At 39.3% G+C, this 57,671-nt stretch carries 42 protein-coding genes (1 of these 42 running past the window's edge); 10 read left to right on the plus strand and 32 right to left on the minus strand.

Going from position 1 to position 57,671, the window contains the following annotated elements:
* The 6 genes from PI95_RS02970 to PI95_RS02995 form a co-directional block, all read right to left on the minus strand.
* Positions 1 to 2,257, minus strand: a 2,257-nt coding sequence (locus PI95_RS02970) for an NACHT domain-containing protein (protein ID WP_163518558.1), incomplete at its 3' end; no start/stop codon positions are given.
* Between the two features lie 680 nt (positions 2,258 to 2,937).
* Positions 2,938 to 4,971: an NAD-dependent DNA ligase LigA gene (ligA, locus tag PI95_RS02975; protein WP_039753918.1), complete on the minus strand. Its 2,034-nt coding sequence runs from the start codon at positions 4,969 to 4,971 to the stop codon at positions 2,938 to 2,940.
* Between the two features lie 180 nt (positions 4,972 to 5,151).
* Complete coding sequence (locus tag PI95_RS02980) at positions 5,152 to 6,519, minus strand: hybrid sensor histidine kinase/response regulator (protein ID WP_052325737.1); 1,368 nt, start codon at positions 6,517 to 6,519, stop codon at positions 5,152 to 5,154.
* A 32-nt stretch (positions 6,520 to 6,551) separates the two neighbouring features.
* Entirely contained in the window at positions 6,552 to 9,041 is a 2,490-nt protein-coding gene (locus PI95_RS02985; RefSeq protein ID WP_052325738.1) for an ATP-binding protein, read from the minus strand.
* Between the two features lie 207 nt (positions 9,042 to 9,248).
* Positions 9,249 to 10,577, minus strand: coding sequence for a hybrid sensor histidine kinase/response regulator (locus tag PI95_RS02990; RefSeq protein WP_039752595.1), 1,329 nt, complete (start codon positions 10,575 to 10,577; stop codon positions 9,249 to 9,251).
* A 26-nt stretch (positions 10,578 to 10,603) separates the two neighbouring features.
* Positions 10,604 to 13,381, minus strand: coding sequence for an ATP-binding protein (locus tag PI95_RS02995; protein WP_039752596.1), 2,778 nt, complete (start codon positions 13,379 to 13,381; stop codon positions 10,604 to 10,606).
* 174 nt (positions 13,382 to 13,555) lie between these two features.
* On the opposite strand from PI95_RS02995, the gene PI95_RS03000 reads away from it, so the two are divergent.
* From PI95_RS03000 to PI95_RS03015, 4 genes are all read left to right on the plus strand, one after another.
* Positions 13,556 to 13,786, plus strand: a complete 231-nt coding sequence (locus PI95_RS03000; RefSeq protein ID WP_039752597.1) for a hypothetical protein — start codon at positions 13,556 to 13,558, stop codon at positions 13,784 to 13,786.
* A 146-nt stretch (positions 13,787 to 13,932) separates the two neighbouring features.
* Positions 13,933 to 15,141: a chromate efflux transporter gene (chrA, locus tag PI95_RS03005; protein ID WP_039753923.1), complete on the plus strand. Its 1,209-nt coding sequence runs from the start codon at positions 13,933 to 13,935 to the stop codon at positions 15,139 to 15,141.
* Positions 15,142 to 15,174: 33 nt separating this feature from the next.
* Positions 15,175 to 15,348, plus strand: a complete 174-nt coding sequence (locus PI95_RS03010; RefSeq protein ID WP_163518560.1) for a hypothetical protein — start codon at positions 15,175 to 15,177, stop codon at positions 15,346 to 15,348.
* Between the two features lie 158 nt (positions 15,349 to 15,506).
* Complete coding sequence (locus tag PI95_RS03015) at positions 15,507 to 16,196, plus strand: class I SAM-dependent methyltransferase (RefSeq protein ID WP_039752598.1); 690 nt, start codon at positions 15,507 to 15,509, stop codon at positions 16,194 to 16,196.
* 8 nt (positions 16,197 to 16,204) lie between these two features.
* Here the strand turns inward: PI95_RS03015 and PI95_RS03020 are convergent, their stop codons facing one another.
* Positions 16,205 to 16,714 carry a sterol desaturase family protein gene (locus PI95_RS03020; protein ID WP_039752599.1) on the minus strand — a complete coding sequence of 170 codons (510 nt, stop codon included), beginning with the start codon at positions 16,712 to 16,714 and terminating at the stop codon, positions 16,205 to 16,207.
* A gap of 491 nt (positions 16,715 to 17,205) precedes the next feature.
* On the opposite strand from PI95_RS03020, the gene PI95_RS03025 reads away from it, so the two are divergent.
* The 6 genes from PI95_RS03025 (at position 17,206) to PI95_RS03050 (ending at position 29,553) form a co-directional block, all read left to right on the plus strand.
* Positions 17,206 to 17,640 carry an RrF2 family transcriptional regulator gene (locus PI95_RS03025; protein WP_039752600.1) on the plus strand — a complete coding sequence of 145 codons (435 nt, stop codon included), beginning with the start codon at positions 17,206 to 17,208 and terminating at the stop codon, positions 17,638 to 17,640.
* A gap of 425 nt (positions 17,641 to 18,065) precedes the next feature.
* Positions 18,066 to 19,358 carry an ABC transporter substrate-binding protein gene (locus PI95_RS03030; RefSeq protein WP_039752602.1) on the plus strand — a complete coding sequence of 431 codons (1,293 nt, stop codon included), beginning with the start codon at positions 18,066 to 18,068 and terminating at the stop codon, positions 19,356 to 19,358.
* A gap of 174 nt (positions 19,359 to 19,532) precedes the next feature.
* The gene (locus tag PI95_RS03035; protein ID WP_039753924.1) at positions 19,533 to 20,417 is read left to right on the plus strand and encodes a carbohydrate ABC transporter permease; all 885 of its coding nucleotides are present in this window, start codon (positions 19,533 to 19,535) and stop codon (positions 20,415 to 20,417) included.
* Positions 20,418 to 20,516: 99 nt separating this feature from the next.
* On the plus strand, positions 20,517 to 21,401 hold the full coding sequence (locus PI95_RS03040; protein WP_039752603.1) for a carbohydrate ABC transporter permease: 885 nt from the start codon (positions 20,517 to 20,519) through the stop codon (positions 21,399 to 21,401).
* 115 nt (positions 21,402 to 21,516) lie between these two features.
* On the plus strand, positions 21,517 to 22,593 hold the full coding sequence (locus PI95_RS03045; protein ID WP_039752604.1) for an ABC transporter ATP-binding protein: 1,077 nt from the start codon (positions 21,517 to 21,519) through the stop codon (positions 22,591 to 22,593).
* Between the two features lie 522 nt (positions 22,594 to 23,115).
* Positions 23,116 to 29,553, plus strand: a complete 6,438-nt coding sequence (locus tag PI95_RS03050; protein ID WP_039752606.1) for an EAL domain-containing protein — start codon at positions 23,116 to 23,118, stop codon at positions 29,551 to 29,553.
* Positions 29,554 to 30,188: 635 nt separating this feature from the next.
* Here PI95_RS03050 and PI95_RS03055 read toward each other — a convergent pair.
* The 25 genes from PI95_RS03055 to PI95_RS03175 all read right to left on the minus strand — a co-directional run.
* Positions 30,189 to 30,761: a hypothetical protein gene (locus tag PI95_RS03055; protein WP_039752607.1), complete on the minus strand. Its 573-nt coding sequence runs from the start codon at positions 30,759 to 30,761 to the stop codon at positions 30,189 to 30,191.
* Between the two features lie 210 nt (positions 30,762 to 30,971).
* Positions 30,972 to 32,684 carry a TrbI/VirB10 family protein gene (locus PI95_RS03060; RefSeq protein ID WP_039752608.1) on the minus strand — a complete coding sequence of 571 codons (1,713 nt, stop codon included), beginning with the start codon at positions 32,682 to 32,684 and terminating at the stop codon, positions 30,972 to 30,974.
* Positions 32,685 to 32,792: 108 nt separating this feature from the next.
* Complete coding sequence (locus PI95_RS03065; RefSeq protein WP_039752609.1) at positions 32,793 to 33,455, minus strand: hypothetical protein; 663 nt, start codon at positions 33,453 to 33,455, stop codon at positions 32,793 to 32,795.
* 120 nt (positions 33,456 to 33,575) lie between these two features.
* Complete coding sequence (locus PI95_RS03070; RefSeq protein ID WP_039752610.1) at positions 33,576 to 34,394, minus strand: hypothetical protein; 819 nt, start codon at positions 34,392 to 34,394, stop codon at positions 33,576 to 33,578.
* Between the two features lie 24 nt (positions 34,395 to 34,418).
* Positions 34,419 to 35,468 (minus strand): hypothetical protein, encoded by a 1,050-nt coding sequence (locus PI95_RS03075; protein WP_039752611.1) that lies wholly within the window; start codon positions 35,466 to 35,468, stop codon positions 34,419 to 34,421.
* 153 nt (positions 35,469 to 35,621) lie between these two features.
* Positions 35,622 to 36,419 (minus strand): hypothetical protein, encoded by a 798-nt coding sequence (locus PI95_RS03080; protein WP_039752612.1) that lies wholly within the window; start codon positions 36,417 to 36,419, stop codon positions 35,622 to 35,624.
* Between the two features lie 256 nt (positions 36,420 to 36,675).
* Positions 36,676 to 39,420: a putative type IV secretion/conjugal transfer ATPase gene (locus PI95_RS03085; RefSeq protein ID WP_039752613.1), complete on the minus strand. Its 2,745-nt coding sequence runs from the start codon at positions 39,418 to 39,420 to the stop codon at positions 36,676 to 36,678.
* On the minus strand, positions 39,377 to 39,745 hold the full coding sequence (locus PI95_RS03090) for a hypothetical protein (protein WP_039752614.1): 369 nt from the start codon (positions 39,743 to 39,745) through the stop codon (positions 39,377 to 39,379). The genes PI95_RS03085 and PI95_RS03090 overlap by 44 nt, the downstream gene beginning before the upstream one ends.
* Before the next feature lie 36 nt (positions 39,746 to 39,781).
* Entirely contained in the window at positions 39,782 to 40,405 is a 624-nt protein-coding gene (locus tag PI95_RS03095; RefSeq protein WP_039752615.1) for a hypothetical protein, read from the minus strand.
* Between the two features lie 364 nt (positions 40,406 to 40,769).
* A complete protein-coding gene (locus PI95_RS03100; protein ID WP_039752616.1) occupies positions 40,770 to 42,512 on the minus strand; it encodes a carbamoyltransferase family protein in 1,743 nt (580 codons plus the stop codon).
* Positions 42,513 to 42,548: 36 nt separating this feature from the next.
* On the minus strand, positions 42,549 to 43,316 hold the full coding sequence (locus tag PI95_RS03105; RefSeq protein ID WP_039752617.1) for a glycosyltransferase family 2 protein: 768 nt from the start codon (positions 43,314 to 43,316) through the stop codon (positions 42,549 to 42,551).
* Positions 43,317 to 43,591: 275 nt separating this feature from the next.
* Positions 43,592 to 44,275: a class I SAM-dependent methyltransferase gene (locus PI95_RS03110; RefSeq protein WP_039752618.1), complete on the minus strand. Its 684-nt coding sequence runs from the start codon at positions 44,273 to 44,275 to the stop codon at positions 43,592 to 43,594.
* A gap of 8 nt (positions 44,276 to 44,283) precedes the next feature.
* Positions 44,284 to 45,414: a glycosyltransferase gene (locus PI95_RS03115; RefSeq protein WP_039752620.1), complete on the minus strand. Its 1,131-nt coding sequence runs from the start codon at positions 45,412 to 45,414 to the stop codon at positions 44,284 to 44,286.
* A 46-nt stretch (positions 45,415 to 45,460) separates the two neighbouring features.
* Complete coding sequence (locus PI95_RS03120; RefSeq protein ID WP_063842445.1) at positions 45,461 to 46,792, minus strand: glycosyltransferase; 1,332 nt, start codon at positions 46,790 to 46,792, stop codon at positions 45,461 to 45,463.
* Positions 46,793 to 46,795: 3 nt separating this feature from the next.
* On the minus strand, positions 46,796 to 48,004 hold the full coding sequence (locus PI95_RS03125; protein WP_039752621.1) for a glycosyltransferase: 1,209 nt from the start codon (positions 48,002 to 48,004) through the stop codon (positions 46,796 to 46,798).
* A 30-nt stretch (positions 48,005 to 48,034) separates the two neighbouring features.
* Positions 48,035 to 49,171: a glycosyltransferase family 4 protein gene (locus PI95_RS03130; RefSeq protein WP_039752622.1), complete on the minus strand. Its 1,137-nt coding sequence runs from the start codon at positions 49,169 to 49,171 to the stop codon at positions 48,035 to 48,037.
* Positions 49,171 to 50,154 (minus strand): phytanoyl-CoA dioxygenase family protein, encoded by a 984-nt coding sequence (locus tag PI95_RS03135; protein ID WP_039752623.1) that lies wholly within the window; start codon positions 50,152 to 50,154, stop codon positions 49,171 to 49,173. The genes PI95_RS03130 and PI95_RS03135 overlap by 1 nt, the downstream gene beginning before the upstream one ends.
* A gap of 122 nt (positions 50,155 to 50,276) precedes the next feature.
* Complete coding sequence (locus PI95_RS03140; RefSeq protein WP_039752624.1) at positions 50,277 to 51,626, minus strand: DUF8712 domain-containing protein; 1,350 nt, start codon at positions 51,624 to 51,626, stop codon at positions 50,277 to 50,279.
* A gap of 64 nt (positions 51,627 to 51,690) precedes the next feature.
* Positions 51,691 to 52,611: a glycosyltransferase family 2 protein gene (locus PI95_RS03145; protein ID WP_039752625.1), complete on the minus strand. Its 921-nt coding sequence runs from the start codon at positions 52,609 to 52,611 to the stop codon at positions 51,691 to 51,693.
* 21 nt (positions 52,612 to 52,632) lie between these two features.
* Positions 52,633 to 53,481: a class I SAM-dependent methyltransferase gene (locus PI95_RS03150; protein WP_236116907.1), complete on the minus strand. Its 849-nt coding sequence runs from the start codon at positions 53,479 to 53,481 to the stop codon at positions 52,633 to 52,635.
* Positions 53,482 to 53,572: 91 nt separating this feature from the next.
* A complete protein-coding gene (locus PI95_RS03155) occupies positions 53,573 to 54,514 on the minus strand; it encodes an alpha-1,2-fucosyltransferase (RefSeq protein WP_039752626.1) in 942 nt (313 codons plus the stop codon).
* Between the two features lie 36 nt (positions 54,515 to 54,550).
* Positions 54,551 to 55,153: an rRNA adenine N-6-methyltransferase family protein gene (locus tag PI95_RS03160; protein WP_039752627.1), complete on the minus strand. Its 603-nt coding sequence runs from the start codon at positions 55,151 to 55,153 to the stop codon at positions 54,551 to 54,553.
* A 23-nt stretch (positions 55,154 to 55,176) separates the two neighbouring features.
* A complete protein-coding gene (locus PI95_RS03165) occupies positions 55,177 to 56,349 on the minus strand; it encodes a glycosyltransferase family 4 protein (RefSeq protein ID WP_039752628.1) in 1,173 nt (390 codons plus the stop codon).
* Between the two features lie 40 nt (positions 56,350 to 56,389).
* Positions 56,390 to 57,442, minus strand: coding sequence for a CgeB family protein (locus PI95_RS03170; protein WP_039752629.1), 1,053 nt, complete (start codon positions 57,440 to 57,442; stop codon positions 56,390 to 56,392).
* On the minus strand, positions 57,439 to 57,671 hold the final stretch of the coding sequence (locus PI95_RS03175) for a glycosyltransferase family 4 protein (RefSeq protein ID WP_039752631.1). The gene runs 952 nt beyond the window's last position; the window shows 233 of its 1,185 coding nt (coding positions 953-1,185); the start codon falls outside the window, past its right edge — the gene reads right to left on this strand; the stop codon is at positions 57,439 to 57,441. The genes PI95_RS03170 and PI95_RS03175 overlap by 4 nt, the downstream gene beginning before the upstream one ends.

Raw genomic sequence — 57,671 nt, forward strand, 5'->3', positions numbered from 1 at the left:
ACAAAAATGGACAGCCTTGTTTACTAGATCCTCGATCCCCCACGACATTTTCGGATGAAGGCTGTCCATTTTTGTCCAGGTTCAGCCCAAGGGCGATAGAGATGGCTTTGGCGATGGCTTCGACAATGGCGATGCCGTTGGCGTTAGCGTTAGCGTTGGCGATGGCGATGGCGATGGGGTAGGCGTAGTCGTTGGCGATGGGGTAGGCGTAGGCGTTGGCGTTGGCGTTGGCGTAGGCGTGGGTGCCGCTGCCGCCCTCGGCGCTGTTGTAGGCGTAAGCGAGGAGGATGGGTTCGGTGTAGAAGTAGCGGTAGGACATTAAGTGGTTGTGGTCGTAGGCGTGGGCGTTGGCGTAGGCGTGGGCAATGGCTAATGCACGTTTACCGTAAGGTTTTGTATCACCCATAGAACCCGTAGTTTCTTTGTCTGCCCAACGTAATAACTCTTGTAATTTATCAGTATTAATACAAGAACGCGCCCCTTTTTCCATAAAAAGTAGTAATTGGTCAGCTCCATCACGCATTAATCCTGCAACTAAAAGAAAAACTTCTAGCCAGCGTGTTTCGGTAATATGGGTACATAAATCACGTAAAATTTTGTCGTCACCTGCTTCTTTAATCTTTCTTGCCGTAAAATACTCGTGGTAGGTTAAATGTGAGAATGAATAAATATCGTGCGCGCGTTCGACAAGCAAACCATGTTGCGCTTCGATTGATTGCAATATTTTCTTCGTTTCGATGTCGTCTTTAATATTTAGTGATTCATAGTATTTTATTATGTATTTATCAACATCTTCTGGCTTGAAGAAGTATTTACCATCCTCGAATTTTGGGTAAGCAATTTGAATCAATAAATCTTTTCTTTGTTTTCGCGAGAGGTTTTTGTATGGTAGCTGGTCACGCTCAACACCACGAGTAGTATCCCATTTATCAAGCAGTATGTCCAAACCTTCTTCGTACAAGTCGGCGCGATTTTGTGGGAATATACCTTTTTGTTCAAATACCAAGCATAATAATGTTAATAATAGTGGATTAGTCGCAATTTCTTTAATAGGTTTATTTATTTCCAATTGTGAAATAAATCCTTGTGCTTTGCTGGCATCATTTTTAGCAGTAAACCATTTATTGGCGAAGGTTTCAATTTGTTCGTCATTAAAATCAGCGATTTCGACATCAGTAAAATTTTCAAAAATATACTCGCGTGCTGCAATTCGACAAGTAATAACAAATTTATTTTTATAATATTGACGTGTAAAACTTTCAAGAACCTCTGAGACTTGTTTATCTGGGTCTTGTACTTCATCTAACCCATCAAACAGTATAAGTAGTTTCCCTTCTTTAAGTAGTTGTTCGATTACTTGCGAGTCTATAAATTGAGGAATAAGTTGTTGAGTCAAATACTTAAATAAATCAGCTGAATTGTTATTTTTTGTAAAACTTTTGAGTGTTACAAACAACGGGACGCGGTTTTTCTCAAAATTGCCATTAATACATTGTAGTGCTATATGTTTGAGAAACGTCGTCTTACCAGCACCAGGTTTACCCAAAACCATCAATTTGGGGTGTTCTTCTACTGCTTTCAATCCTGGTACTCTTGGTTCGCTTACCTTCCTCAAGTTAGGTCTGTCAAAATTCTCATAACCAGCATTTTGAAGAAGTTCTTCCCTTGATAACCATTTCGACTTGGTACTTTTCTCCAAAATATTGACGCTGGTATAAATATCATCTACCTCAATTGGCTTATTCATGCCTAGTACACGCATCTTACCGCAAAGTTCTTCAATATAAGGGCGAATTTCATCGCGTGCGTTTTGTACTAAATCATCGATTTTTTTTGACTTTGGAGTATTTACTTTTCGTCCCTCTGTGCGCTGTACCCCTGGTTTTTGTGCGCGTTTATGTTCCCAATCTTCATTAAAGGTCTGTAAATTGTTTTCTTTTTCATCTATAGGATGCCACAACGTTAGTCTAAAATCATAATTTTCTGAGCCTTGTTTCTGGGCACGTAAATCTTCGAGAATTTCTGAAAACTTTTCAAGTAGTTTTAACGCTTGCCTGACTTGTTTGATTTCTAAACTCGATAACTCAGCCAATGTCCGTGACTGCGTTTTAATAATCACCTGGTTCGGCAGCTGCTTCCAACATTTAATCTGATAGCGATCAGAATTCTCTACTTCGTGATTAACATAAGCCAACAGCGCTTCTAAAAGCTGCCTTACTCTTGCTTTTACATCATCACCGTAACTAAGGCGCGGCATAAACTTAGCTAAAAAAGTTGTAATAAAGTTTGGGGTATCCCCTATTTAGTCTACCTACCCCGAACTCTAAATTCCAGATATTCCTCAATTTTGACGCATAAGAGCGGCTTTTGCTTCCGTGTACTACCCCTAATTTACCGTTGCCTCAACAGTTGAGGATTAACGAATGGATAGGAAGAAATTGGTTGCGATTATTTTATTTCTCATTCCCTTGCTTGCTGATTTGATGTACCCAGGTCTGGGTATTTTGATTGAGGTGTTACTCCTTTTGTGGGAACTGTCAAAGGAATAGCAGCTAGAAGGGAAGTAATAAGACAGAATTAATTACACAAAATTAGACCTGAAACCTTTATTCAGCCGAAGACGCATGTGTAAATATTTCTGTCCGGGTAGTTATGTGGGTTCGTCCGCTTATACGAACCCATATAAATTTTTCCAGAATTTCATTTCTCAATATATGCGTACTGCTATATATTTATCTCTATCGAAGCGTCAAAATTACAGGTGCCTCCCTTCATCGACACGCAAAACACACTTTTCAATACGCACCAATATATGAGTACTTCCGATACTATTTGCATTCGTACAATATTGATAATTGCTAAGATAGTTACTAATGAATGTATACATGTTTACTTCGTATGTTAGATGACGCCAGCCGGGTTTCTTAGTCAGATTCATTACTCCCCCACCATCTCCAACAATTGCGCTTCACTTAACTGTGTAATTCCCAAACTTTGCGCTTTTTCCAACTTAGAACCCGCATCTTCCCCCACAACTAAATAATCTGTTTTCTTACTCACAGATTCCGTAACTTTACCACCATTTTTCTGAATCAAAGCTTTCGCTTCATCGCGTTTCAAAGTTGGTAAAGTACCCGTGATTACAAAAGTTTTCCCGGCAAACTTTTGATTTTTCTCTTTAATCTCAGTTACTTCCCCAACAAATTGTAACCCCGCAGCTTGCAACCGTTCAATTAAAGTTTGATTTGCAGCAATGTGGAACCACTGATAAACAGATTGAGCAATTTCTGCACCAATACCGTAAACAGTTTCAATATCTGCTTGGTCAGAGTTAGCTAACTTTTCCACGGTGGGAAATTTCTCAGTTAATAATTGGGCATTGACGCTGCCAACGTGACGAATGCCTAAACCGTATAATACCCGCGACCAAGGTTGATTTTTACTAGATGCGATCGCACTCACCAATTTTTCTGCTGACTTTTTCCCCATCCGCTCTAATGCACAAAACTTATCTTCTGTCAAGTTATACAAATCAGCAACCGAATGCACCACATTTTTATCAACGAGTTGATGCACCAGTTTTTCCCCCATGCCGCGAATATCCAGCGCATCGCGACTTACCCAATGTTCTATCGCACCTTTGAGGATAGCTGCACAAGAAGCATTTACACAACGAGTTACCGCTTCACCTGTTTCTCGCACTACCGGTTGATTGCATACTGGACAATGGGTAGGCATAACAAACGGTTTAGTGTCGTCGGGACGAAGTTCTTTGAGTACCCTCAACACTTCTGGGATAATTTCTCCAGCTTTGCGGACAATGACAGTATCGCCGATGCGGATGTCTAATTGGGCAATGCGATCGCTATTATGTAAAGTAGCGCGTGATACAGTCGTCCCCGCAAGTTGCACCGGGCGCATTTCTGCTAAAGGCGTTAACGCGCCGGTTCTGCCAACATTCACCGCAATATTTTCCACGCGGGTGGGTGCTTCTTCGGCTGCGTATTTGAGTGCCACAGCCCAGCGGGGAAACTTTTGCGTAAATCCCAGCTGTTCTTGCAACTTAAAAGAATTCAGCTTTACCACCACCCCATCAGTCATGTAAGCTAAATTCAGCCTTTCTGTATCCCAATGTTGATAATATTCAGCAACTTCGGCAGAAGTTGCACACAGACGCTTGTTTGGGTTGACGCGAAAACCCATTTTTTGCAATAATTCCAAAGCTTCCCATTGAGTATTAGCAATACTTGCGTCATCCAACCCTGGAATGTGCAGCGTGTAAGCAAAAAAATCTAACTGCCGTTGCGCGACAATGCGAGAATCTAATTGCCGCAGTGTACCAGCGGTAGCGTTGCGAGGATTGGCAAATAACTGTTCACCCGCTGCAAGCCTTTGTGAGTTAATTTGCTTAAACACCTCCAAAGGTAAAAACGTCTCACCGCGAACTTCCACCCTTTCAACGTTTTCTAACCCGGACATATTCAAGCGTAAGGGAATTGAGCGAATTGTTCGCACATTTTGGGTAATATCTTCACCAGTTACACCATCACCTCTAGTCGCTCCTCTGACTAAAACGCCATTTTCGTAAGTCAGAGCTAAAGCATTACCATCAATTTTCAGTTCGCAGACATATTCTACCGCATCTATGTTCGGTGCTTGGCGTCGCCAACGCCGATCCCAATTTTGCAACTCATCAACATTAAAGGCATTCTCCAAACTGTAGAGGGGAATGTTGTGCCGCACCGAGGTAAACTGTGTAGCTGGCTTTTCACCCACGCGCTGAGTGGGACTATCTGGGGTGACAACTTCTGGGTGTTCAGTTTCCAGTTGTTGCAATTCTCGATATAGGCGATCGTAAACTGCATCCTCCATTATGGGAGAATCGAGGACGTAATAGGCATAGCTAGCTTGTTGTAGTAATTGCCGCAGTTCCTGAACTCGCTGTTTAACCTTCAACGTCAATGATTCCACGGAGTCGCTCTCCACTTAAAAAATCCAAATTTTCAGGCTTTGTTTTACTTTTAGCATTTTGCACAGCCTCTGACATCACCATTTAGGATAGCCTCGTAAGTTCGTAGTGAGCGGTTTACCGCTCATAGCTTCGATTTTAAGGGATACCGCTTACTACATTAATCCGCATTTACTTAACTTCTAACTCTTTAACGGAATTTGAATCACAAATTCTGTACCATTTCCTAAAGATGAAATACATTGTAACGTTCCGCCGTGCTTTTCGGTGATAATTTGGTTGCTAATAGAAAGTCCTAATCCACTACCTTTACCTTCTGGTTTAGTTGTGAAGAAAGGTTGAAATATCTGGCTTTGCACTGACTCTGATATCCCCATTCCGTTGTCGTAAATTTGAATTGTTACTTGCTCTTTGTCTATGGTGGTGCGAATGCGAATTAGTCCGAATCTGCGAGAAGCCGTAGAAAACGTTTCTATGTCTTTTATTGGTTCCTCAATTGCATCAATCGCATTTGAGATTAAATTCATAAACACTTGATTGAGTTGTACGGGGTAGCATTTAATTTTGGGCAAATTGCCATATTCTTTAATTACATTAATAGTGGGACGTTTGGGTAAAGCTTTAAAACGGTGCTGCAAAATCATTAAACTAGTTTCTAGCCCTTCATGAATATCAACAGCCTTTTTCTGTTCTCCATCCACCCGTGAAAAATTTCGTAGCGATTGCATGATTCCTTGAATGCGTTCAGTACCAAGTTTCATTGAAGAAATCACTTTAGGCAAATCTTGCAGTACATGCTCTAAATCCATCGTCTTAATGTTATCTTCAATTTCGTACCCAGGTGTGGGAAACTTTTTTTGGTAGAGCTTCACTAAGTTAATTAAATCTTGGATGTAGTGGTCAGCGTGATATAAGTTAGTAGAAATAAAGCCGACGGGATTGTTAACTTCATGAGCAACGCCGGTAACTAGCTGCCCTAAAAAGGAGATTTTTTCAGTTTGAACTAACTGTAATTGAGTTTTTTTGAGTTCTTCTAAAGCTTGAGAAAGTTCAGCAGTGCGTTCTTTAACTCTTTGCTCTAATTGCTGTTTTTGTTCGTCTAACTCTAATTTGAGTTGTCGCAATTTTAAGTGTAATTTAATTCTGGCTAAGACTTCTTTTTGATTAAATGGCTTCGTAATGTAATCTACGGCTCCTAAACTTAGCCCTTTAACTTTTTCTACGGAATCAGAAAGAGCAGTTATAAAAATAATCGGAATTTCTTGAGTAGATGGATTTGCTTGCAATCTCCGACAAGTTTCAAAACCATCTATTCCAGGCATCATTACATCTAACAATATCAAATCAGGTGGATTATTTTTTACTTGCTCAATTCCACTATTTCCGTCCATTTCAACTATAACTTCATAGCCAGCATTCTCTAAAGTAGTGTGAAGAACTTGTAGATTGGTTGGGCTATCATCAATAACTAATATTGTCTCAATATTATTGAAAATGTTGCTTGTGCTTTCAGTTAATAAGTCGTTTGTTTGGTTATGGAAATTAATCATTGTAGTTTTTAATTTAATTGTTGATTTTGATATTAATTTATATGGTTTTGTAGAAATTGGCGTATTTTTTTTATGTTAAAACTTTTGACAAGTTGATTTAAGTGGTTAACAAAAGGTTTATAGTTTTCATCCATTTTGTAAATTTTTTCCAATTCTTTTTGAATTCCTTTGATTTGTCCTTTTTTTGCATATTCTATGAGCATTGCCAAATCGTCAACTGGTGGGATAATGATTTCACCTGTTGTTTCTGGTTTAGGTGATCGCACTTTTTCTTTTTGTGCTTCTGCATAAATCCAATTCAGTTTTAAGTGCTTTGACAAAAGGCGATAAATTTCCGCTGCTTGCACCGGTTTTGCCAAAAAATCATCACCTACTGCTACTTTACTTTTTTGTCGGTTTATATCAAAAATACTTGCCGAATAAACAATAAATATTGTCTCTTGAAACTTTTGGTTTGTTCGCAGTTCTTTAAGCATTTTCCACCCATCGATTCTAGGCATTTCTAAGTCAGAGATAATCAAATCTGGATAATAAAGACTTGCTTTTTCTAACCCTTCTTCACCGTTAGCAGCTTCAATTATAGTAAAACCCAAGGGTTCTAAAAGATTGACAATTACTGAGCGATTTTCCCAACTGTCATCGACAATCATAATTTTTTTTCTGGAACCAGAATAACCAGTGATTCTCCCGCCACTTGTGATAGTATTACTCTCTGTCCAATTATCAGGTATTAAAAATTCTATTTCAAATTCAAACACACTACCTACACCAAACTTACTTTTAACTTTAATGGAACTACCCATAAGTTCGACAATTTTCTGGCTAATAGCTAGCCCTAATCCTGTACCTTCTGTTTGATGTGTGCTATCTCCTACCTGCTCAAAGGGTAAGAATATCTTCTCTATTTGTATAGGACTCATGCCAACCCCTGTATCTTGAATTTTAAATCTAATTTTGGTAATTGGGAATTGGGAGTGGGGAGTGGGGAGTGGGTAATGGGTAATGGGTAATGGTGAATTGGGAGTTGGGAATTCTTCTTTTTTATTACCTATTACCGATTCCCTATTACCCATTACCAATTCCCTATTACCTATTACCCATTCCCCATTTTCTATTACCTCTACTTTAAAAGTTACTCCTCCTTTGTCGGTAAATTTAATCGCATTACCAAGCAAATTAATCAGGACTTGTCGCAGTCGCTTGTCGTCAGCAGTGACACCTGTTGGTAAATTTGCAGCAGGTTGGTAAATAAAATCGATGTTTTTTTCTTGAGCTTTGAAACGACAAATTTCTACAACTCCTTGTAGCAAAGAGGGTAGATAGAAATCTGTTGGTCGCAGTTCCATTTGGTGAGCTTCTATTTTGGAGATGTCTAAAATATCATTTATTAATGTTAATAAATTTAAACCACATGAGCGAATAATGCCGATGCCATGTTTTTCTTCTTCTGTTAGGGTTTTGGAGTTTTCTAGGATTTGAGCGTAGCCTAAAATGCCGTTGAGTGGGGTTCTCAATTCGTGGCTCATGTTTGCGATAAATTCGCTCTTGGCATTATTGGCAATATCAACTGCTATTTTGGCTTCTTTTTGCTCTGATAAAAGGGTTGTTACTTGGTGAATCAGTTGATTTAAATAAGCTGTTAATAATCCTACTTCGTCAGTTTTAGTAATAGGTGTTTCCACATTTAATTCTGGGGTTGCTTTTTGAGCAACATCAGTTAATGCTTTTAGAGGATAAGCGATCACCTTACTTATATACATAATAAAATAAGTAGCGATCGCTATCGATATTATCAGAGTTACAAAAATAATTACTTTGAAGATAATTTCTCCGTGATAATTAGCAACTTCGGACAATTCTTCTTGTTTTTCAGCAGTTTCTATCACAAGTGCTAGTTCATAAAACAATTGATTTTTTTTGACATTTGTATCGCTCTCTGCTAAATTTTTTAGCAATTTATTTGCTTTTAAAACATTTTCATACTCTATATTTGCCGGATCAATTTTATTCAACGTAGCTTGTAAATCTTGGGCAAATTGTTCAAATATGCCGTTATACTTTACAAGTAGCGGTTTGAGGGATGTTATCGAAGAAGTTGACACCGAGGAATTGAGAGAGGACAGCAATATCTTAACTTTAGCAATACGCTGAATCGCCGTTGTTTTTGCTTTCTGAAACTCTTTCGGTTTTTGCAGATAAGGAGCAAACTCTTTAACTGGTTCAAATTCTAAACAAGTCAAGCGCAAGTTATACAAAAGCTTACGCTCTTTGCGAATACTCATTCTCTGCTTGTTAGCTGCCTGCTGGTAATAATTACCGATAGTTAATGCGCTAAGAGTGGGAGCAACGACGATGGTGAGAGCGATCGCATACCCAATGCTAATCTTATTGCTGATACTGAGTCTGCTAATTACCTGACGCATCGCAGGCAAAAAGTTAAATAAAGCTACTTGCTTTCTTTGATCGGAATCGATAATCTGACGATCTAATTGAGTTGAGTCATTGATTTTGGGAGGTTGCATGTATGTATATAATCAACAGCGGATGCATTATGAGTGCATTTTTTGAGGATGTTAACTATATAGTTCCCAAATGCAAGTTAAGAATTCACATATTTGTAATGTTTTCCTGGTTGTAGTGAGCGGTTTACCGCTCGTCGCTCTTGGATTTTAACGGCTAAAGCCGTTACTACGTTAAGGAACGTTTATTTATGCACATCTACTTACAAATTATGTTATGGGAATAGCGATCGCTAACTCTGTCCCTTCTCCCAAGACTGACTCACAACTCAAAAAGCCTCCATGTTTTTCTACCACTATCTGACGACTGATAGATAAACCTAAACCTGTACCTTTGCCAACTGATTTAGTAGTAAATAAATAATCAAAAATTTGTGATTTAACTTCTGATGATATACCTTTGCCATTATCTTTAATCTTGATTATGACACTTTGATTATCTAGAGATTCTGTTTTGATATTAATAATATTAGGTACTCGTTCTATATCAGCAAAACTGCGTCCTTGACTAGATTCATCTAATGTGTCTATTGCGTTTGCTAGAATATTCATAAATACTTGATTTAGTTGCCCCAAATAACATTTAACTAAAGGGAAGTTTCCATATTGTTTAATTATTTTAATTGCTGGACGAGTCTCATTTGCTTTCAAGCGATGTTGCAAAATCATCAAAGTGCTATCGATGCCTTCGTGAATATCAGCTAACACCTTAGAAGTAGTATCGGCACGGGAAAAAGTTCGTAAAGAATTGCTAATATCACGTATACGTTTCGCTCCTAATTTAGCTGAATCAATTATTTTTGGTATGTCTTCAGTCAAAAACTCTAAATCTATTTTTCCTGCATGAGTTTCAATTTCTGGATGTTCGCAGTATTGCTGGCATAATTGCAAGTGTTCCAGCAAATCGTGAAAGTATTCTTCAATGTGGTCAACATTACCTGAAATACAACTGAGTGGGTTATTAATTTCGTGAGCAATACCAGCCACCAACTGACCGAGAGCAGACATTTTTTCACTTTGTACTAATTGAATTTGAGCTTGTTTTAGGTCGTTTAAAGATTCAGAAAGTTCAGCCGTTCGCTGTGTTACTCGTTGCTCTAACTCTTCTGTGAATTGCTTAAGTTGAATATTTTGTTCTTCCAGCTTCTTGGTTAAATTTCGCATTTTTAAATGCAGGCAAACACGAGCGATAACTTCTTCTTGCTGAAACGGTTTCGTGATATAATCTACTGCTCCTAAATTAAAACCTTTGACTTTATCTGCCGTATCATGTAACGCAGTCATAAAAATCACAGGAATGTCATGAGTTAGCGGATTCTCCTTGAGTTTCTCACAAGTGACAAAACCATCAATTCCTGACATCTGAATATCCAACAAAATCAGGTCTGGTGGATCATATGTACTTTGCTTGAGAGCATTTTCACCGCTCGTTGCTACAGCAATTTCCAAGCCTGCATCAATCAAAGCTTCCGATATTACTGCTAAGTTAGTGGGGTTATCGTCCACAATTAAAATAATGTTATTTTCTAAGTCATGCATAATCAGGAAATATTTATTAACTAAATTTAGTGATTCGTCAAATATTGTTGAAGAAAAGTTTGAATTTTTTCTATTTGAAAGTTCTTGGCTAATTGAATAATTTCTTGAGCAAATAAAGTAAACTTTTCATCTGATTGGGCAAGCCGATCAACCTGGTCTTGTATAGCTTTAACGCGACCTTTCAAAGCTAAATCGTACAGTCGAGATAAATCTTCGGCGGGCGGTGGTACTATTGTAGTAGACGCAAGGGAAATACTTTCATCCGGCTCGTTATCGGCTTGGTTGTTTCCTTCATAAAGCCATTCTAATTTCAAATGTACTCGTAATATTTCCAGCAGAGTTTCTACCTGCACGGGTTTAGGTAGAAACTCATTTGCCCCAGCATCTAAACTTTTATGTTGGTCAGTTTCAAACACGCTAGCAGAAGAAGCAATTATTACGACTTCTTTTAAGTGAGGTGATCGCCGCAAGTGTTGTATCATTTGAAAACCATCCATCACAGGCATAATTAAATCACTAATAATTAAGTCTGGTTTAAATTCAACGGCTTTATCTAAACCCTCTTGACCATTTTTGGCTTCAATAATGTTAAAACCAATTGGTTCTAGCAAATTGACAATAACTGAGCGATTTTCCCATTTATCATCTACTACTAAAATGTTTCTTTGTTGACCAGAGAAACCAATGATAATTCCATGAGAAAATGTTTTAGCTGTTTCTGCCCAATTGGGAGCTGTTAATAACTCGACATCAAATGAAAAAATACTGCCTTCACCAAGCTGACTTTTCACAGAGATGCTACTGTTCATCAGAGAGATAATTTTTTGCGTAATTGCTAATCCTAAACCGGTTCCTTCAGACTTGCGAGATTCTGAACCAACTTGCTCAAACGGCAAAAATATTTTCTCTAATTGCTCATCACTCATCCCCACACCAGTATCTTCAATTTGAAAGCGAATTTTGGTAATTGGGAATTGGGAATTACCAATTACTTCTACTTTAAAAGTTACTCCTCCTTGGTCTGTAAATTTGATAGCGTTACCAAGTAGGTTAATTAACACTTGCCGCAAACGTTTTTCGTCAGCATGAATACCTTGAGGAATTTCCGATTCTACTTGGTAAGTAAAAGCAATATTTTTTTGTTCGGCACGGATGCGGCAAATTTCGGCGACACCTTGCAAAAAAGCAGGAAAATGAAAATCTGTGGGGTAGAGTTCCATTTTCTGTGCTTCAATTTTTGAGAGGTCTAGAATATCGTTAATTAAAGTTAATAAATGAGAACCGCACTGATGAATGATGCTGATACCGTTGCGTTCTTTTTCTGTGAGGGTTAGCGATCGCTGAATAATTTGGGCATAGCCTAAAATACCATTAAGCGGTGTTCTCAGTTCGTGGCTCATATTTGCCAAAAACTCGCTTTTAGCATGATTTGCCGTATCAGCGCTGATTTTGGCTTCTTTCAGTTCTGCTGTACGTTCTTCAACGCGAACTTCTAATTCTTGATTGTTTTTTTCTAAAGTAGTGAAAGATTCGCGCAACTGCTGTGCCATGCGGTTAAACGATTGACCAAGAACTCCTAATTCATTGACTGCTGACTCCTGTACTTTTTGGTTCAACTCACCGGATGCGATCGCTTCCGAGGCTTTACTTAGCCGTAAAATTGGTTGGGTAATCCAGCGCGATGTATATACGCCCAGCAAACTTGCTAACACCAACGCCCCCAAACATAGTAAAATTGTCGTGCGGGTGTTGGCGTTAATTTGCCCCATAAAGTCAGATTCGGGAACGGCAATAACTACCAGCCAATCTAACCCCCACTCATCCTGCCAAGGTGTTACCTGAATAAACTGCCGCTGACCATTAACTAAAAAGTCAAGCTGCTGGCTATTCTTGATTTTGCTCAAGTCGCCGAAATGCTGTGTTAAGTATTTCGCGCTTGCTTGAACTAAGGCATCACTACTATCTATTGCTTTCAGCCGTTGCGGTTTCTTATCTACCATTGTGAAAGGCTTCTCTTTGGTGGAAGTGGCAACTATTAAGCCATTGCGCTCTAAAATAAAAGTCTTGCCGTTGGGACTAACTTTTAACTGTTGCAAGAAATCACCAATTTGAGACAGACGCTGGTCAATGCCAATCACCCCTATCAAGTTTTTGTTTTTATCATAAACAGGACGGTTGGCAGAAACTGCTAGGGGAAAGGGCTGTATTTCCCATTGATAAATCTGGCTCCATATCGGTTTACCAGTCTTGACTGTCTCTGCATACCAAGCTTCATTTTGAAATTTGTAGTCGGGAAAAGTATCAAGCAGCTTGAGACGATTCCCCTGGTTATCTGTTTGGTAGTTGTAGGTATCATTGTTGCCGTATCGCTTTCGGGAAAGATCGTTAACAATGATGAGACCATTGTTCATGTAATATCCAGAGCCAGAAAATTCACCTAATTTAGAGCCAAAGCTAATATAACCAACGTCATACAACTGCATTTGCTTCCAGAAGTAATGCCCAATACCTTCTAAATCTTGCGGATCTAGCAAACCCAAATCAATCGCATCTCCATTAACTTGAGCCAAATGCCGAGCCGTTTCCAGATAACTGTCAAGGTGTTGGTCGATACGCGAAGTGACTTCACCCCGCAGTCGCGAAGCAAGTTCGTTAACTGCTCTCTGCCCATTACGTAACGATAGATACCCGGTCAATCCCACGACAGCAAAGATTTGCAGCACAAAAGGAACGACAAGAATAAGACGTAGTGAGATTTTTGGGAATTTGTTGATACCGGAATTTGTCGGGAGTTTAAGTAGCATTACTACCTGGGAAGCAGTTGGAAAGTTAGCTAATTACATAGTTCCCAGATTTGAGTTGATGATTTGCATTCACTTAACTAATTGTCGTAAAGACGTTCTGCTGGAACGTCTCTACAATATGATCCAATGCATCTATCCTATAAGTAGAATTATTTGAAGGCTTCTGATAAAAACATGAGAGTTTGGCTTGCCTGCTTTTTCGTGCTGTTTGCCCTAGCAAAATTGTTTGACTGGGTGCAAGAACTTTCTCTACCGCTACCAATTTATATTTTGGGTGGGGCTTTTTTAGCTGTTGCTTCTAACTACGATAAGATTGTCGGCTCTAACTTCAGCGATGCTATTAGTGAAGCGCAACTTGAACAACCACAGTTAAATGCATCTTCTATCGAAAAAGTCAATACATAGTTATGAAAATATAAAGAATTAATGTAGTAAGCACTTCAGTGCTTAAAATCCTTGCTATGAGCGGTAAACCGCTCACCCTCCGGGTTCGCCAGTCGCTCATGGGGGAGACCCCCAAGACCGCGCTGGCTCACTACGAATTAGAGGTCATGAATTCAACACTCGGTCGTTTGAGCGAAGTTGCCACACTGTTTTTCAAGTTGGGTATCATCGGTTTCGGGGGTCCGGTTGCTCATATCGCTATGATTGAAGATGAAGTAGTCAAGCGGCGTCAGTGGATGACACGAGAGCATTTTCTTGACTTACTTGGAGCAACTAATTTGATTCCGGGTCCAAATTCTACAGAAATGGCGATTCATGTAGGATATGTCTACGCGGGATGGCTGGGGCTGATTGTTGCGGGTGTTTGCTTTATTTTACCTGCGGTGTTAATTACAGGTGTATTTGCCTGGATTTATGTTAACTATGGCAATTTGCCCCAAGTCGCTCCTTTACTATATGGAATTAAGCCTGCTGTTTTAGCAGTGATTTTGGATGCGCTTTGGCGTTTAGGAAAAAAAGCCGTAAAAAGTCGTCAAATGTCGGCGATCGCCTTGGGTGTAGTTGTCTTATTATTGCTGCTGAAACTCAATGAAGTGATTGCCCTCTTAATTGGCGGTATTTTAGGTATGATTTGGTTGCGTAGTGGCGATCGCAATAATACCCCACCAAACACAGCAAACTTTCTCATCGCTAATTTAACTACAGGTGCGGCTTTTAAAACAACAGCAGTGAGTGCCGCAACTACTGCACATACAGTAACAAATGTCTCTTTGTGGAAATTGGGTTTATTTTTCCTGAAAGTCGGTAGTGTGTTGTTTGGTGGTGGTTTTGTATTGGTAGCGTTTTTGGAAGGTGGATTAGTTCAGGAATACGGCTGGTTAACGCAACAACAGTTACTCGATGCGATCGCGATCGGTCAATTTACCCCAGGACCGGTTCTTTCTACCGCTACCTTTATCGGTTACATCATTGCAGGTGTTCAAGGTGCAATTGTGGCAACGGTGGGAATTTTCTTACCGTCGTTTTTCTTCACGGCTATTCTTAATCCGCTGGTTCCTCGGTTACGCGCTTCCAAATGGACAAGTGCATTTCTTGATGCGGTGAATGTCAGTGCTGTAGCGTTGATGTTTGTTGTTACTTTAGAATTAGCAGCAACGACTTTAATACCAAAAGCTGCGTATGTGGACTTTTTAGCTGTGGCGATCGCTATTATCTCAGCCGTTTTGCTGATTCGCTTCCGCATCAATGCTGCATGGTTAGTTTTCGGTGGTGCTTTCATCGGCTGGGTAGCTTCGTTTTTAGGTTACACTCGATGATCGCTGTATAAAGGTAATCTACAGGTAAATTGTATGACGATTGAAACAGCCACCAAATATTACATAGCCAATAAACCAGTACGCCATAAAGTATTAGGAGAAATGTTTATTGTCGATTTGTACCCGTCTAGAGTTGGCAGCGTGCGGGTAAAACTTCCCAACGGTGTAGAGATGGATTGCCAGCTAGAGTTTTTAGACCCCATGTAATGAGGGAGAGGGGGGGGACAAGGGAGAGGGGGGGGACAAGGGAGAGGGGGGGGACAAGGGAGAGTTCTTGAGAAAGTTTGAGGCTTTTGTTTTAAATTTTAAGCATTGCAAATTGTAAGCGCAACAGCTTAACCAGGGTAAACGAAAAATCAAGGGCGATGACAGATAATATTATTCAACAACAAATCGCGTATTATCGTGCCAGAGCAAACGAATATGATGAGTGGTTTTATCGGCTTGGTCGCTACGATCGCGGCGAAGAATTCAACCAGCGCTGGAGACGCGAGGTTGCTGTTGTCAAAGCCGCATTATATCAACTTAAAGCCGCAGATAACATCTTAGAATTAGCTTGTGGAACAGGTATCTGGACGCAAGAACTTGTAAAGATTGGCAAGAAAATTACTGCGATAGATGCTTGCGAGGAAGTAATTGAAATTAATCGCAAAAAGTTACTTTCACCAAACGTGAAATATCACCAACTTGATTTATTCAAATGGAAACCGGATATTGAATATGATTTGGTATTTTTTGCTTTTTGGCTTTCTCATGTACCACCAGCATTACTTGATTTGTTTTTGAGGAAAGTTTATAATTCTGTTCGCGTTGGCGGACAATTTTTTTTGGTAGACTCACGCTTTGAGCCTACATCCACAGCCAAGAATCATATTTTTGAATCTGACAAAAACATTTATCAAACCCGGAAGTTAAATAATGGTGAAGAATTTCAGATAGTCAAGATTTTTTATCAGCCTGATGAACTTTATAACAAGTTGCTAAAAGTTGGATTTCAGGCTGATATCAAGGTAACGAACAATTATTTTATTTATGCATTAGGGACAAAAATTTAGTATTTTCGTTACTGTATCAGGGTAAGTGAGGAACGCAGATTTAGTCTGAGGAGACGTAGCGATCGCATCCAAATTTTTGCCGGTTGCTCAAAGAATGTAAAAATATCACCGTAACCGACGTTAGTTTTTTGATGATGCAGCCAATGTCTCTCAGGTGTAGTGATATATAAAACCTGACACAGCAAATTCAAAAACTTAGGAGTTTCCCAACCCAAGACACTTATGTGTCTCCACCATACATGAAACTGACCAAAAAGCAACCCACAAATAACGCCAACGGGAGAGAAAGTCCACAGAAATACTGCTAACAGTAAATATGGTAAAGCACCTAAAATACCATCTAAAAGAACCTGGAAATTGAAAGTTAAAATTGCATAGTGGCGAAAGTTTTTCTTCCAAGAGTGATGCGTTTGCAAGTGAAGCCTACCAAAAACATGCTCTGGTATATGGTATAAGAAGGTAGAAAAAAAATCGCCAAAAAATAATAGTAGCCAAGCAACAGCGATCGCCTCAAGCATTTGTACTCCTAAGATTCTGTATCGTTATTCTTTCCTTAAATAAAAAGATGCTTAGTTTAGCAATTTTCCTTCTTCTTTGAGTCTGGCTTTGGTACAAAGAACGTTGATTATTGCATACATCTAAAAAACGACAGGATTTAGGTAGTTTATCTAAAATGACAAGAACAAAGTAAGTCAATAACAGTAAAGGTTTAGTTAAAAATTGTCAAAATTTCGGTTAATTTACCGGAATGCACCCTTACAGAATGTCGGGTAGAAATGAAAACACCTGCTTTCTCGGAATTAATCACTTTGATTTATCAAATTAACAAAAAAATATATTTGCTTTTATCAAAAAGAATTTATAAAGTTAAATCAACCTGCATGTACTAATAAACTGTCAGGATTGATGTGATAAATTTAAAGTTGGCATTGTAGCACAAATAGTGCCAACTACAAGTTTAATCTCTCTCATTTTCATCCTGATGGTGTGAATTTAAAGCATTACACCTATGGAATTATCAAGCAAATCTGAATACGCACTTCTAGCTTTGTTAGAGTTGGCAAATTGTTACCCCCGTAACGAATCTCTGCAAATTCAACAAATAGCTTTGCTACAAAATATACCCAATCGTTATTTAGAACAACTGCTAGCCACATTGAGACGTGGAGGTTTAATTAAAAGCATACGCGGATCGAAGGGCGGTTATATCTTGGCACGAGACCCCCAACAGATTACGCTTTTAGATGTATTAAACTGCATTGAAGGCGTAGAAACTATTTTGACTGATGATACAACATCCAAAACAACAGAAAGTAAAATAATTCAAGATGTCTGGTACGAAGCGCGTCAAGCTGCTAACTCAGTTTGGCAAAAGTATACACTCCAAGACCTTTGCGAACTGCGAGATAGTCGGCGACAGATACAATTTATGTATTATATATAGTTGAGAGCGATCGCATCTGTCTTGTCTAAATGTATTTTTTGTCAATATGCGGTTGAAGTGCAAAATTAATCATTCTCGATTGTCAAATCAGGCTTTTAGATGTTTAATGGAAAAATAAAGTGAAAAATATCTAGTTTTATACTGAACTATAGCTTTAGTAAATCGTTATTGGAGATGTTTATTGCTCAGTTCATTACGATTATCTGCCTCTACATCAGGTGTGTAGAGGCTATATTTTTTGTTTGTTAAGAAAGGTATCAATTTTTCTCAAAATTATTCATGATAAAAATTAATAGTTTGTTACAAAGGATTTACTATATTTATCCGTCAGGTATGATATACAAAGATATATTTGAAAAAGAAAGTTTAAAATAATTTTTTCCAATAAAATTATTGATTTGCATTATTTAAGCAACATTTTGCAAATGACAATACATAAATGTCAGCACAAAATAGTACAAAAGCTAAAATCGCCAATTGGGATATTTTTTGCTGTATTGTTGGGCATCATTTTATCGATTCAGCAAGTTTTATCGCAGCAGGCAGTAGTTTTGAATTTGTTGATGACGGCACCCGATGCCCAACCTTGGAAAACGGGTATAGTTAAAGACTTTGAAGCGAAAAATCCGGGAATTCGGATTAACGTGATCGAAGGACCTAATGCCACAAATTTGCTTGAAGACCTTTATACTTCGGCTTTTATTTTAGGTGATTCTCCTTATGACATAGTGAATATGGATGTCATTTGGACACCGAAATTTGCAGCGGGTGGATGGTTGCGAGATTTAAGCGATCGCATCACCCCAGAAGAGTTAGCCGCATTTTCGCCCAAAGATGTAGAAGCAGGAATTATCGAGGGCAAGTTATATAGAATTCCCATGCGAAGCGATGTTGGGGTACTTTACTATCGGGAAGACTTACTTAAGCAACAAGGATTTCAACCGCCAGAAACCATTGCAGATTTGCTGAAAATTTCTCAAGCGTTGAAAAAACAGGGCAAAACTAATTGGGGTTATCTTTGGCAAGGTCGCCAATATGAAGGTGCTGCGGCGATGTTTGTTGAAGTTTTAGAAGGCTTTGGGGGATTTTGGGTAAATCCGAAAACGTTAGAAGTTGGACTGGATCGACCAGAAACATTAAAAGCGATCGCCTTTCTCAAACAAACAACTCAATCAGGCATTTCTCCACCTGGAGTCACAACATACATCGAAGAAGATACAAGGCGAATTTTCCAAAGCGGTCAAGCAGCATTTTTACGTAGCTGGCCCTATGTTTGGCCCCTTGCAAATGCCAAAGATTCGCCTATCAAAGGCAAAATCGGTATTAAATCAATGGTTGGTATTGACCCGAAAAGTGGCGCAGCTTGTTTAGGCGGTTGGGGTTTGGGAATTGCCAAATCATCGAAACATCCCGAAGAAGCCTGGAAAGCAATTAAATATTTTACAAGCGAAGAAGCACAGCGGAGATTTATTTTAAATGCCGGTTTTGTCCCCAGCCGACGCGCATTATTTACAGACCCAGAAATTCTCGCTAAATATCCCCATTACCCCAAATTATTAGAAATAGTTGAGAAAGCAGTTTTACGTCCACCCATAGCCCAATATGCCCAAGCCTCAGATATTTTGCAACGTTATTTAAGTGCCGCTTTAACAAACAGCATGACCCCAGAAAGCGCCATGAAAGCCGCCGCAAATGAAACGCGGAGATTGTTGAAATAGATAGTGGATGGTGGATGGTGGTTAGTGGATAGTGGATAACTGTTGACTGTTAACCGTCAACCAACAACCAAGAACTATCAACTATCAACCAACAACCAACAACCAACAACTAACAACCAACAACCAACAACCAACAACTATCAACCAACAACCAACAACCAACAACTAACAAATATGCAAACAATTCGAGGTAGAGAACAACGCACAGCATTAATTTTATTACTGCCCGCTTTGTTAATGCTATTGTTTGTTTTTGGCTACCCGATCGCTCGTGCTTTTTGGTTAAGTTTGTTTACTCAAAATTTGGGAACGAAACTACAACCTGTTTTTTCGGGCTTTGACAATTACGCACGAATGGTGGGAGATGGTCGTTTTTGGCAAAGTTTCTGGACAACTTCAATATTTACTACAGTAACCGTGTTTCTAGAATTAATTCTAGGAATGGGTATTGCTTTGATTCTCAACCAGCGTTTTTTTGGACGCGGTGTAGTGCGAACGATCGCTATTTTACCTTGGGCTTTGCCAACAGCGCTGATTGGTCTAGCTTGGACGTGGATTTTTAACGATCAATTTGGTGTCGTCAATGATATTTTGCGGCGACTGAATTTAATTCAAGTTGATATAAACTGGTTGGGAGAACCAACACTGGCAATGATAGCGGTAATAGTTGCTGATATTTGGAAAACTACGCCTTTTATTAGTATTCTACTATTAGCTAGTTTGCAGTCAATTTCATCAGATTTGTATGAAGCTCATGCTATAGATGGTGCGACACCTTGGCAAAGTTTTCGGCAAATTACGCTACCGTTGTTGATACCGCAAATTCTTATAGCTACGTTATTTCGCTTTGCTCAAGCTTTTGGTGTGTTCGATTTGATTGCGGTGATGACTGGAGGTGGTCCTGGCGGTGCAACCGAGGTCGTATCGTTGTATATTTATTCTACCATTATGCGCTACTTAGATTTTGGTTATGGCGCGGCGTTGGTAGTATCTACTTTCAGTTTGTTAATTTTTATAGTGGCGATCGCACTTTTCTTACTCAACAAATCTCGCAGTTAAGGGAATGGGGAGTGGGGAGTGGGGAGTGGGGAGTGGGAAAGAGATATTTTTATATACTCTAAATAATCCAAAATCTAAAATCTAAAATCTAAAATCGGTATGGCTGTAATTCCTGAAGTAAGTTCTACAAATCCCAAACCTACAACTAAAGTAAAGAATCGTGTAAAAAATATCTTGTTGGGGATAGCGATCGCTTGTGTGGTAATCTTCTGTTTAGCACCTGTAATGTGGCAACTTTTGACTTCATTTAAGGTAAATCAAGATATTTCCCAAGTTCCCAGCGTTTACTTTCCGACTCGCATCACCTTCAATCACTATACAGAATTATTTACTCGCCGTCCGTTTTGGCGCTACATTTTAAATAGCGCTTTCGTATCGATTATTTCTACAGCTTTCTCTTTAGCTTTTGGCGCACCTGCTGCTTACGCATTAGCAAGATTGCGTCCTTGGGGTGGAAAATTCATCCTTGCAGGTATTTTGATTATCACCTTATTTCCGGGAATTTTATTATTTTTAGGACTGTTAGAAATTATCCAAAAGTTGCACTTGGGTAACAATTATTTAGCTTTAATTATTCCCTACACTGCAATTAATTTACCTTTAACAATTTTAGTATTACGTAGCTTCTTTGAACAATTACCAAAAGACTTAGAAGATTCCGCCAAGGTAGATGGCTATAACACTTTACAAATGCTTTTGCAAATTTTATTACCAATGACAATTCCCGCTTTAGTGACAACAGGAATTCTCACCTTTATATTTGCCTGGAATGAGTTTATCTTCGCTCTGACATTTATTACTCGTGAAGAGATGAAAACAATTCCCGTAGCCGCAGCGCAATTAGGTGGTGCAACCCAATTTGAAATTCCCTATGGTCCAATTGCCGCAGCAACAATTGTCGGGACATTGCCTTTAGTTTTACTTGTTTTGTTCTTCCAGCGCAAGATTATCCAAGGTCTAACTGCTGGTGCTGTTAAGGGATAATGAGGGAGTGGTGAGTAGTGAGTGGGGAGTGGTGAAAATTAAAAATTAACCATGATTAAAAAACTTATCTATTCCCCATTCCCTATTCCCTATTCCCTATTCCCCATTTAAAATCATGGCTAAACTTGAACTAAAAAATTTAAATAAGACCTATAACCCCAAAGTTATTCCAGTTAAAGACATTAGCTTAACTGTCGATGACAATGAATTTCTGACTTTACTCGGTCCTTCTGGTTGTGGTAAGTCTACGACGCTGCGGATGATAGCGGGGTTGGAAGAACCTACCGAGGGTCGAATTTTGCTTGGTAGTGAAGATATTACATCGAAACGACCAGGCGATCGCAATATGGCAATGGTCTTTCAAAGCTATGCGCTTTATCCTCACATGACCGTCTTTGAAAACCTTGCCTCTGGACTAAAGCTGAAAAAAACACCCCGATCCGAAATTCAACAGCGAGTCACAGAAGTATCTCAACTTTTAGGATTAGAAGAATTATTGCAGCGCAAACCCGGTCAATTATCAGGAGGACAACGACAAAGGGTTGCAGTCGGACGAGCATTAGTCCGTCGCGCTCAAGCGTATTTATTAGATGAACCGCTGAGTAATTTGGATGCGCTACTCCGCGAAAGAGTCCGCGCAGATATCAAACAAATATTTTCTACTCAAAAAGCCCCGGTAGTTTATGTTACTCACGACCAAACAGAAGCGATGACGCTTTCTACAAAGGTGGCAGTTTTAAACAACGGTTACGTACAGCAACTCGACCCCCCAGAACGCATCTATAACCATCCCGCTAACTTATTTGTGGCTGGATTTGTTGGCAGTCCGCAAATGAATTTGCTGACATTGCCTTGTCAAGAACGTTACGCAATATTAGGCAATTTCCGCATTAATTTACCAAATATCCCAACAGTTCCACCGCAAATTGTCCTCGGCATCCGTCCAGAAAACGTCCGTATTGCCCGAAGCGAAGATACACAGACCATTCAAGGTCGAGTTTATCTAGTGGAAAACTTAGGTATGCACAATTTGGTAAGCGTGCGTATTGCCAGTTCTCAGACAGAATCGCCAACAGTACGTGCTTTGTTACCCACAGACCAAAATTGGAGTGATGCCGAAATTACCCTAGCTCTGCCGCCGCAGAATATCCACTGGTTTGATGTTCAGTCGGGGGATGCACTCCGCAGTTGAGCAACGCAGATAGGAATGAGCGCAAAAACTCTCTCGCTCCTCTTATTTCTCCGTGTCCTCTGCGTCCTCTGCGGTTCGTTTTTTCCTAATTGTGCGTAAATCCTGGCACTAATGGTCTGGCAAGTCAATTTTGATGGGTAAAGTAACGAACCGCAGAGGCGCAGAGAACACAGAGGAAGAGGAAGAGAGAAAGATTCTCTTTCCTTCGTTTACCCTGCAAGGTGATATGCCAGACTACTAGTTATGAGCAAGCCAAATTTTCAGGAAATCAACAAACCCGACTTAAAAATTTTGTTGAAAACGAGCAAATCGCGTTAATATTACATGATGTTCAATTTGTACAGTGCGTAAGTCATAGTTTAGTAGTAATCGAAATCATGACTAATCAATCGATCGCAATATACGATATCTAGATCGCTGATAACCAAGGTAATCGCCTCAAGTTAATTCGAGCCTCGCACTCGCGCTTGGTACACAGAGGCTATTTAGCTTTCATCGCATCTTGTATCAAATTGACTACAAATGTTGACGATTTCCGCTTACCACCTGCTAGCGCAACTGTATGAAAGCGCCAATTCTCTAATTTATCGTGGTCGGCGGGTGGATACTCAGCAACCCGTTGTGCTGAAAATGCTCAAAGACTTTTATCCTACTCCAGAGCGCACTGCTTGGTTTAAGCGAGAATATGAAATCACTCGCAACCTGACAATCCCAGGAGTGGTGGATGCTTACGCGCTTTTTCGGGACACCGATCGCTTGGTGATGGTTTTAGAAGATTTCGGCGGGGACTCGTTGGATCTGTTGGGAATAGCGGGTCAACTTGAGTTATGTGAGTTTTTGAAGTTAGCGATCGCCATCACTGACATCTTAAGTCAAATTCATGCTGCCAACATTATCCACAAAGACATCAACCCCAGCAATATTGTTCTCAACCGAACCACCGGACAAGTCAAAATTATTGACTTTGGGATTTCAACCGTACTTTCACGAGAAAATCCCACATTGAGTAATCCTAATATTTTAGAAGGCACACTCGCTTATATTTCACCCGAACAGACAGGACGGATGAATCGGGCAATAGACTATCGCAGCGATTTTTACTCTCTGGGTGCTACCTTCTATAAATTGCTGACGGGTACTTTGCCATTTAACAGTAGTGATACGTTGGAATTGGTGCATAGCCATATCGCCAAACAACCCGTACCACCGCATTCGGTTGTAGGGACATGTTCCCTACCGTCAATCGTCTCAGATATTGTCATGAAGTTAATGGCAAAAAACGCTGAAGACCGTTACCAATCAGCTTATGGTCTAAAAGCGGATTTAGAGATATGTCTGCACCAGCTACAAACAAATGGGCAAATTGATGTCTTTGCTCTTGGAAGACAAGATATTTGCGATCGCTTTCAAATTCCCCAAAAATTATATGGCAGAAAGCGAGAAATTGAAATCCTCCTCGCAGCTTTCACGAGAGTAGCAGGGGAAGAAAAAGAGAGGAAGACAATCTCTCAATCCAAAATCCAAATTCCAAAATCCAAAATCGAAGCTGCCTCTCAATCCAAAATCCAAATTCCAAAATCCAAAATCGAAGCTGCCTCTCAATCCAAAATCCAAATTTCAAAATCCAAAATCGAAGCTGCCTCTCAATCCAAAATCCAAATTCCAAAATCCAAAATCGAAATGATTCTGGTTGCTGGATATTCTGGCGTCGGCAAATCTGCCTTAGTTCGAGAACTCCATAAACCGATTACTGCAAGACGTGGCAATTTCATTTGGGGCAAATTTGACCAGTACCAACGCAATATTCCTTACTACGCACTCTCTCAAGCTTTCGATGAATTATGCAAACAACTGCTGACTGAAACTGAAGCAGTATTAAATCAATGGCGAGAGAAAATATTAGCAGCAGTTGGTAATAATGGACAAGTTTTGATAGATGTTATCCCTAATTTAGAACGAGTCATTGGTACTCAGCCACCTGTTGTCCAAGTGGAAGCATCCCAAGCGCAAAATCGTTTCAATTTAGTCTTTCAAAACTTTATCAAAGTTCTTTGCCAAAAGTCACATCCCCTAGTCTTATTTATCGATGATTTGCAATGGGCAGATAAAGCATCACTGAACCTGCTCAAAACAATCATGAGCGATGCCACTATTCAATATTTACTCATCATCGGTGCGTATCGCGACAACGAAGTAAATGCTAGTCATCCGCTGATGATGACGTTAGAAGAAATCGAAAAACAAGGACTTTTGTCATCGATTCACTTAGATAATCTGCTTGTGCAAGATGTCAACACTCTCATCTCTGAGGCTTTAAAGTCTCCACCCACTTCAACGCAGCCGTTAACCGATTTAGTGTATGATAAAACCCAAGGTAACGCCTTTTTTACCAGTGAGTTTTTGAAGTCGCTCTACACCGAAGAATTATTAACTTTTGACCACCCCCTTCAATCCCCCACCCTGCTTTCATCCCCCCGAACTTCGGGGGGACAGAGGGGGGTAGGGGGGTGGCAATGGAATGTAGCACAAATTCAAGCTAAGGATATCACAGACAATGTGGTGGAATTGATGGCGAGCAATATTGGCAAGTTACCAGCTGACACCCAAATTGTATTGCAGTTAGCCGCTTGCATTGGCAATAAATTTGATTTATCCACTTTAGGCATTATCTATCAACATCAACTTATTGAGGTTTTTGCTGATTTGTCCCCAGCGATGCAATCAGGTTTAGTTATTTCTTTGAATAACAAGTATAAGTTGATAAATATAGAAGATGATTTTGTCGCAAATGAAGTTAGCTTTAAATTCCTGCATGACCGGGTACAACAAGCGGCTTATGCCTTAATTGATGAAGCGCAAAAAACAGCGATTCACTTACAAATAGGTCGTTTGCTGTTGCAGAATACTGCACCAGAAGCGTTATCAGAAGAGATATTTGAAATCGTCGATCATCTTAAGATAGGCAGTGATTTTGTAACCGATCAACTTGATCGCGATGAAATCGCCAGACTGAATTTGATAGCGGGTGAAAAAGCAAAGTCAGCAATGGCTTATGAAGCAGCAGTCAATTATTTGAATGTTGGGCTAAATTTATTAGCAGAAGATAGTTGGCAGACTCAGTATGACTTGACGCTAAGTTTGTACGAGTCAGCAGCATATGCAGAATATTTAAACACTAACTACCAACGAAGCGAATTGCTGTCTAATGTTGTTCTACAACAAGTTAAGACTGTGCGAGAAAAAGCTAATGTTTATGAAACTAAAATTCAGCTTTATATCGCTCAAAACCAGATGCAAGCCTCAATAGATATTGGGCTGCAATTTTTGAAGCTGTTAGGCATATCTTTGTCAAAATCACCGCCAAGTCAATTGGTCATTGATGATTTATACAATCTTCCACCAATGACTGACCCAGATAAGCTGGTAGCGATGCGAATTTTAAAGGCTATATGGTCTGCGGTTCATACAACAAATTCTTCAATAGCTCCATTAATTATATTTACAATGATGGAGCTATCCGTCAACTATGGAAATTCATCTTTTGCCGCTTTTGCCTATCTTTTATATGGTTTCCTTCTTTGTCGGACGCAATCTGACCTCGATTTTGGCTATCAGCTTGGCAAGCTTTCGTTGAAAATATTAAAGCAATTTGATAGTTCAGAAATAGAAGGGAAGGTTAACTTACTGTTTAACTGTTTTATCAGACCCTGGAAAGAACATAAACGCAACACTTTAGAATCTTTGCAGTCAACGCTTCAAGTATTAATCGAAACTGGAGATATAGAATATGCTTCTTATGCAGCTATTAACTATTGCTCTAATTTACTTTTAGTGGGAGAGCCTTTAAAATCTGTCAAGAAAACGTATAAACATTATATCAGCTTAGTTCAATCTATTAAACAAGAATTTTCTCTGAATTATGCTAAAATATGGAGTCAATTAATATTAAATTTTCTGGGTGATTCTAGAGAATCCAACATATTGGTGGGAAAGCTGTTCGATGAAACTGAAATCAAAGCCATTTTACAAATAAATAATAACTTTCAATCTTTGTTTGTCATCGATTTCGCCAAAACGTGGCTCAGTTATTTATTCAACGATTATACTACAGCAGTTAAGAATGGTGAGGATGCAGCAGGCAATAAACAAGCTTTAGAAGGTATGTTGCCTTATGCTGAACATAATTTCTATTACTCTCTTTCTCTTTTAGCCAATTATTTTCACCTTGAAGATCGAGAAAGAACACAATATATAGAACAAGTGGCAGCTAACCAAAAGGAAATGAAAACCTGGGCAGTTCATGCACCGATGAATTTTCAGCACACTTACGATTTAGTCGAGGCAGAAAAAGCGCGAGTTCTCGGACAAGTTGTTGAAGCAATGGATTTGTATGAACAAGCTATAAAAAAAGCAAGGGATAACGGATACATTCAACACGAAGCATTAGCTTATGAGTTAGCGGCAAATTTTTATCTAGCGCGTGGAATGGAAGAGTTTGCCCAACTATACATGACAAAGGCTCACTATAGCTATGTTCGCTGGGGAAGCACAGCAAAGGTCAATGATTTGGAACAACGGTATCCTGATTTTTTTGCCAAAACCCCGTCAAGTTCCACCCAGACTACCACAACAATTTTATCCACCGAGTCAAAAACATCCTCCGAACTCGATTTAAACAGCATTCTCAAAGCTTCTCAAACTCTATCGAGTGAAATTGTACTCAATACGCTGTTAGAAAAAATGATGAAAATTGTCCTCGAAAATGCGGGGGCAGAAAAAGGTTATCTTATTTTGAACCAACAAGAGCAATGGCTGATTCAAGCATCAGGAACAGTTACATCTGATGATATCAAAGTTTTGCAGTCTATTCCTATAGAAACGGTCAGCGATCGCAACAATATACCAGTAGTACCTCTTGCCATAGTCAATTATGTTATCCGTACCCAAGAGAGTCTTATTTTGAATGATGCTTTGCACTCAGGTAATTTTACCCGCGACTTATACATCGTTAAACACCAAACGAAATCAGTGTTGTGTATGCCGCTGTTGAATCAAAGCAAATTGGCGGGTCTGCTTTATTTGGAAAATAACCAGACTACTGAAGCTTTTACTCCTGACCGTTTGGAAGTATTAAAGTTATTAACTAGCCAAATATTTATCTCAATTGAAAATGCAAAACTTTACACAAACTTACAAGCTTATTCTACTGAACTATTAAAGGCTAACAGCCAACTACAAGCTGAAATTGGCGATCGCAAGCTAGCAGAAGAAGCGCTACGCCTCAGTGAAGAACGATTTCGATTGGCAATTGATAACATCCCTGATACATTTGTAATTTATGATGCCAAGCGGCGGTTCCAGTTTGTCAATGCTTTCGGAGTTAATCGCGGTGGTTTTCCTCTAGAGGCATATATTGGACATACGGATGACGAGATGCACCCAAAAGAAGTGACGAATGCGTATTTACCACTTTTGCAAAAAACTGTCCAGACGCGCACCAAGCAAACCGGAGAATGCAATATCACTTTGCCTGGTTGCTCTTTTACCGTAGTTGTCACCTACGTGCCGATTTTAAATGAGCATGGGGAAATTCATCAAATTCTTGGGATCACCCATGACATCACTGAGCGCAAACAAGCTGAGTCACAACTGCTGCACAATGCGTTTCACGATGCACTCACAGGTCTACCCAATCGAGCTTGGTTTATGGAGCGCTTAAAACATGCGATCGAGCAAGCCAAAGAACATGAGGATTATTTATTTGCCGTGCTGTTTCTCGACTTGGATCGGTTTAAGGTGATCAATGACAGTCTCGGACATCTACTAGGAGACCAATTTCTGATTAAAATAGCAAGCAGGCTAAAAGCTTGCATACGCTCGATAGATACAGCTGCACGGCTTGGGGGAGACGAATTTACAATTTTGCTTGAGGGAATCGAGAATTTGTCAGAGGCAATTGAGGTGGTTGAGCGAATTCAACAGCAACTGGCATTACCCTTTGACCTTGACGGGCAAGAAGTTTTCACTACCGCGAGTATTGGCATCGCTCTCAATTCCACGGCAGCCTATGACCAACCAGAAGATTTGCTGAGGGATGCTGACACGGCGATGTACCGAGCTAAGGTGCTGGGCAAATCGCGTTACGAGCTGTTCCACCCAGATATGTATACTAATGCTCTGGACAGATTGCAGTTAGAGACCGATCTGCGTCGAGCAATTGAACGCCAGGAGTTTCGGGTTTATTATCAACCGATTGTTTCGCTTTATAGTGGCACAATTTCCGGTTTTGAGGCTCTGCTGCGCTGGCAGCATCCAGAGCGTGGTCTGCTTTCTCCGGCAGATTTTATCCCCCTAGCGGAGGAAACTGGACTAATTGTCGAGATTGGCTACTGGGTGCTAATTGATGCTTGCCGCCAGATGCAAGTCTGGCGAATGCGCTATCCTACCAGTTCCCTAGAGAAAATCAGTGTCAATCTCTGTGTCAAGCAATTTTCCCAAGCGGATTTGATTGAGCAGATTGCACAAATTTTGCACTCGACTGGTCTTGATGCGTGCAGTCTGATGTTAGAAATTACTGAAAGCGCAATTATGGAAAATGGTGATGAGGCAAATACCGCGTCACAACTTCGAGCGATGGGGATTAAGTTATCAATTGATGACTTTGGTACGGGCTATTCTTCATTAAGTCGTCTTTATAGCTTTCCGATTAATGTGTTAAAGATTGACCGTTCTTTCGTCAGCCCGATAAACGCTAATAATAGGAATTTAGAAATTATTGAGATAATTGTCACGCTGGCAGATAAACTAGGTATGGATGTGACTGCCGAAGGGGTGGAGACTCAAGAGCAATTAGCACTTTTGAGAAAGTTGAACTGTGAATACGGACAGGGATATTTTTTCTCGCGTCCATTAGATAGTTCTGCGGCAGAGGCGTTAATTATGGCTAATCCTCGATGGTAAGGGTTTTTTGATAGGCTAAATCTCAAAACCTTTGGGCGCTATTTTTTCCAAGGTAGCTTAGTACCCATCTCAGTCAGCGCCGAGAAGACGAGATACAGCACAAGTACACCAATACTAATAAGAAAAAGAACTAGGTCGTTATTCATTCTAATATAATGTTCCTAAATGAATTCTAAAAATTAATATTTTGCAATATAGAAACGTTGAAACGGTAAATTTGACGAATGATTAATGTTGATGAAATAAGACCATTAATGGTGCGTTAAACTACCCTTCGGGTTCCGCGTCAGCGGTACATTATAACGCACCCTACCCTATCTTATAATTATTTGCACCTAGCTACTTATGCAATTCGTAAGTAAGTCGGCAAGAAAAATTCAATGTATATGAAGAAATATAAATTTGTTGTAGGGTGTGTTATGCCGTAGGCTAACGCACCCTAAATTGTTGACGGTGCGTTAGCTTTCAGCGTAACGCACCCTACATTTAAATTTCTTCACATACCTTGAAATATTAGCGCCAACTTACTTAAATGAATTGTAAAAATTAATATTTTGCAATATAGAAACGTTTAAACGGTAAATTTGGCGAATGATTAATGTTGATGAAATAAGCCTGCGGTGATTATTTTTAAATTATTTTGCAGTTCTGACACAAGGCGCTTCATTAGTGGAAGGGGGGTCTGCGAAAATTGCTAAAGTGCTATATTCAGGGTTCCCTTCGCCATATAGTACTCGAAAAGCATACAACTTTATTTTGCCTTGTTTTTCAGTAACTACTGTTAAAAGCGTATTACTAGTATTAGGCAATCCGGCAATTTTTAGTTTGGGAATTCGTCTGAGTTGAATTACATTCGCGGCTGAGTTTTTACAATCTCCTTGACTAACATTACGGTCTTGACCAAACTGCATACAGATCGGACCGTCAAAATCTATAGTTACCTGTGAAGGGTCGTTTAACCAAACTTTCTTAATTGTTTCTCCGGCTTGAATAAAGCTTAAGTTTGTTCCTTGTTGATACCAGACATCGATCTGAGGTGTTGCTCCCCCCAAACCCTGTGCTTGGCAGGAAAACATCGAACGCAGAACGGCGTTATTAGCTAAAACACGACCTGCAACTAATAAAATTGCAGTTGAAAAAATCAAGGTAGCCAGATGTAATAAATAAGATTTATCTGGAGTATTTCCTTGTGATGTGTCGTTTTTCATGGCTGCAAAGATTGAGATAGATAGATAAATAGTTCAAGCAAATTAAATGCGGGCGTTGTTAAATGATATCATGTCAATATAATTCATACCTTTGCTGCAACCGATTGGTAGAGACGTTCCGGTGGAACGTCTCTACGATAGATTATAAATTTCATGTCTTAATTAACCAACGCCGAAATTTTTAATGCTTCATTCTCCAAATTATAACTATTAAAACTGCGTTGTTTGATTTACATATATTTCAACTTCTTTGCCTGCCGGCAGAACCCAAACGTTAGTTTGTTGCCCCTGTCTTCTAGAGAAAGCTTGTTGATTGCGTTGGTTAATTTGGTTAGCTATATTAGTCGCACCACCTTCCAAAACGCCGGCTAAGATGTTGCGTCTGGAGTCGGAGGTGCTAAAACAATTATTATTAACAACAGTAGTCCCAGTAGTATTAGTACCAGCAACACTATTATTGGGGCACACGATTCTGGTCTCAGGACTATTATATACCTGTGCTGCTTTACCAATACCATTCAAGGCGAATGCTCCTACATCCGCTATCCCTACCCCAGACCCCCCTTGATTGGAAAATCGGCTTGCTATGAGAGGTTTGCCTTGAGGAGCGCGAATCGTTAGTGCATATGGCGGTAAGCTTTTTTCTATGAAGCTGTTATTATTTGGGAGAATAACTTTGACTACATCCAACTGTACGAAGCCTTGGTCGGAAATAGAACGAACTTGAGCTAAGAACTGGGTTTTTGCAGGTAAAGCGGGAGTACCATCCACAGATTTTAATGGCTCTTTCAAAGTCGCTACAAATACGTCTTTGCCGCTTTCGTTTCTATTGCTATTAGTAGTTTGTCTGGTACTTTCCCCAAATACAGCGGTCGCAAATACTGCTTTCGCCTTAGTTCCTACAGCCACGGATTTCGGAGTCTGCTGTTTTGTTTGGCTGACCGCAGGAGGGGTTGACTCTTCTTCTGGTTCGTCGTCTGGCTCGTCGTTATTTCTTGCCTGTAACCGAGTATTATTTACAGGAGGTGGAGCAGGAGGTGTAGGAGTAGCTGCTTGAACAGCACTTGTACCAGTAACAGAAACCATACCGTAGCTACCTAATTTTGCTAACTTTGCCCATTCCTGAAGCGGGTCTGGTGTGGGTTTGGGAGTTGCTGTAACTATTGGCTGAGTGTTTGGTGCAACTATCGGCAAACGTGATGGTAAAATTTGAGAGTTAACAGGCTTTTGTAGAATAGGCTTTTGTGGAATAGGCTTTAGTGCGATCGCCTTTTGTGGAGCAGAGGGTACTTTAACGATACGCTCAACAGTGACTGTGCGAGGCACATAAACTGTTCGCACGGGTGTTGGTATCCTTTGCAGTGGTATCCTCGGTGTATTGACAGAAGCTGACCGTTGTGCTTGTGGAGTCGGTCGAGATGCAAGCTGAGGAGAAGGCGTTGGTTTTTGAAGTCTCAACTTTTGTTGTGCTGCTTTCACCGCTTCTGCTTGTTCAGTCAGGGCTAATTTAGTTTTTAAAGTCTCTAGTTCTGATTGTAGCTGTTGAGGGCGGGATTCGCTGATTGGTTGCGATCGCGTAGAAACAGAATCATTCTTTTTTGGCTGTTGCTTGCCAGTGTTCGTTAGCTGCGACAAAAACACCCCAGCCACCAAAACTATACCCAAAGTACCAGCACCCACCAAGCCTAACTTAGCAAACGGGTTAGATGAAAGAGGTTCAAGAGTGCGAACTTCTTGAGGTTCAGACGAAGGCTGCACTCCTGAAGTTGATTCTTCTACTGCTTGGTCGGTATTAGCTTCGTTCGATTCTTCTTGCAAGCCAACCAATCTTGCCATCCGTGATTCCCAATCTAAAGAATCTAATTCGGGTGGACTAACTCGATTTGGTGGCAGATTTTCTGAAGGAATTGAATATCCAGTCATAAGTAATTTTAAATTGGGAATTCAACAATGCCATTTTGGTAGGCGTTTTCAGCGCTGACTAAATATAAATTCAACGTGCAATTACTTAGTATAGTTTAGCTGATAATTTTATGAACATTTTTTATCTTGTATTTCACAGATATTATAAATTTTTAATCTAGCTTCGCCAAGCCGATAAGCTGCCAAGTTCAAAGGTAACGGTGAGTTTGGTAGTGAAGCGGCTTGTTCATCAATTGCTCTAACTAAAATTTGTTTATTAAAGGAAACTGATTTTCCTAACCTATCAGAATTGGTAAAAATTATTTTATTAGCAAACATTTCCACTTTCCACTTACCATCTTCTATTTTTGTGGGTGGAGAAATGCTTTGTATAACCAATACATTTTCAGTTCCTCTACTTAAGTTTTCAGTGGGACTAATTTCTGACTCTAATTTTGGCTGCAATTCATTAGCTATCAGTTCAGAACTAACTTCCCAGACAGTTTTTGGCTGCTGTTGCTGCGACCAAGTAAGCATTAAAGTCATAGTTTCACCGACAAAGCGCCGAATAGTCTGAGGATCTCGCTCTAAATTTAGTTTGGGGTCTACTGTTATCGCGCGTCCATCAGCAAGTTGCACTAAACTTTGAGGTGTTAATCGTCGCTGTAACTGCTGCAACATAGACCAGTGGAAGAACAGTACTAATAAAGTCAGCAAATGCAAACCAAAAGTTGCGACAGCAAATAATGGTAGAATACTGCTTTTCTTATTTTCCGACTTAAGTATCTGCATTAATATTCTCCCAAATAATACAACTTACGCCAAAACTCTCTCAAACTCTTATTCCTTGGCGTACTTGGCGTACTTGGCGGTTCGTTTTTCATTATTCTGCGTAAGTCATGAAGAAATTTTTTATTTGATAAAACTATCAGTCCTTTGTCTATTACCGCATACATTTATATCTTGATTTTGGTTATTGTATTCATCGATTAAACATAAATTACGAATTTCGTAAATTTCTAGTTGATCGGCGCGGACGCTATAAATTGCTTTTTGCAGAACAGTGGTATTATCAACTTGTGGTTCAGCAAAAGAATCTATTGCCCGGACAAGTAAATCTTTATTAAAACGAGTTACTATTGTTCTATTGTCAGCTTGTCTTTTTTGAATCAAGTCGGCTACCATCCCTACTCGCCATTTACCCAAACCAATTTTTTCCGGTGGATAAACTCGCTTAATAGCTAACTGTCCGGAAATAACTTGACGGGGGTTATTAGAAAAAACTTCTGGGGGTGTCATTTCCGCAATTTGGCTTAAGAAACCTTTGCGAAAATCTTCAGATAAAGCAAAACTGGCTATCCAACTTGTAGTACTAACTTTTTGGCTACCACCGCGTAAAGTTGAAATTGATATTCCTGCATCTGCTTGAGGTTGTGTGACTTCTTCGATAGATTGTGGTGGAAGTTTTCCCGACCAGTTAAACATTGATGTCATCGTTTTACTGACGAATTGACGAATTGCTTCTGGTTGTCTTTCCACATCAGGAAGATTTGCTGGTTTGCCATCTATCAGTTGCACAAAGTTAGGAGGTTTTCTCAAGCTGAGTTGGCGAATATTTATGCCTTGAAATATTAATAAAAATATAGCCGATAGATGCAAACTGAAAGTAGCGATCGCAAAAATTGTTAAAATACTTCCTGTTCGTTGTCTTTTCTCCAGTAAACGTACCATTTTCTCATCCCCCCTACTTGAGATTTATACCCTCTCCCTCACCCACGAAGCCGTATTGCTGATAGCACTAAAGACTGCAAATCCTCCAGCAGCAGCCACAAATAAAGATACAATCGGGGCTAAAATTCCCAGAAAAATTATATACCACATTAAGTCAGGATCGGCATTAACATCTTGTCCCGGTCCATTAACAATAACTGCGGCAGTTAATACGGCAATAATATTAAATGAAATCTTAGAAATCCCTACAGATAAAAACCCAGTCAGCCATGCAAAAATGGGTTTACCAGCTACAGGTAGTAAAGACCCACCCACAGCTAACGGTCCCAAAGCTGCTATCAGTAACATTGTAGCTTCTATCAAATTTTGGAAAGCATATTGCAATGAAACTAAAAAGTTTTTGATACTAACTTGCACTGTAGAACCTAAGAAAGAATCAAATGAATTTTCCGAGATGCTAGCGGTATTATATGTAATATTATTTACTTTATTTTCTAGTCTATCTATCCAAGGTTTATCTCCGTATAAGTTTCTATATTCCTGCCAGAGAAAGTCAGCTTTTTCCTTAGCTTTGACAAAGCATTGATTTTGTTGTTCACCAGTTAGTGACTGACAAGGACGCAATAAAGAACCGGCTATTTCTTCACCAACAGTCATATTCAGTGCTTGCTGATAAGTTTGATTTGCGTCTGCTGTTGTCACTACTTGCTGATTTACCGTATTGAGAAAATTCCTTACCCCTAGTGTCAAATTGGACAATACAGTGCCATTTCCGGAATTGGTTAATAGTATCACTACTACAAAAGGCCAAATTAAAGCCGATATTGGACGGGAAAATTCGCTGTTGATAACATCTCTTAGCCACTGTAACATAAAAAACAGTAGGGTTCCGACGGCAAAAAAGACACCCAGACTCGTCAGCGCTCCATATAAATTATTAATAGTATCATTTTGTAATAAATCTACCCATTGCTTATCCCAACCTTCGGCAATACTTGTAGCGGTTGTGGCTCCATTACTGAAAACATCATTTATACCGATTTGAAGTAAAAAAGTTGGGAAAATATCTTTCATTTTTAAAGTTTTCCTTTAAAAGGAAGTTAAAACTCAATTAAATTATGATAAGTGTAAATAAAAGTTCTTCGTAGTAACGGCTTTAGCCGTTAAAAGCTTTGATATGAGCGGTAAACCGCTCACTACGTAAGAATACGTTCTTAATCATGAATTTTATTTATTTTCTCTGCCAAACAAATCTGCTTGAGAAGTGGTTCGCAAAAGTCGCGCTGCTTCTGCGGATGCGTCTACTCTTCTAGCACGATTTGTATCTTCCACTTGCTGAGAAAGACTTGCGAGATTTAAGTTAGTGTATTGCAAAGATTGATTCGTCTGTATTGTTTGACCAAGTGTTTCGGCTACAATTTTTACTTGTTCGCGTTGAATTTTAACTTGTTGGTATTGTAAATTGGTTTGCTCGCGGATACCAAGCAATTCTCCTACTTGTCCTGCAACTGAAGCATTACTCCCAAGTTGAACAATTCGATCTTGAATATCATTGAGAAAATTTTGCTGATTTTCGTCTAGTTCATCGGTAAACACGCCAATTTTTTCCAGTCTATTTTCAGTATCTTCTAACTTTGTTTTTGACCGAATTTGACCATTGACACCCAAGACACCTGCGGCTGAACTACGAGTAATTAAACGATTTATTTCATTATTAACTAAACTTGAACGTACTACAGGATTATTTTCAAATTTATCTGATATGGAGTTGAGAAATATATCAATACTAACTCTATCTCCTGCGTCAATAGGGTTAGGTATTCTCAATTCTCCGGTTGCGTTATAAATGGCATTTTGAGATTGAAATTCTACAGGTTTTAAACTGTCGTTGACGTTATTTGTTAAATAATTTTGTAAGTCTGTAGAATATGATTGAAAATCAGTCCAAACTTTGCCTAGTTGCGCTGTTGCTGGTAGGATGATGAGGAATGATAGAGAAAGTGTTAAAAGGGCGATTTTTTTCATAGGTTTGAATCGGGAAAAATATTTATAGGAATTTAGTACTTTATTTTATTAAGTAGTTTTGTAGGGTGTGTTATGCCGTAGGAAGATCGCACCATCCCAGATTTTCGGTGCGTTAGAACTAACGTTCATAACGCACCCTACTAGAAATTATATAGGAATTTTATTTCCTTTTTGAGAAACGAACCGCAGAGAGGCAGAGAACACAGAGGAAGAGGAAGGAGAGGGTTTGACGAATGAATGGTTTAACATTGCTATGTTAACTACCACGTAATGAAGCTACTAATTGACGTGCAAATGTAGAAATTGCTTCATATTTATCGCTGTGATGTCGCATTATTTTACTCCGTGCTGCTTGTTCGTTGGGGTTGTTAGCAACTACTGCTAATTGTTCGTAACCTGGATAATAGCGGCAGAAGGTATAAATACCGTTATTATCTAACAGCCATTGGCTATAAATGCCTTCTTTGCGAGGAAAGAAGTTTTCTGAAGCGTTACGAGAAATAATTTCACGGGGATATTTTAATATTTCCATGAAACTATCGACGGCAACGGGTTGAATGCGTCCGATTAATCGTGTGCTTAAGTTTTGTAAAATTTTTGATGCGGCTTTAGATTTGGCGATGGTATCGGGGTCTTGTGCTGATAAAATAACTCTAATTCCAGCTTTTGCACCGTTGGCACAAATTCTGCCAACTAAGTCAGCAATTTGGTCAAATTCAAATAGAATTGGTGCTTCATCAATGAAGAATATGGAAGCTGGACTGCTGAGTGCGCGTCGTAATGCTGCTGAATAAGCACTTAAAGATAGCACTGCTGCATCTTCATTATCTGATAGGTTTCGCAGAGCAAAAACCAAAAGTTGTGCATCGGTGGGAAAGCTAGATGGTGCAGAAATCGATTGTCCGACGCGACTAGAAAGCCAAAATCGCAAGCGCAATTGAATTTGACTTAAGGCATCTTCAACTCTGCCACTTACAGAGTTGATTTGTAGATGTTCTGTTGAGCAAAAATAAAGAAAATCTCTTAATGTGGGGGTTTTCTGCCAAGCTAAACTGCCAAATCCCCCTGCGATCGCGATTCGATATCGCTCTTTTATACCTTCATCTGCAAAGAATGCTGTTAAAGCTAAATTAAGAAGCGATCGCACGGTTTGCGATAACAATGGATTTTCTGTAGATGACCCTAAAACCATTGTCATTAAAGCTGATTCTAAAAAGCCTGTATAATCGAGCAGACGATCGCGCTGTTGTTCTGGATCTAGCGATCGCAAGTCTGGCTGTTCAAATAAGTTATTCGATTGTTTAGAAATATCAAAATATGCTCCACTCTTCTCCATAAACTCTGTATAGTCGGTGAAGGTAGATGTCCCATCTGGTTTGGGGAAATCTAACGCTACTACCGGAATATTATGCGCTAAAGCTTGAGTTAAAATTCCTGACACCAATACTGATTTACCAGCACGAGTTGTCGCAAACAGCGCTAAATTTTTATGCTCGTTAAATAAATCTAAATATACCGGTGTTCCTCCCTCTTCCGCAATCAATTCAAAACCTTCGCGATCGCCAACTTTAGTTAATACTAAAGGCATTAACCCCGGTACTTCACTTGTTAAATACAACTGCCGACGGTTGAAGGGTTTTGCTAACAAACCTTCCCAAACTATCGGTAAAGTTTGCAGCCAAATTTTCCAAGCATATTCTGTTTCTCTAATTACCCTTGCTGGACGTTGAAAACAGTTTTCAATATATCTTATTGCTTCGTCTAATTTCTCCACACTTGGACGATGTACAAAAATCGCTATCCCCGTATAAATAGGTACTGCACCTTCATATAATTGTTCTTGTGCTGCTACGGATTTTCTTAATTTTAATTGAGCGTTGACATCAATAGTTCGGCTTTTTTCTTGAGCCGTCAGTGCTGTCACATTCGACTGCTTCAGCACTCGTTGCAAAGTATTTTTTACCAATGCTGGATTTGCCGCAGTTAACTCACAAAAAATCTCTGTATCAACAACCGTTTCTCTTGCCAACAATTCCCATAAATAGCGCAGTTGAGAAGATTTATTTTGCCAACCACCAGGTTTTTCTAAAAATGTTAATGCACCAATATAATTATTCTTAACATGAACCCACGAGCGATCGGCGCAAGGTACACTAGATTCCATCAGCAAAGTTGTACTGTGGATATTATCTACAAGTAATTTGGTACTAGCTAAATCTGAATAAGCTTCTTCGTGCAGTCCATTTTCATCTAAAGTCATTAATTGGGGAATTTCTATCGGTGGGGTATCATTAAATCTTCTCCATATTTCTCCCCAAAGTTCATTACTAGTTAATGGCTTAACATCCAACGCCATTTGATTAGATAATATTTGTTCCCAGCGAGAAAAACCTTGTTTGTAAGCATTGCTCACAATGGTTTCTATACGCTGATTTTCAACTTCTGCTATATCTCCTTTAAATTTCAACCACCACGATTCAGCTTTAGCTAAAAGCCTTTCTATCGAATCATCTGTATTGGTGGAGTTGGGTTCAACGGTATAAGTTACATAAATTTTGAGAAATTTCGGTTTGCGAATACCAGAAGCAGTAAGTTCTTTTGTTCTTGCTCTTTCCGCCATTAACAAGTATTTTATATCTTTTGATGGCGTTTTTTTGATGATTGAACTTAGTTCTTTTTGTCGCTTTTGATCGGAACTAAAAGAACTCAAATGAAAGGTTATTCTTTCATTAGCGGGAATGTCTTTTAAACCCGATTCAATATTACTAATAATTGTATCTATTTGGTCTGTTCTTAAAGTTGTATGAATACCTCGACATTCAAAACCAAAAACAAAGCAAAATCTATTTTTTTGAGTTCCCTTTGTCAAAAGATAAGCGCCTATATCACGTCCCCCAAGTGAGACGCGCAACATTGTCGCTAGGTGTAAAGCATCTTCAAATGGTGTTAATCTCTCACTACTTGCGACGCCGACGCTTTGTTTTCCGATTTTTTGCTTCATGGTTTACGAATAGTATGCTTTGATAACGAGCAAAGCCTCTTGTCCAAGCAGGAACACCAACAAATTTACTTAAAAAACGCCAACTCCTACCACCTGTTAATATCCACCAAGTTGCCATTCCCCAAATAGTAATTAGTACCGTCCACAACCATTTTTGAAAGTCGTCTGGAAAAATTCCCCCAAAAATTCCATTGATGATAAAATAAGCAGCTAGGGCAATAAGCGTCCAAGGAAGGACTTGATCGGCGGGAATTGGTCCTAATGAAGGTTGGCTTCCTAAAATTTGATTGACTGGACGAAAGTCTTTGTCTTTGTCTTGAGTCATGAAATTTTTAGCTTTTTTTCATTTTATCTAAATAAATTATGGATTACTATTAGGAGCGCCAATTATAAAGCCTGTGAGAACATCAGCAATTGTCACGGCGACAACTACTAATAAGGGAGTTTTGGCGATAGTTTGCCAATCTTCATCTTTGCGAACTGCGTTAATAACACCGACCAAAGAAACTGCTATGTAAAGTAGGTAAATTGCCCGCAACACGTTGAATATTAAACTAACTGCTTGGGTACCATTATTTACTGCTCCATCTCCTGTGGTGAGATTCTGTTTAAAAAAACCTTCGGCTCGACTAAAAAATTGGGCTTGTGCGGGAACTGCAAAATAGTCTAACCAAAATAAACTCAAGACGATCGCTACTGCTAAGATTTGTAACAATATGAGCGATCGCTTGGGTAGATGTACCTGGTGCCCAATTTGCTGTATAATTATTGTAATTAAACTACCAACAAGTAAGCAAAAAAGCAGGATAGGACTTTTCAGGCTGATAACGCTTAGAAATACTGCACAAGCAATCAAAAATGGAACAGATTCAATCAGCCGAAAACGCCAGGATTTGAGTGTTCCTGTCAATTTCGGAGATATTTTGCTCGCACTACTAGTCAAAGTTTTGAGAAAAACTATCTCACGAATACTTTGTTTGGACATGAATTTTACTATTACTTCTGAAAAATATATTTTATACATTATAGAAGAAGTAGCATCAAATTCGTCGTGCTAGGCATAACTGCCAGTATTATAGTTAACTTATCGCATCACTTGCCGCATAATTTCTGTAAACCTGAAAAAATCGCTTTCAGGTTACGAAAATTAATCAAAAGTTAAAGTAAGATACATGAATCAAGGTTTTTGTCAAGTGTAAAATAGATGCGATCGCCAAAAATCCCTTTGGTGGTTAGTGGTTAGTGGTTAGTGGTTGGTGGTTATTGGTAATTTGAAGATGGGAAAGGGAAAAGTGCAATGCCCAATGCCCAATGCCCAATGCCCAATGCCCAATGCCCAATGCCCACTATCAACCAACAACTTTGATATCGCTGCGTTCTACATAATAAGAACCTAAAACAATAGCATCCATATGAGTTCTTAAGAAGCACTTGATAGCTTCATCTGGTGTCCGGACGATGGGTTCATTTTCGTTGAGGGATGTGTTGAGAACGACGGGAATACCAGTGCGTTGAGCAAATGTATTTATCAAGTCCCAATAAAGGGGATTGGTACTGCGACTGACACTTTGTAAGCGTCCAGTACCGTCAACATGGGTGACAGCAGGAATTTGTTTCCTTTTTTGAGAGCGAACTGTAAAGACTTTTTCCATGAAAGGTACCGGCGCATCAATTTCAAAATATTCGTTGACCTTTTCTTCTAAAATACTAGGAGCGAAGGGGCGAAATTTTTCCCGGAATTTGATTTTTAAGTTGATAATATCCCGCATATCAGCACGACGCGGATCGGCTAAAAGCGAACGATTACCTAAAGCTCTAGCACCAAATTCCATCCTACCTTGAAACCAACCGACTACTTTACCTGCACACAAAGCATCTACAACATGATTTAAAAGTGCATTCCGCTCTAATTTTTTCGGTTGCAAATTGTGTTGTTGCAAAGCTAACAAACATTCTTCATTACTAAATTCTGACCCCCAGTAAGCATGATTTAAAACAAATTTTCTCGGTTGTTTTAGCATTTGATGCCAAACATAAAAAGCTGCACCAAAGCATGTGCCGTTGTCAGCCGCACCGATGGGAGTGTAAATATTTTTAAAGGGAGTATTTTGAGTGATTTTGCCGTTAGCGACAGAGTTCATCGCTACACCACCGACCAAACAGAGATTTTCACTCTTGTAGCGATCGCTTAAACGATTCAGCAGATGAAAGATAATTTCTTCAGTCACAGCTTGCACAGATGCGGCAATATTTTGATGCTTTGATGTCACTTCCGATTTCGGATCTCGCGCTGCACCGAGTAATTTTTCTAACTCTGGACTGTGGAATGGTTGAACAGTTGGAGAACCACTTTCCCAATTCATGGCAATACCTTGGGTGTGGTGGGTAAAGTAGTCTAAATTTAATTCAAAACTGTCTCCTTTAGGATATATAATTCGGCGAAACGCTTCTAAATATTCAGGTTCGCCATAGGGAGCCAATCCCATGACTTTATACTCATCCCCGTAAGCGGGAAAGCCCAGGTATAAAGTAACAGCGTTGTAGAGGTAGCCGACGGAATGGGGATAGTGAGTGCGAGAAAAATATTCTAACTCGTTACCGCGTCCGGCAGCTAACAGAGTGCTGACAAAATCTCCCATGCCGTCGATTGAGAGAATTGCCGCTTCTTCAAAGGGAGAAACAAAAAAACTACCAGCCAAATGGGTGGTATGATGTTCTAAGTTATGGATTTTGGCGCGAATCTCTTCGCTTTGGCAGTGACAGGCATCGGCTAGTTGTTGTAAAAGACTTGCAGATTTGCTTTGCTTGTTAAATCGATCCAAAAGCGATCGCACAGAAGGACGATTTTGCAGAGTAAATAGTAGCTTGCGATTTAAGTTGGCTTTCGGATTGAAAGATACAGCCACATGTTCTAAATCTGCGGCACTAATACCACCCACTTTTAAACAATAGCGGATAGATTCTTCCGGAAATCCAGCCCAATGTTTAACTCGATTAAACCGTTCTTCTTCAACTGCGGCAATCAGTTCACCGTTTTGGATTAAGCAAGCTGAAGCATCGCCATGATAAGCGTTAATTCCCAGGATGTTCATGTGTATTAAGTTTGATAAACTGTAGAAAAAGCAGAATTAAGGTTTTAATTTCTCAGCTTCAATCAGATGAATTGCTAGTAGAATTTCTGCCAAGATACGCTGAAGTGCGTAATACCAACCATGCCAACCGTCAAAAATACCGCCTTTGACAATCAGGCAATAAAATAAAACAATGAAGGGAGCCAGAACTTTTTGTTTGCGAATGCGATCGCCCAAGCTGAGTTCGCTATTTGCAGTTTCTAATATCTTTTTGGCTTCAATCACCATATAGCGGTCTTGTGACCACAACCAGCGACTTAGAGGTTTGCGATCGTCATGGTGAATATAGGATGAAAGCATCCCAGATTTACCATTAATTTTTAGCAACTGAGTATGACCATCATCTATATAAATAGCCTTTTCTTGGCGGAAAATAACTTGACGTGGTGGCAATATTGTGCCTCTTAAAGGTTTGCCAAAAACACAGTATTTGAAGAAAGCAAAGTAGCCATCGATATCACCATCTGCTGGCAAAGATGCGATTTCAGCGGTTAGTTCATCAGTGATGATGTAGTCTGCATCAAGGGAAAGAACCCATGCGGATGTAACTTGTTCTAGTCCATAATTCCATTGAGTTGCATGGGTATCAAATTTCCTTTGCATTAGCTGCACTCTTAGATATGAGTTGAGAATTTCTAGAGTTTCATCGGTGCTGTAACTGTCAATGACAACAATTTTTTTTGCCCAACTAAGATGCTGGAGAGTGCGATCGATATTTGCCGCTTCATTGTAGGTGAGAATCAGCGGAGTTACTTCGTCAAGCATATACAGCAGTAGCCACAAAGTTTAGGACATATTAAATAGACAAGATTGCACTCATTCCCCCAAAACCCCACCACGCCACTTGCTACAACGCGGGGAACCCGCGCAACGCAGTGGCTCCCCAACCCCTCCCCGCAGGCGGGGAGGGGAGACGTTGACTTACGTCAACGGCGGGGTGGGGTTCTTCTTTTTGATTTATGCAAGAAGTCTAATGGCTCAAACAACGTAATATCAATAATCAACCTCCTGCCCCCTGCAAAGTGCCTCCTGCTATACATTTACTTACGAATTTCCACAACCATGACAGATCCCATAATTGAAGGGAAATACCTACTTAAAGCTGCAAATGGTTGTCTGCGTTCAGCTCCATAAAAAGCAAAATCTTTGCTGAAACCGCAATGATTTAAAAACCTCTTAATTTCAGCTTTATTAAAATACCGAATATGCTGCCATTCCCAAATAGGAATTTTATGTCCCTCTGTTCTTCTAGGTACACCCATTAACAGGTAATACAGCCGATTGATAATCCAGCCATGATTGGGGGTACTTAAAACTAATCTTCCACCCGGTTTGAGAATTCGATATATTTCCTGAGCGACTTGTTCGGGAAAGAAAAGGTGTTCTATATTATCTCCCCAAAAAACCTCATCAAAAAAATTATCTTCATAGATATAAGGAGTATCTTCAATATCTTTTTGAATTGCATTGACTTTTATTTTCACGAGTTTTTGCACTCCGGCTACAGTCCACTCAATGGCATACACTTCATAGCCTTTATCAAGAAAAAACTTACTGATAGTTCCATGACCTGCTCCTAAATCTAACAATCGCTTGCCATTTACTTGAGGATAAATTCGCTTGAGAACATGATTTCTTTCATAACCATCAAATTCACTTAAACCTTCAGACAGATATTCTGTATAAACTTCGTCATAAAAGCGTTGAATTGTCTTTTTTTCCATGATATATCCTATTTCGTTATTGTTAATAATTGTTCAAAATTAGATAGATAGGCGTTAGCAATTTGCTGATAGCTAAATTCTTGCGCTTTTTGCACAGCTTTTGCACCCATTTTAGTAGTCGTTTCCCAATTGAGTATTGCTGAGACTAATGTAGCTGAGAGATTTTTGGCGGCATCGGTGTTTTTATGATTAAAAAAATATCCGGTTTTTCCTGATTCAATGAAGTCTCTAAAACAAGGTAAGTCGGAAACTACTGGTACAAGACCTGATGCCATTGCTTCTAAAGGTGCTACTCCAAAAGACTCGCCTTTTTCTGCTAGCGAAGGATAGCAAAATATATCGGCTTGACGATACGCTTCAGCTAGTTTATCTACATCAAATATAGGCTCTAAAAATTCAATATTTAATTTTTCAGCTTGCAATTTTAGACTGCGTAAATATTTATCTCCACCACCACCTTGATTTTCTTGTTGTGGACCAATAATTCTCAGTTTAACGGTAGAAATTTGTTGCGCCAAAATTAAAAATGCATCTACAAGCAGATGGATACCTTTTTCTGGATGAATTCTGCCGACATAAAGAATAACTTTCTCTTGATTGGCGAATTTAGAAGAAGTTGCGGGAAAAAATATACTCGTATCAATAGGATTGGGGATAACTTTGATTCGCGGTATGAGAAGAGGATATTCTTGCGCGATCGCCTCTTTGACTGCCTGCGATACAGCCGCAAAGCAAGCTACTTTTGTATACAGGCGATATTGTCCTTTAGGAAAACGAGCCGCATTCACCACAATTTGCCCCGAAGAGGGACGTAAAGCCGCAAATACAGGCAACCAAAAGTCGTTGATGACCAAAATATCGGCACGCGGCAAGGTGGGAAAAATCAACAAAGCATAAAGCAAATCTTTGATTAAATCCAAGCGAATATTAGTACTTTGAGGCAGTCCCCCACGTCGAATGTATTCAACACCATTTATCGTTTCTGTTTGAGGCTGTCCTGGATAAGAACGACAGAGAATTCTCACTTGATGACCTCTGTTAGCAAATTCTTCTGCTAAACCTTGCCAAAGTCGAGGAATGGCACCTCCTTGCACCGCCGGCACGGGCAACCAAGGTCCGGTAGCAATAGAAATAATCACATTAGTATTCCCAATTAATAACCATAGGAATGAGCGCAAAAACCTCTTAAACTCTCCCAAACTCTGTGAACTCTGCGCCCTCTGCGGTAGCCTCCGGCAACGCCAAGGGCGAACGTTTTTTCATAACGAATGCGCTCATTCCTGAACCATAAAACTGAACAAAACTTGGTGGCTCACCACCACCAAGAATCCAGTGATATAGATTTATCATCTTCCTAGAGATAGAATTCCAAGAATATTTTACTGACACCAAATTTCGTCCTTTTTCACCCATTGCTTGCAGTTCGTTAGAGGACATTTCCATCGCTTCAATCAAAGCAATCATTAATGCCTGCTGATTGTCTTCTACCCACCAACCGCAACCGTAGGTTGCCAAATCCTGCCAAGGAGTATTCTTGGTAGTTATGGCAGGCACACCATAAGCTAAAGACTCAGCTATTACCATGCCAAAATTCTCTGAGTGACTTGGCAAAATAAATAAATCACTATTACTGAGCGCGGAAAATTTCTGCTGTCCCGACAACATACCAGTAAAAGTTACTCGTTGTTGCAAATTAAATTGTTCTACTAACAATTCTAATTTTGCTTGGTAGCCAATTAAATCAGGTCCAGCAATTATTAAATGCCAGTCGGAAAATTTAGCGGCTAATTTCTGCCAAACGTAGAGTAAATTATCTATACCTTTTTTGGGATGCAGTCGAGAAAAAAACAGCAACCATTTCTGATCAATTAGTTCCGGAAATAATTCTGTTAATACTTCTTTGCTCGCTTGTTGATTGCAATCAGCAAGATGCACACCATTAGGAATTAGAGCGATCGCTTGCTGCAAATTAAGTTGACGAATAGAGTTTGCTTCTTCACTAGAGGTAGCGTGGAAAACTGTAGCGCTATGTAAATTTTTGCGCTCGTACAGCGACCAGGCAAGCCACTTTTTGATGCGACTGCGCTTTAAAGACCAAGACTCAAGCATACCGTGGGGTGAAATTACCAAAGGCAAATGATGCAATTTTGCAGCTTGCCGCGCATAAAGATTGGGAAACATCCACAAACCATGATTGTGAACTAAATCTAATTCTGTTGATGCTAACTGCGATAAAGCATGACTGGCTTGGGGATGAAATCCTCGCATGTGTTGGCTTAAAAAGGTAGCGGGATAGCTATGTAGTTTGACATTTGCAGGTGTAATTTGGCTACCAAGTTGTTGATAATCTAGAGTGAATAAATGAGATGATATTCCTTGATTGGCAATGGTTGCTGCTAGGTCTGCAACTAAATGTGCAGTGCCGCCAGTGTTTTGGTTAATACTTGCAACCACATGACAAACTTGGGGCTGATTTGTAGTTGTATTTACTTTAACGGCTGAAAAATTAAGTCTCATTGATTATTTAGAGATTGGTGCAAAATTTTGCATCAGTTCTGCCAGAGTTTGTTTGAAATTTCGGAAGCCAAATGTATCAATTACTTTTTGTCGTAAAGCTTCTGGTTGATACATTAAATGATTGGGATAAGTACCTTGTAAAATTTGGATGAGAGTTTGAGCGATCGCATCCACATCTTGAGGATCGACCAAGGCTCCAAGTGTACCGTGACATAAGGCATCAATTGCACCATCTTGATTTCCCCCTAAAGTCGGTTTGCCACAAGCGAGTGCTTCTAAATAGACTATCCCAAATCCTTCACCTCGACTGGGCATGGCAAAAACATCGCACATATTGTAATAATCGCACAGTTCACTATCAGCAACAAAGCCTGCTAAGGTAACGCAATCTTGCAAATTGAGATCGACAATTAGCTGTTCAATCCGCGAGCGATCGCTGCCTTTGCCAACTAGAATGTAATGAACATCTGGAAGCTGTTGTTTAATTTTTGGTAGAGCGTGTAAAATTTGGTCATAGCCTTTGTAGGCATCAGTATTAGCTAACCGAGAGACGGTTAAAATAATTGGTTGTTGGGGTTTGAGTTTGTATCGCTCTAACAAATGTAACGGTTTGCCATCAATTTTGAAGCGACTGGGGTCGAAGGTGTTGGGTAAAAGAGATATTTTACCTGGATCTAAGTTTTGTTCTTTCAGCAGGCGATCGCGCGTGTAACTGCTGACAGCTAAAATGCGATCGGCATTATATAGAGCAGTTTTTAGGGTAGGGTTGGTGATATTCCAAGCATCTACCCCGTGGGCAACAGTCCAGTAAGGTGTGCCCATTAAGCGTTTTAGCAAATAGGCAACAACTGTAAAATTGAGATGAGAGGCAATAACTAAGTTAGGACGTTGCCAGAGTGCATGTCCGAAAATTTTAGCCGCAAATACAACTGTCCGCAGAGCGATCGGCGAATTTCCGGCAAAATGAAATCTAGTCTTATTTATAAAAGAAAAATATTCTCTTGACCGAGTATCATGTTTGAGAAAAACATCATAATCAATCTGAGGATATAAGCTTTGTAATGCTTCTAGCAAAAAGGCTGAGTAAACTTGAATACCTCCTTTAAATTCAAAAATATCAGGAAACCATAAATGTAAATCTAAACATTTATCTTTTTGATATTGGCGACTTTCTGGCTTTTTTAAGAAAATATTTGATGTAATTAATCTCATCTCCCACTCCCTGAAGGTAAATGCAATTCCCTACACTGCTGGATTTCCAAATTTTTCATCAATTGCTTGTTGATAAAGCTCAACATATTCAGAAATCATTTTTTCGGCTGTAAATCTTTGAGAATTAATAAATCCTTTTGATTTTAGTGTTTCTAGCGTGTCAAGATGGTAGATAATTTTTTCTGCTGCTGACTGGGGATTGTCTGGTTCTATGTATATAGCTGCTTCTCCCCCGACATCATTCATTGGCTGGCGATTTGATGTAATCACTGGACAACCACACGCTTGAGCTTCTATAATGGGCCAGCCAAAGCCTTCTTGCAGGGAAGGAAATAGTAAAGCAGTTGCAGCAGAATAGAGCGATCGCAAATTCTCGTTATCAACTTCTACTAACTCTATTACTTTTTCAGCCAGATTATGAGTTTTGATAAACTGATACATTTCATCAGTCATGGGTTTTCCTGCCATAACTAAATAAAATGGTTGTTGCAGTTTACACATCAGTGCTTCAAAAATAGATAAAACCCCAAGGCGATTTTTGTACCAATGATTTGCCCCTACATGCAGAATAAATCGACAATCTAGAGGAATTCCCAAAGCTGCTAAACGTTGCTTGGTGTCTGCGATCGCCATCGGTTTATAGAGATAGTTTAAACCCACAGAAATCACTGTTATATCATTTTCATGCAGAGAACTAAGACGTATCAAATCGCTTTTAGTTTGTTTGGAAACGCACGCGACTTTTTGGGCTTTATTTAGCCCTCTTATCATCATTTTCTGCAATAGTTTACCAGTCCATCCAGTTTGATATCCGGGAAACTCTCCTAAACCACAACGAACTGCTAATAAATCATGACAAGTGACAACATGGGGCGTATTTTGCAAATATTTGGTGTAAATTGCATTGCCATGATCGCAGATGTGAACTACGTCTGCCCAAGGTAATGTTTGACGAAATTGTACTGGAAGAATCAATTTATCAATGTAACCAAACCATTTTCTTAATACCTTTGGGGATGACTTAAACATAGTACCAAACCAAGGCTTTGGGCGAATTACACGCACTTTATGACCAAGTTTAGTTAAGTAAATTTCCAGCATGGAAGCAAACAAATCCATGCTTTGTATGGCATCTGGTTGGTAATTAGCTAGCAACAAAACTTTCATTACTTTCTAAAAAGTTTGCTTATCTTTGAGCGGCTTGATTTGAGATGCCATAACAAACGCTTGGCATTAATTTTTACTTTACCAGGTAACAAAAATGTTGCTAGACTTTTGGCAAGAGCCTGTAATGTTAGGGGTAACAACTGCTTTTGTATTTTCAAGATGTCTTCAGGTGTCATGGTGGCAACTGAGGTGCAAGGAAATGCCGGGTACTCTCTCTTAAAACCAAATCCTAAGTAATCCATGACCTCTTGAGTTGGATTATCAATGTACTCAGTATTAACGATGTTTTTTTCACCATGTCCTGCGTTGTCATTACCAACTTGATCGACCTGAAACAGTAAGGTAGTTCTGGTGTAACGATTATCTTGAAAAGGTTCAGCTCTATGTACTCCGTGGATATCGCACAAGATAAGGCTTCCCTTTTTCATCATAAATGTTAGAATATCTTGTTTATAGTTATTATCGATAAAGCGATCGCTAAGGTAAATCTCGTGACTATATTTGTGAGACCATTTGTGAGAATCTTTTAGATATTGAAATGGATTTTTAGTTACGTCCGATAAATAAAATAAAAATAATAGCCCCGGCATATTATGTTTGCTGACTAATTGCTTACCAGCCTGTCGATTATTGTCTGTATGCCAGGGCATGTGCGAAATTTTGCTTGTTTGATAAATTCTATGATTAGTTAGCTTGTAACTGTCAGAAAAATATTCATTGCATATATCTAAAACCTTTTGACATGTGATAATATCGTAGGCTTTTTTGGAGCTAACAAGGCAATGAGTTAAAAATTTTTGATTGTAAGCAATAACTACACCAACATCATTATTATTAACTAGAATGTGATTGAAATCTATGTCTAAAAGTAGTTCTTCAACATACTGTTCGGTCAATGCCTGTTCAAAAACAAAGTATCCTTTGCTTTTTAGTTCATTTACTATTTGACTAGTGCTGATATTTTGGAAGTTTAAAGTAAACATAGTTTCATCTGCATCTCGCTTTGAGCGCAGCTAGTAGATTTGTATTATTTGCCCCTTTTTCTGCACCAATCAGCTAAATAAAATCAGATTTCCTCCTTCATTTTTGGACTGAAAAAAGCAACTTATAATCTTTTTTGTTTGTTGAGGTAAAACCTGTTAATGAGATAAACCAGAACCGCAGAGGCAGATACACTTGATACCACTTCTGCTAGGGAACCGGCTGGATTCATCAAGCCCAGTCCAGGCAGAAACCAGGAAGCAAATCCTACCCAATTACCAGAGAGCAATTTTTGTCCGGCTGTGATATCAAATACTCGTAGCACAGTGCCAAAAAGGATAAATCCGAAAACTACTCCGAATGTACCAAAGTTGAGATAGAACTCTAAAACATTTCCTACTCCTATACTAGTTCCAGGAGGAGTCTCTAAGCCTGTGTATCGGCTCACTAAGTCCCCACTACCCGCAGATATCGGTTTGTTGGGCCATAAAATACGAGGAACTGCTGCTATTACTGCTTGCCCCAGCGTTTCGCCATCAGCAAATTTAGCTATACCTTCGGAGATGTGGTTGATAGCCAGACCCACTCCAATATTCATATTTAGCCGACCATCAATTACTTCTAAATGTTGCTGTTTATAAACATTAAAAAACTCGAAGTTAGTCATTGTTTTCCATACTTGCTCAATTCGTGACTCGGTACTTTGTCCACCCCAAACTTGAGCGCGGATTATATCGCGATCGCGAAAATAGGTAACTAAGACAGATAAACCTAAAAACATTACCAGCAATCCGATAATTAAGACTTGCCATCGGGGACGGTAAAAAGTGAATACGAATATCAGCACAATCAGAACTGCTGCTACGCCAAAACTAATAAAGCCTGCATTCACCATAGATAAAAAAGGTATACAGCAGGAAATCAACAGCCAGGATAGAAAGGCTTTGTTATCAGCCATGCACCAAGCTTTCCAGCAAGCTAAACATAAACCCACAGACAACAGTGAGAAACCCGAACCTGTCAAGGCAGCGACGCTAGGAATTTTACTTAAAATTGGTCCGATAACAAAATAAAAAAGCAGCCCTAAGAAAATGTAAGTTTTAGGTAACTTTAAGTTAGGCTGTTTTGGCATCTCCCGCAGCCAAGGGGGTTTGAAACTTCTTAGCAACCAGGGAGCAAGAAATACGCTGCCAAATCCGAATCCTATGACACCAAGCACACTTACTTGAAAACCTGAAATCGTATTTTCTGGGGAGCAACCGACGCTAAGTAAGTAAGCAGACTGGGGATAGTACCACGGAAAGGAATAGATCATGGCTCCAAACCAGTGGTTTATCGATAGATTGAACAAATAACACAGTGGAAAGCCGACGCTGGGTAATTTTCTATTCCATTGACTGTAGACCACCAAACCCATCACTCCCACCCAGACGAATAGCCAGACAATTAACCACTGCCGCTCTACTGTAAACATAGTTACCCAAGCTTTTGTTTCATTTAACTCCTATAAATACTAACAAAGTCAGCAAATATATTTCTTACTCATCAATCATCTTTAATTGCTTTTGACATGCTCTCAAACTGCCCAATAACATAAAAAATACTTGGAAAGATTGCCAAACTCTCTGAGTATTTAGTGTAATTAAAGATTTGACTAACCGCCGGAAAATAAACCTCATTCTTTGCAGATAAATATAAAACAAATCGTGAGACTCTAAAAAAGTAATATACTTGGGGATAATTTGCAAAAATTCTCTAATATCTCGATGAGTTTGGAACGATTTAGAAGACACACTTCCTACATGTTGCCTATATAAAATTAATGTTCTAGGTATGTACTCTACAGACCATCCGCTCTGAAGACAGCGCAATAGCCATTCCCAATCACCTAGTTGTGGCAGGTTCGGGTCAAAGCATCCACAATCTTCAAAAGCTTTAACTCGAATAGCACAGCCTGATATATGCCACCAGCAACCTTTCAATAAAGTACCTTTGATAGCATCATTATTACCTTCTATTACTTCGATTTTTCGGCTGGGGTCATCTTCTCCCGGTTCTATAGAACCATCAGACATTAAATTATCCCAACTTGAGCAAATACTGCCTACGTTGTCTGGACAAACTTCTATTCTTGACACCATCATTTCCAGCCAATTTGGTTTAGCTATATCATCTGAATGCAATAGCAAAACCCAGTCTATATCTCTAATTAGTGTCATAGCTCGGTTAACGTTGCCTCGTTCACCCACATTTTTATTTGCTGGGAAAACCTGTAATGGAATTAGGGACTGCCAACTTGCTTCTGCCGATGCTATAGTGCGATCGCTTGAACAATCATCGGCAATATAAACAGCAGAAATTTTCTTTAACCATTCACCCTGACTTTGAATAGATTCAAGGGTATAAGTAATAGTATCTTCATTATTAAAACTGGGAATTAAAATTGCTATATTTATCATTTTGTTCCACTCAATAATTGACTAATTTTTTGTAATTAGCAGACCAAAGGTTGAGCGATCGCGATAAAATACTACTCCGTTTTTATAATCGCTTTTCTGCCGCAGATAGTTGACAATCTCTTGGGAACATACGGGATAAACAGCATCGCAATCTGTGATAAATTCCGGGAATTGCAGACACCTAGGTTCAATCAAAACAGGAAAATAAAATGAACCACTTTCGATTTGCTTTCTGCGTCGCGAACGCATTCGATGTAGGCGCACACGACTATCATAAAAAGTTATTAGTGCATCCAGGAGTTTGCCTTGTGCTAATTTTGTCCTTCCAGTTCCATAGCTGAAACCACTTTTTTCAGAAGGCATAGCGTTGGCATCAAAATCTGGAGCGATGGTAATCAAACTTCCCCCTGGTTTGAGAACTCTCCATGCTTCATCTAAAAAACAATTAGGAAAGACAAGATGTTCTATGACAAACATTGAGAGAACAACATCAAACGATGCAGGTGCAAATGGTAGTTTATCTGCACTAGCTGCTACGAAATTAAAATCTTGCCTTCCTTCCCACATATCTGCGCTTAAATCAACACCTGTGTAATTGGCATTTTTGACGCGAGAACATATTTCTTGGGCAGCGCTTCCATCACCGCAACCGACTTCTAACACAGAAGACTCATCTGGAATAAGTTTGCACATAGCTAATTGAGCATCGTGTGCCCCTTGCTGCCAATGCACGTTCAAACCTTTAATCCAATTGCTGTGGTAAGGGGATGTTAAGTAATAGTTAGACATCCGATGCTTAAACTTTGTTAAAACATCTTGGTTATTTGAATCGATAGATGATAAGTAGGGGCTATTTGATGTTTTGCTCATGAGTGACATAATTTATCATGAATGTTCATTAACTTTGAAATTTGGGCAGTTCAGCATTCGGATATTGTTTAAAACAATAAAACAAAGAAACTTAGATACTTGTGAATGCTAATTTGATATTATGAATTAGTAAATCGGGAACTGTCATTGATTCAGGATCTAACCCTCCTTCAAATATACTCTGGCTAATATCAGCAGGAAAAACACCTGCATGGAAATGTGCTGGATGCCAGATAGTCGGGCATTGTCCTAAATATGAAGCCCAACTGCTAAATGTGCTGCCTGAAGAAGTAATCAAAAGCTTGCTTCTAGACAAGGTAAGCATATCGGAGAGAGCAGAAGCAGCAGTTGCACGGGAAACTTGAGGAAGTTTTAACAGTTCATCAAGTTCGCGATCGTAACCGTCTGAAAATATAGTTACAGGCACATCATAACCAGCAATTTTACGAGTTACATCAATCACCTGAATAAACCAACTCAAAGGTGTGCGAACATTACCTAATTTAGTAAAGTCATCTTCCGGTTTAAGTTTTCTAAAGTCTCCCATTCTAATATGAATGCCGATTTCCGGGGTTGGACGATTTAAAATGGCTTCAAATACTGACGGACGAATGATAGAAGACAGTTCCTGCTTAATAATAGGTTGATATTCTTTTAAATCTGCAAAGTAGTCACTCCAATGTGGCAGTTGATTAAAAATAAATAGATGCAAATCTACGTTTTGTGGCTCTAAATGAGATAATTCTATTTGAGATATTGCTGGATTATTGTGAAGATATTTTTTTCGGAAAATTGCCAGAGAAGATTTCCATCGTGACTCATAATTTTTCTGATAAAAGAGATGACCATAATACCTTTTATCTCGTTCACCTCTTAAATAAGGACCAATGGAAATTTTGCCCCAAACAGGTGCAACAATAGGCAGGTGATTTATATCAGCAAACAAAACTGCCTTTGCCCAAACTAAAAGCATGTTGCCTAAGCCGGCTTTGGGTAATTGGGGATAAACTAATAAAGTAGGTTGTTTGGACATGTTTACCCTAGCCAGTCAAAAGTTTTTGGCATTACTTCACTTGACAATAATTAACTGATCTAGGTGAACAGTTATTTCATAATCATGAAAATACTCTTCTGCTGCTTTCAGTAATTCAAATTTTGTGGGAAAACTTGACTCGGTTCCAAATGAACGAAAATCATCAACAACAATACACCTAATTTTGTGTTTGTGTTGAGCAAGTATTTTTATTTCTTCAATTCCTGGTTCTGGTATTTCTCCACATGCAGTTATTCCACCCGAAAAGTGACCATCTAGAAATACCAGCGCATCGTTAATTTCTTCACGCTTTAATAATTGAGGCAATACTTTTAAAGCATCTCCTTGAAGAACTTCAACGTTTTTGTTATTAGATAAAAAACTTTTGGCAAGTTCTGCAAGTTCTTTATCAAGCTCAATTGTGTAGACTTGATTGAAAATGGGGGCACATCTTTTGGTGGTTACACCTAAATAAGTTCCAGTTTCGACAAAAACACTGGCGTTTGTTCTTTTTTTCAGGCTTTTAATCTGGCGAAATTTTGTATAGCTATGGGGATTTTTAAATTTGAATGATGCCAACAGATAAAGGTCTAGTATGTGTCCGCCAATAGCTTGTATATTCTGATTTTGCTTGTTCATTTTTTTGCTGATAAATTTATTTATTAAGTTAATTTTTCGGCAGATACAGGCTGCAAAATCTTTAAATATTCACTGCTAATTCTCTGTCCATAATCATCCCAATCAAGAGATTTGCGAGCTTGTGCTAAAGCATTATTCCCCATTTCAACTTGCTTATCTGGGTTGTCATATAACCAAATAATTTTTTCTTTGAGAGCTTCTACATCCCGAATAGGAACACAAAAACCATCAATACCATCTCGCACAATATCCTCACCACCAGTATTAGTTGTATGAATAATTGGCAGTCCACAAGCCATTGCTTGCGGAATCACCATACCAAAACCATCTTCAATCGAAGCCAGACAAAATACCGAGCATTGAGAGTAGAAAAAACGTAGTTGGCTTTGAGGGTGATTGCCTTTGATAATAATGCGATCGCTTTGATATTTGGCTAAAAAAGGCTCGATTTCTAAAGAGATTGTACCCACCAGCCACAATTCAGCTTCGGGTAGATTCAACTCATAAAAAGCTTGCAATAAATACTGCACACCTTTACGCAGAGTTATACCACCACAGTGAATGACTCGAAAGATATTATCTTGTTTTGGCTCTGGATAAAATTCTGCTGTATTAGTCCCATAGGGAACGTGAATAAGTTTACTTTCTGGTATTCCTTGTTCTAAAAAAGTCCGCTTGACAAATACGCTGGGGATGGCAATTTTGTCTGTATCACTATATGATTGAATTTCTCTGTCGTATATTCCGGGATGAGTTTCTGTAAATTGCAGTCCCCACTTTTCATACTCCTCTTGGAGGATTGCTGTTTGGTACTGCATATGGCTGCTTCCACGTTCAATTATTGTTTTAGCGCCCATTTTTTGAGCGCGATACATAGACCAAAAACAACATCCCGACCATCCCACAAATATATCAAATCCTGGTGAGAGAGCGTTAACAACTGAACGATCAAACTGTTCTATAAACCATAGCTGTAAATTGCGATCGCCTTTAAGCCAACTAGGTACTCTCTGCCAACTTCGAGATAAAACTTCCCAATACAATAGAGAATTAATCAAAGATTTATCAATACCATATTTAGTAATTTCAAACGTTGGATAACTAGAAATTAATTTGTATAAATAACCGTATTTTTGCAATTGTTGGGCTAAGTTTAAGGCATGAAACCGCCCAAAGACTGAAACAGTAACTTTCATTTTTTAATTTGAATTTGTAATTTTCTCATAGCTATACCTTTTATGAGTGCAAAACCTTAACGTCACTGGATGGAGAAGATTTCAATTGTTGATACAAGTTAGCAATTTCTGTGATTCTATCAGCAATTTTATGTTTTAGTGCCTGATGATATCCTGCTTGAGCAATAAATTTAATTTTTTCCGGCTTTTGTAAAAGATATGCAACTTTATTTCTTAATTCTTCAGGGTTAGAAAAATAAACTGCTTCTTTATCTTCTACAAATAAATTCAATAATTCTCTACTTCGCTCGCTCAACATCAGCGTTTGTGTAGCCGGAATTTCAAAGGTTCTAATATTATGTCCCTCTTCATTTTGCGGACGTAAAATATTTAAACCCATTTTGGCAGAGCCTAAAATTTCCGGAATTTCTGCATAACTGCACATTCCCTGGCACAGATTTTTTAATGCAGGTTCTTGACAATGAGTATTCCAGTAATTAGACCCCCACAGCCCTAATTTATAATCAGCGATCGCTTTCAAATACTGCTCGCGTTTGCGACTAGCATCCCAATTACCGATAAACGCTACATCATAAGCTGGGTTACTCTGCTTTTTGGGAAAGTGATATTCAACATCGCTACAAAAAGGATGAAAGACCGCCTTTTTGACATTATTTTCAGTTAACCGCTCAACTAATTCTCGGCTCCAGATTAAAGCTGCATCCCACAAGATTAACCCCCCCTTGACCCAGGAATTACTATGGGTGTGATGTGCATCTAGGGGATTATCTGTAAAAAAGACAAAGACTAAACCATGCTGCTGCAAAGCTTGTATGCTGCTAGGAGCAAGCAAATCTGGTGAAGTAACCACAGTCAAATCAGGCTGAAACTGATTGCCTATCTCAACTAATTTCTGATTTGCGGTTTTGGCTCGTAGTTGCCATGCAAGTCGCCAAGTTACTTTATCCCACAACAAACCGGAAACTAAGCTGGGTGCTGCTTCGTGCCAAGTGAAATGTTGAACTTCACAACCAAGTGCCGAAAATCCTCGTCCGTAAAGTTCCTCAGTACGACCTAATTCCAGCGTTTGTCCGACAATCAAAACTTTTTTCATTCAGCCACCTTATACTTGAGGTAATTTAAAGCTTGTTTGAGTCCCTGGATATCTTCTTGATAGCTCCATTTTTGAATTTGTTTGAGGCTGATATCTCCAGCTGTTTGGTGGTCGATGCAAAAGCGAATTGCCTCTGCTAAATCCGTAATTTCTCCTACGGGAAAAATCCGTCCATTTTGCCCTTCCCTCACCAAATCAGGGGCACAACCAACGCGATCGCTAACAACAA

The organism is Hassallia byssoidea VB512170, from assembly GCF_000817785.2.
GTDB lineage: Bacteria > Cyanobacteriota > Cyanobacteriia > Cyanobacteriales > Nostocaceae > Hassallia > Hassallia carrinoi.

Coding starts and splice junctions, on each gene's coding strand:
- PI95_RS02980 (WP_052325737.1), bottom strand. CDS start 6,519: ATGATTAATTTCCATAACCAAACAAACGACTTATTAACTGAAAGCACA.
- PI95_RS02985 (WP_052325738.1), bottom strand. CDS start 9,041: ATGCAACCTCCCAAAATCAATGACTCAACTCAATTAGATCGTCAGATT.
- PI95_RS02990 (WP_039752595.1), bottom strand. CDS start 10,577: ATGCATGACTTAGAAAATAACATTATTTTAATTGTGGACGATAACCCC.
- PI95_RS02995 (WP_039752596.1), bottom strand. CDS start 13,381: ATGCTACTTAAACTCCCGACAAATTCCGGTATCAACAAATTCCCAAAA.
- PI95_RS03000 (WP_039752597.1), top strand. CDS start 13,556: ATGAGAGTTTGGCTTGCCTGCTTTTTCGTGCTGTTTGCCCTAGCAAAA.
- chrA (WP_039753923.1), top strand. CDS start 13,933: ATGAATTCAACACTCGGTCGTTTGAGCGAAGTTGCCACACTGTTTTTC.
- PI95_RS03010 (WP_163518560.1), top strand. CDS start 15,175: ATGACGATTGAAACAGCCACCAAATATTACATAGCCAATAAACCAGTA.
- PI95_RS03015 (WP_039752598.1), top strand. CDS start 15,507: ATGACAGATAATATTATTCAACAACAAATCGCGTATTATCGTGCCAGA.
- PI95_RS03020 (WP_039752599.1), bottom strand. CDS start 16,714: ATGCTTGAGGCGATCGCTGTTGCTTGGCTACTATTATTTTTTGGCGAT.
- PI95_RS03025 (WP_039752600.1), top strand. CDS start 17,206: ATGGAATTATCAAGCAAATCTGAATACGCACTTCTAGCTTTGTTAGAG.
- PI95_RS03030 (WP_039752602.1), top strand. CDS start 18,066: ATGACAATACATAAATGTCAGCACAAAATAGTACAAAAGCTAAAATCG.
- PI95_RS03035 (WP_039753924.1), top strand. CDS start 19,533: ATGCAAACAATTCGAGGTAGAGAACAACGCACAGCATTAATTTTATTA.
- PI95_RS03040 (WP_039752603.1), top strand. CDS start 20,517: ATGGCTGTAATTCCTGAAGTAAGTTCTACAAATCCCAAACCTACAACT.
- PI95_RS03045 (WP_039752604.1), top strand. CDS start 21,517: ATGGCTAAACTTGAACTAAAAAATTTAAATAAGACCTATAACCCCAAA.
- PI95_RS03050 (WP_039752606.1), top strand. CDS start 23,116: ATGTTGACGATTTCCGCTTACCACCTGCTAGCGCAACTGTATGAAAGC.
- PI95_RS03055 (WP_039752607.1), bottom strand. CDS start 30,761: ATGAAAAACGACACATCACAAGGAAATACTCCAGATAAATCTTATTTA.
- PI95_RS03060 (WP_039752608.1), bottom strand. CDS start 32,684: ATGACTGGATATTCAATTCCTTCAGAAAATCTGCCACCAAATCGAGTT.
- PI95_RS03065 (WP_039752609.1), bottom strand. CDS start 33,455: ATGCAGATACTTAAGTCGGAAAATAAGAAAAGCAGTATTCTACCATTA.
- PI95_RS03070 (WP_039752610.1), bottom strand. CDS start 34,394: ATGGTACGTTTACTGGAGAAAAGACAACGAACAGGAAGTATTTTAACA.
- PI95_RS03075 (WP_039752611.1), bottom strand. CDS start 35,468: ATGAAAGATATTTTCCCAACTTTTTTACTTCAAATCGGTATAAATGAT.
- PI95_RS03080 (WP_039752612.1), bottom strand. CDS start 36,419: ATGAAAAAAATCGCCCTTTTAACACTTTCTCTATCATTCCTCATCATC.
- PI95_RS03085 (WP_039752613.1), bottom strand. CDS start 39,420: ATGAAGCAAAAAATCGGAAAACAAAGCGTCGGCGTCGCAAGTAGTGAG.
- PI95_RS03090 (WP_039752614.1), bottom strand. CDS start 39,745: ATGACTCAAGACAAAGACAAAGACTTTCGTCCAGTCAATCAAATTTTA.
- PI95_RS03095 (WP_039752615.1), bottom strand. CDS start 40,405: ATGTCCAAACAAAGTATTCGTGAGATAGTTTTTCTCAAAACTTTGACT.
- PI95_RS03100 (WP_039752616.1), bottom strand. CDS start 42,512: ATGAACATCCTGGGAATTAACGCTTATCATGGCGATGCTTCAGCTTGC.
- PI95_RS03105 (WP_039752617.1), bottom strand. CDS start 43,316: ATGCTTGACGAAGTAACTCCGCTGATTCTCACCTACAATGAAGCGGCA.
- PI95_RS03110 (WP_039752618.1), bottom strand. CDS start 44,275: ATGGAAAAAAAGACAATTCAACGCTTTTATGACGAAGTTTATACAGAA.
- PI95_RS03120 (WP_063842445.1), bottom strand. CDS start 46,792: ATGAGACTTAATTTTTCAGCCGTTAAAGTAAATACAACTACAAATCAG.
- PI95_RS03125 (WP_039752621.1), bottom strand. CDS start 48,004: ATGAGATTAATTACATCAAATATTTTCTTAAAAAAGCCAGAAAGTCGC.
- PI95_RS03130 (WP_039752622.1), bottom strand. CDS start 49,171: ATGAAAGTTTTGTTGCTAGCTAATTACCAACCAGATGCCATACAAAGC.
- PI95_RS03135 (WP_039752623.1), bottom strand. CDS start 50,154: ATGTTTACTTTAAACTTCCAAAATATCAGCACTAGTCAAATAGTAAAT.
- PI95_RS03140 (WP_039752624.1), bottom strand. CDS start 51,626: ATGTTTACAGTAGAGCGGCAGTGGTTAATTGTCTGGCTATTCGTCTGG.
- PI95_RS03145 (WP_039752625.1), bottom strand. CDS start 52,611: ATGATAAATATAGCAATTTTAATTCCCAGTTTTAATAATGAAGATACT.
- PI95_RS03150 (WP_236116907.1), bottom strand. CDS start 53,481: ATGAGCAAAACATCAAATAGCCCCTACTTATCATCTATCGATTCAAAT.
- PI95_RS03155 (WP_039752626.1), bottom strand. CDS start 54,514: ATGTCCAAACAACCTACTTTATTAGTTTATCCCCAATTACCCAAAGCC.
- PI95_RS03160 (WP_039752627.1), bottom strand. CDS start 55,153: ATGAACAAGCAAAATCAGAATATACAAGCTATTGGCGGACACATACTA.
- PI95_RS03165 (WP_039752628.1), bottom strand. CDS start 56,349: ATGAAAGTTACTGTTTCAGTCTTTGGGCGGTTTCATGCCTTAAACTTA.
- PI95_RS03170 (WP_039752629.1), bottom strand. CDS start 57,442: ATGAAAAAAGTTTTGATTGTCGGACAAACGCTGGAATTAGGTCGTACT.